The sequence below is a fragment of the Acinetobacter piscicola genome, from assembly GCF_002233755.1.
Lineage (GTDB): Bacteria > Pseudomonadota > Gammaproteobacteria > Pseudomonadales > Moraxellaceae > Acinetobacter > Acinetobacter piscicola.
The window spans coordinates 1-57,671 of sequence record NZ_KZ268704.1 but is presented as its reverse complement, the minus strand read 5'-3'; the positions used below and the strand labels follow the sequence as shown (position 1 = coordinate 57,671).

50 protein-coding genes (1 of these 50 running past the window's edge) are annotated in these 57,671 nt (G+C 36.6%); 31 read left to right on the top strand and 19 right to left on the bottom strand.

Going from position 1 to position 57,671, the window contains the following annotated elements; genetic code table 11:
* Positions 1–993 carry the 5' portion of a glycosyl transferase family protein gene (locus CDA10_RS00255; protein WP_089603530.1) on the bottom strand. The gene continues 3 nt to the left of window position 1, outside the view, so the window shows 993 of its 996 coding nt (coding positions 1–993); it begins with the start codon at positions 991–993; its stop codon lies beyond the left edge, outside the window.
* 445 nt (positions 994–1,438) lie between these two features.
* Here CDA10_RS00255 and CDA10_RS00250 point away from each other — a divergent pair, with 445 nt between their 5' ends.
* Entirely contained in the window at positions 1,439–2,797 is a 1,359-nt protein-coding gene (locus tag CDA10_RS00250) for a dicarboxylate/amino acid:cation symporter (RefSeq protein ID WP_089603529.1), read from the top strand.
* Positions 2,798–3,043: 246 nt separating this feature from the next.
* On the opposite strand, the gene prfH is transcribed toward CDA10_RS00250, so the two are convergent.
* Positions 3,044–3,634 carry a peptide chain release factor H gene (prfH, locus tag CDA10_RS00245; RefSeq protein WP_089603528.1) on the bottom strand — a complete coding sequence of 197 codons (591 nt, stop codon included), beginning with the start codon at positions 3,632–3,634 and terminating at the stop codon, positions 3,044–3,046.
* Between the two features lie 296 nt (positions 3,635–3,930).
* Between prfH and cgtA the strand changes: the two genes are divergently transcribed.
* From cgtA to CDA10_RS00230, 3 genes are all read left to right on the top strand, one after another.
* Positions 3,931–5,145: an Obg family GTPase CgtA gene (gene cgtA / locus CDA10_RS00240; RefSeq protein ID WP_089603527.1), complete on the top strand. Its 1,215-nt coding sequence runs from the start codon at positions 3,931–3,933 to the stop codon at positions 5,143–5,145.
* 40 nt (positions 5,146–5,185) lie between these two features.
* On the top strand, positions 5,186–6,319 hold the full coding sequence (gene proB, locus CDA10_RS00235) for a glutamate 5-kinase (RefSeq protein ID WP_010112862.1): 1,134 nt from the start codon (positions 5,186–5,188) through the stop codon (positions 6,317–6,319).
* Between the two features lie 606 nt (positions 6,320–6,925).
* A complete protein-coding gene (locus tag CDA10_RS00230; RefSeq protein WP_089603526.1) occupies positions 6,926–7,462 on the top strand; it encodes a hypothetical protein in 537 nt (178 codons plus the stop codon).
* A 187-nt stretch (positions 7,463–7,649) separates the two neighbouring features.
* On the opposite strand, the gene CDA10_RS00225 is transcribed toward CDA10_RS00230, so the two are convergent.
* The 3 genes from CDA10_RS00225 to pdxR form a co-directional block, all read right to left on the bottom strand.
* Positions 7,650–8,297 carry an HAD-IB family hydrolase gene (locus CDA10_RS00225; protein WP_089603525.1) on the bottom strand — a complete coding sequence of 216 codons (648 nt, stop codon included), beginning with the start codon at positions 8,295–8,297 and terminating at the stop codon, positions 7,650–7,652.
* Positions 8,264–9,472 carry a DUF1615 family protein gene (locus tag CDA10_RS00220; RefSeq protein WP_213062842.1) on the bottom strand — a complete coding sequence of 403 codons (1,209 nt, stop codon included), beginning with the start codon at positions 9,470–9,472 and terminating at the stop codon, positions 8,264–8,266. Before CDA10_RS00220 ends, CDA10_RS00225 begins: the two co-directional genes overlap by 34 nt.
* Positions 9,473–9,853: 381 nt before the next feature.
* The gene (pdxR, locus tag CDA10_RS00215) at positions 9,854–11,347 is read right to left on the bottom strand and encodes a MocR-like pyridoxine biosynthesis transcription factor PdxR (RefSeq protein WP_089603524.1); all 1,494 of its coding nucleotides are present in this window, start codon (positions 11,345–11,347) and stop codon (positions 9,854–9,856) included.
* 154 nt (positions 11,348–11,501) lie between these two features.
* Here pdxR and gabT point away from each other — a divergent pair, with 154 nt between their 5' ends.
* From gabT to CDA10_RS00175, 8 genes are all read left to right on the top strand, one after another.
* A complete protein-coding gene (gabT, locus tag CDA10_RS00210; RefSeq protein WP_089603523.1) occupies positions 11,502–12,794 on the top strand; it encodes a 4-aminobutyrate--2-oxoglutarate transaminase in 1,293 nt (430 codons plus the stop codon).
* Entirely contained in the window at positions 12,791–14,242 is a 1,452-nt protein-coding gene (locus CDA10_RS00205) for an NAD-dependent succinate-semialdehyde dehydrogenase (RefSeq protein WP_089603522.1), read from the top strand. The genes gabT and CDA10_RS00205 overlap by 4 nt, the downstream gene beginning before the upstream one ends.
* Positions 14,243–14,785: 543 nt before the next feature.
* Positions 14,786–15,655 carry a carbon-nitrogen hydrolase family protein gene (locus CDA10_RS00200; protein ID WP_089603521.1) on the top strand — a complete coding sequence of 290 codons (870 nt, stop codon included), beginning with the start codon at positions 14,786–14,788 and terminating at the stop codon, positions 15,653–15,655.
* Between the two features lie 50 nt (positions 15,656–15,705).
* The gene (locus CDA10_RS00195; RefSeq protein WP_089603520.1) at positions 15,706–18,510 is read left to right on the top strand and encodes an aminotransferase class I/II-fold pyridoxal phosphate-dependent enzyme; all 2,805 of its coding nucleotides are present in this window, start codon (positions 15,706–15,708) and stop codon (positions 18,508–18,510) included.
* Positions 18,511–18,537: 27 nt separating this feature from the next.
* A complete protein-coding gene (locus tag CDA10_RS00190; protein ID WP_089603519.1) occupies positions 18,538–20,100 on the top strand; it encodes a biotin carboxylase in 1,563 nt (520 codons plus the stop codon).
* Positions 20,101–20,109: 9 nt separating this feature from the next.
* The gene (locus CDA10_RS00185) at positions 20,110–21,099 is read left to right on the top strand and encodes a C45 family autoproteolytic acyltransferase/hydrolase (RefSeq protein ID WP_089603518.1); all 990 of its coding nucleotides are present in this window, start codon (positions 20,110–20,112) and stop codon (positions 21,097–21,099) included.
* Between the two features lie 741 nt (positions 21,100–21,840).
* A complete protein-coding gene (gene dusB / locus CDA10_RS00180; RefSeq protein WP_267284010.1) occupies positions 21,841–22,860 on the top strand; it encodes a tRNA dihydrouridine synthase DusB in 1,020 nt (339 codons plus the stop codon).
* Positions 22,861–23,060: 200 nt separating this feature from the next.
* The gene (locus CDA10_RS00175) at positions 23,061–23,567 is read left to right on the top strand and encodes a DinB family protein (protein WP_089603516.1); all 507 of its coding nucleotides are present in this window, start codon (positions 23,061–23,063) and stop codon (positions 23,565–23,567) included.
* A gap of 23 nt (positions 23,568–23,590) precedes the next feature.
* Here CDA10_RS00175 and CDA10_RS00170 read toward each other — a convergent pair whose 3' ends face one another.
* The 7 genes from CDA10_RS00170 to CDA10_RS00140 form a co-directional block, all read right to left on the bottom strand.
* Positions 23,591–24,013, bottom strand: coding sequence for a hypothetical protein (locus tag CDA10_RS00170; RefSeq protein WP_089603515.1), 423 nt, complete (start codon positions 24,011–24,013; stop codon positions 23,591–23,593).
* 17 nt (positions 24,014–24,030) lie between these two features.
* Positions 24,031–24,816 carry an FAD:protein FMN transferase gene (locus CDA10_RS00165; RefSeq protein WP_157909331.1) on the bottom strand — a complete coding sequence of 262 codons (786 nt, stop codon included), beginning with the start codon at positions 24,814–24,816 and terminating at the stop codon, positions 24,031–24,033.
* 26 nt (positions 24,817–24,842) lie between these two features.
* Entirely contained in the window at positions 24,843–25,370 is a 528-nt protein-coding gene (locus CDA10_RS00160; RefSeq protein ID WP_089603513.1) for an FMN-binding protein, read from the bottom strand.
* A 23-nt stretch (positions 25,371–25,393) separates the two neighbouring features.
* The gene (locus tag CDA10_RS00155; RefSeq protein WP_089603512.1) at positions 25,394–26,278 is read right to left on the bottom strand and encodes a DUF6662 family protein; all 885 of its coding nucleotides are present in this window, start codon (positions 26,276–26,278) and stop codon (positions 25,394–25,396) included.
* Between the two features lie 323 nt (positions 26,279–26,601).
* Complete coding sequence (locus CDA10_RS00150; protein ID WP_089603511.1) at positions 26,602–27,648, bottom strand: NAD(P)H-dependent flavin oxidoreductase; 1,047 nt, start codon at positions 27,646–27,648, stop codon at positions 26,602–26,604.
* 197 nt (positions 27,649–27,845) lie between these two features.
* On the bottom strand, positions 27,846–28,547 hold the full coding sequence (locus CDA10_RS00145; RefSeq protein WP_089603510.1) for a VIT1/CCC1 transporter family protein: 702 nt from the start codon (positions 28,545–28,547) through the stop codon (positions 27,846–27,848).
* A 315-nt stretch (positions 28,548–28,862) separates the two neighbouring features.
* Entirely contained in the window at positions 28,863–29,207 is a 345-nt protein-coding gene (locus tag CDA10_RS00140; RefSeq protein ID WP_089603509.1) for a hypothetical protein, read from the bottom strand.
* Between the two features lie 591 nt (positions 29,208–29,798).
* Here CDA10_RS00140 and CDA10_RS00135 point away from each other — a divergent pair.
* The 4 genes from CDA10_RS00135 (at position 29,799) to CDA10_RS00120 (ending at position 32,058) form a co-directional block, all read left to right on the top strand.
* A complete protein-coding gene (locus tag CDA10_RS00135) occupies positions 29,799–30,209 on the top strand; it encodes a roadblock/LC7 domain-containing protein (protein WP_089603508.1) in 411 nt (136 codons plus the stop codon).
* Between the two features lie 339 nt (positions 30,210–30,548).
* The gene (locus CDA10_RS00130) at positions 30,549–30,905 is read left to right on the top strand and encodes a roadblock/LC7 domain-containing protein (RefSeq protein WP_089603507.1); all 357 of its coding nucleotides are present in this window, start codon (positions 30,549–30,551) and stop codon (positions 30,903–30,905) included.
* A gap of 99 nt (positions 30,906–31,004) precedes the next feature.
* Positions 31,005–31,220, top strand: a complete 216-nt coding sequence (locus CDA10_RS00125) for a DUF1653 domain-containing protein (RefSeq protein ID WP_089603506.1) — start codon at positions 31,005–31,007, stop codon at positions 31,218–31,220.
* 241 nt (positions 31,221–31,461) lie between these two features.
* Positions 31,462–32,058 (top strand): O-methyltransferase, encoded by a 597-nt coding sequence (locus CDA10_RS00120; protein WP_089603505.1) that lies wholly within the window; start codon positions 31,462–31,464, stop codon positions 32,056–32,058.
* A 92-nt stretch (positions 32,059–32,150) separates the two neighbouring features.
* Here CDA10_RS00120 and CDA10_RS00115 read toward each other — a convergent pair whose 3' ends face one another.
* Both CDA10_RS00115 and CDA10_RS00110 read right to left on the bottom strand, forming a co-directional pair.
* Positions 32,151–32,357 (bottom strand): KTSC domain-containing protein, encoded by a 207-nt coding sequence (locus CDA10_RS00115; RefSeq protein WP_089603504.1) that lies wholly within the window; start codon positions 32,355–32,357, stop codon positions 32,151–32,153.
* A 106-nt stretch (positions 32,358–32,463) separates the two neighbouring features.
* Complete coding sequence (locus tag CDA10_RS00110; protein WP_089603764.1) at positions 32,464–33,048, bottom strand: TetR family transcriptional regulator; 585 nt, start codon at positions 33,046–33,048, stop codon at positions 32,464–32,466.
* Positions 33,049–33,139: 91 nt separating this feature from the next.
* Here CDA10_RS00110 and CDA10_RS00105 point away from each other — a divergent pair, with 91 nt between their 5' ends.
* Positions 33,140–34,618, top strand: coding sequence for an MFS transporter (locus CDA10_RS00105; RefSeq protein WP_089603503.1), 1,479 nt, complete (start codon positions 33,140–33,142; stop codon positions 34,616–34,618).
* Between the two features lie 78 nt (positions 34,619–34,696).
* Here the strand turns inward: CDA10_RS00105 and ahpC are convergent, their stop codons facing one another.
* Positions 34,697–35,260 carry an alkyl hydroperoxide reductase subunit C gene (gene ahpC, locus CDA10_RS00100; RefSeq protein WP_010117510.1) on the bottom strand — a complete coding sequence of 188 codons (564 nt, stop codon included), beginning with the start codon at positions 35,258–35,260 and terminating at the stop codon, positions 34,697–34,699.
* Between the two features lie 530 nt (positions 35,261–35,790).
* On the opposite strand from ahpC, the gene CDA10_RS16940 reads away from it, so the two are divergent.
* The 4 genes from CDA10_RS16940 to CDA10_RS00075 are packed head-to-tail and all read left to right on the top strand — an operon-like array spanning position 35,791 to position 42,322.
* On the top strand, positions 35,791–39,915 hold the full coding sequence (locus CDA10_RS16940; RefSeq protein WP_228704571.1) for a DUF3418 domain-containing protein: 4,125 nt from the start codon (positions 35,791–35,793) through the stop codon (positions 39,913–39,915).
* Between the two features lie 44 nt (positions 39,916–39,959).
* Complete coding sequence (locus CDA10_RS00085; RefSeq protein ID WP_089603502.1) at positions 39,960–41,075, top strand: beta-ketoacyl-ACP synthase III; 1,116 nt, start codon at positions 39,960–39,962, stop codon at positions 41,073–41,075.
* A gap of 29 nt (positions 41,076–41,104) precedes the next feature.
* Positions 41,105–41,893: a lysophospholipid acyltransferase family protein gene (locus tag CDA10_RS00080; RefSeq protein ID WP_089603501.1), complete on the top strand. Its 789-nt coding sequence runs from the start codon at positions 41,105–41,107 to the stop codon at positions 41,891–41,893.
* Positions 41,894–41,923: 30 nt separating this feature from the next.
* The gene (locus CDA10_RS00075) at positions 41,924–42,322 is read left to right on the top strand and encodes a GFA family protein (RefSeq protein ID WP_089603500.1); all 399 of its coding nucleotides are present in this window, start codon (positions 41,924–41,926) and stop codon (positions 42,320–42,322) included.
* Between the two features lie 78 nt (positions 42,323–42,400).
* Here CDA10_RS00075 and CDA10_RS00070 read toward each other — a convergent pair whose 3' ends face one another.
* A complete protein-coding gene (locus CDA10_RS00070; RefSeq protein WP_089603763.1) occupies positions 42,401–43,033 on the bottom strand; it encodes a TetR/AcrR family transcriptional regulator in 633 nt (210 codons plus the stop codon).
* Between the two features lie 107 nt (positions 43,034–43,140).
* On the opposite strand from CDA10_RS00070, the gene CDA10_RS00065 reads away from it, so the two are divergent.
* Positions 43,141–44,655 (top strand): flavin-containing monooxygenase, encoded by a 1,515-nt coding sequence (locus CDA10_RS00065; RefSeq protein ID WP_089603499.1) that lies wholly within the window; start codon positions 43,141–43,143, stop codon positions 44,653–44,655.
* Positions 44,656–44,728: 73 nt separating this feature from the next.
* On the top strand, positions 44,729–45,565 hold the full coding sequence (locus CDA10_RS00060; protein WP_089603498.1) for an SDR family oxidoreductase: 837 nt from the start codon (positions 44,729–44,731) through the stop codon (positions 45,563–45,565).
* 185 nt (positions 45,566–45,750) lie between these two features.
* Here the strand turns inward: CDA10_RS00060 and CDA10_RS00055 are convergent, their stop codons facing one another.
* Positions 45,751–46,374, bottom strand: coding sequence for a LysE family translocator (locus tag CDA10_RS00055; RefSeq protein WP_089603497.1), 624 nt, complete (start codon positions 46,372–46,374; stop codon positions 45,751–45,753).
* A gap of 328 nt (positions 46,375–46,702) precedes the next feature.
* Here CDA10_RS00055 and CDA10_RS00050 point away from each other — a divergent pair, with 328 nt between their 5' ends.
* Positions 46,703–47,530, top strand: a complete 828-nt coding sequence (locus CDA10_RS00050; protein WP_089603496.1) for an SDR family oxidoreductase — start codon at positions 46,703–46,705, stop codon at positions 47,528–47,530.
* 149 nt (positions 47,531–47,679) lie between these two features.
* Complete coding sequence (locus CDA10_RS00045; RefSeq protein ID WP_089603495.1) at positions 47,680–48,618, top strand: LysR family transcriptional regulator; 939 nt, start codon at positions 47,680–47,682, stop codon at positions 48,616–48,618.
* Between the two features lie 472 nt (positions 48,619–49,090).
* On the opposite strand, the gene CDA10_RS00040 is transcribed toward CDA10_RS00045, so the two are convergent.
* Together CDA10_RS00040 and cysS are read right to left on the bottom strand one after the other, a co-directional pair.
* Positions 49,091–49,708, bottom strand: coding sequence for a TetR/AcrR family transcriptional regulator (locus tag CDA10_RS00040; RefSeq protein ID WP_089603494.1), 618 nt, complete (start codon positions 49,706–49,708; stop codon positions 49,091–49,093).
* Positions 49,709–50,053: 345 nt separating this feature from the next.
* Positions 50,054–51,475, bottom strand: coding sequence for a cysteine--tRNA ligase (gene cysS, locus CDA10_RS00035; protein ID WP_089603493.1), 1,422 nt, complete (start codon positions 51,473–51,475; stop codon positions 50,054–50,056).
* Positions 51,476–51,685: 210 nt separating this feature from the next.
* On the opposite strand from cysS, the gene CDA10_RS00030 reads away from it, so the two are divergent.
* The 6 genes from CDA10_RS00030 to CDA10_RS00005 all read left to right on the top strand — a co-directional run.
* A complete protein-coding gene (locus CDA10_RS00030) occupies positions 51,686–52,663 on the top strand; it encodes a KpsF/GutQ family sugar-phosphate isomerase (protein WP_089603492.1) in 978 nt (325 codons plus the stop codon).
* 3 nt (positions 52,664–52,666) lie between these two features.
* Entirely contained in the window at positions 52,667–53,206 is a 540-nt protein-coding gene (locus CDA10_RS00025; protein ID WP_089603491.1) for a KdsC family phosphatase, read from the top strand.
* 39 nt (positions 53,207–53,245) lie between these two features.
* On the top strand, positions 53,246–53,791 hold the full coding sequence (gene lptC, locus CDA10_RS00020) for an LPS export ABC transporter periplasmic protein LptC (protein ID WP_089603490.1): 546 nt from the start codon (positions 53,246–53,248) through the stop codon (positions 53,789–53,791).
* Complete coding sequence (gene lptA / locus CDA10_RS00015; RefSeq protein WP_089603489.1) at positions 53,778–54,344, top strand: lipopolysaccharide transport periplasmic protein LptA; 567 nt, start codon at positions 53,778–53,780, stop codon at positions 54,342–54,344. The genes lptC and lptA overlap by 14 nt, the downstream gene beginning before the upstream one ends.
* Positions 54,344–55,087 (top strand): LPS export ABC transporter ATP-binding protein, encoded by a 744-nt coding sequence (gene lptB / locus CDA10_RS00010; protein WP_089603488.1) that lies wholly within the window; start codon positions 54,344–54,346, stop codon positions 55,085–55,087. Before lptA ends, lptB begins: the two co-directional genes overlap by 1 nt.
* A gap of 652 nt (positions 55,088–55,739) precedes the next feature.
* Positions 55,740–57,671: SwmB domain-containing protein (locus CDA10_RS00005; RefSeq protein ID WP_089603487.1), on the top strand; the 1,932-nt coding region annotated here is incomplete at its 3' end.

The window sequence follows — 57,671 nt, the reverse complement described above, 5'->3', positions numbered from 1 at the left end:
AAAACGTGTCGCCCAAAGCTCTTTTGCTTTGGCCATCGCATCATCAAAACTATTCACGACACCCATGGTATAAAGTGCAATTCCGATGGTTTCAGTGACTGCAACTTCACCATATTCATGATTTTGTGAACCTTCCCAAACGGCTTTAAAAACAGCTAAATTAAGTTCTTCCTCAACTGGACTACGATTATCCGTCAGTTTAGGCAATTCATATTCATACAGTTCGCCTTGTTTAATACCACAAATTAACGTTTTTGCATCTGGATTACGTTCAAATTCACCACCTTCACCTTTAATCACCGCACTGTTTTGATAACCTAATTTAAAAGCAGCTTGTTGATGTGAACTACGATAAGCAGGGTGGAAAATTGCTTGTAATGTTGCTTTTGCATTAAATGGATTGATTAAACGTGCAAGTGTATGAATTGGAGAGCGTAAGCCCATCACATTCCTAAGACTAATTAACTCGCTTAGGATTGGAGAAATGACTTCAAGTGGTATATACGCAAAATGTTGAGTTTTTAGTTGTTCTGCAACTTGCTGTTCATCTTGGCAAATCGGGTAGCCTAAATATTCTAAGACTTGTTCAGTATAAACGCGGTTAATGGTATGCCCAGAAGCACCATGCATAACAATATTGTAACCATGTTTGGCAAGTGTCAACGCAGCCAATAAAAACCACGGATAATGTTTGCGTTTGCCCGCATATGATGACCAGTCTAAATCCACACTTAAAGGTTGAAACTTTAATTGGTCTTTGGTTGCTTGGACAAATCCAGTCAGTTCATCGACAGATTCTTCTTTAACTCTGAGTAACATTAAAAAAGCACCAAGCTGAACATCTAAAACTTCGTCTTTTAAAATCATTGAAAAAGCATCATAAGCTTCATCATAAGTTAATGATCGTGCGCCGTTTTTACCTTTTCCAACGATACGAACATATTGTGCAAATGGATGCTCAAAGTCTTTATAAAGATTACGTTTTGTGTTCATGATGAAATGACAAATTTGATCAATGCAGTGTGTTAGACACTATGACATAAATTAGATTAGAAAATATAGTGCTATGTTTTATTCGACTAAGGTCTAATAATAAATCGTTGGATAAATAAACACTCTCGCAATCCACGGAAGTTTGATTAAAGAAAATTGATTAAACTTAGCTCGTTTCATATTTTTGATATTTATTATCTCCCGATCTACATTTATTTGGAATTATTTTAATTTTCTTATAAATAGTTTCAAATAACACTACACATAACTAGCTTGCCGCTAGTATGCATGATTTTCAGAAAACGGATGTTTTCTGGAGGGACTTTTTATTTTCAAAATCTTCTCCCACCCTTATCGTTTTAAAGGGACTTAAGGGCGTGTGCTATTCACGCACGTGGAAAGACGGATATTTCTGCATATAGAAATAAAGACAGAAGTTAATATTATGGCTAAAAAACCACTGTATAAATCACTCTATTTTCAGGTGATTGTTGCTATTATTTTGGGTGTGTTAGTCGGGCATTATTTCCCGAGTGGCACTCAACTCATCAATGGTGTTGAAAAACATGTTCCAGGTTTAGGTGAGCAACTAAAACCGTTGGGTGATGCGTTTATTAAACTCATTAAAATGATTATTGCACCAGTAATTTTCTGTACGGTTGTAAGTGGTATTGCAGGTATGGAAAGCATGAAATCTGTCGGTAAGACAGGTGGTATTGCACTGCTTTACTTTGAAGTTGTTTCTACCATTGCCCTAATCATCGGTTTGGTGGTGATCAATATCGCTAAACCCGGTGTGGGCATGAACGTTGACCCAGCAACTTTAGATACCAGTGGTATTAGTAAGTATGTAGAGTCTGGTGCATCACAATCTACGGTTGAATTTTTCCTACACATTATTCCAAATACGGTTGTCGGTGCATTTGCAGAAGGTGAAATTCTGCAAGTTCTTTTATTTGCTTTATTGTTCGGTTTTGCATTACATAAATTAGGTGATGCGGGTAAACCTGTATTGAAGTTGATTGATCAAATTTCTCATGTATTCTTTAACATTGTGAATATGATTATGAAACTTGCGCCGATTGGTGCATTTGGTGCGATGGCGTTTACGATTGGTAAATACGGAATCGGCAGTTTAGCGCAATTATTCCAATTAATTTTGTGCTTCTATGTGACCTGTTTATTATTTATTTTCATTATTTTAGGCTCAATCAGTCGTTTCTGCGGATTTAGTATTTTAAAAATGATTCGTATGATTCGTGAAGAATTATTGATTGTTTTAGGTACATCTTCTTCAGAATCTGTTCTGCCTCGCATGTTAAAAAAACTTGAAATTGCAGGTTGTGAAAAATCAGTTGTCGGTCTAGTTATTCCAACAGGTTACTCGTTTAACCTTGATGGTACGTCTATTTACTTGACGATGGCAGCGATTTTTATTGCTCAAGCGACCAATACACATTTGGATATTTGGCATGAAATTACGTTACTTGCAGTTTTATTGATTTCATCGAAAGGTGCTGCGGGTGTAACAGGTTCTGGCTTTATTGTGATGGCAGCAACGTTGGCAGCGGTAGGGAATATTCCTGTAGCTGGTTTGGCACTGATTCTTGGTATTGACCGTTTTATGTCTGAAGCACGTGCGTTGACTAACTTGATTGGTAACTCTTTAGCGACGATTGTTGTGGCTAAATGGGTCGGGAAACTAGATATGGAAAAGTTTAATGATGCATTGAACAATCCTGCTGAAGTTGATCGTAAAATGCTTGAGGAATCAAAGGATGAACCTGTAAAAGCATTAGGTTAATCTTGATTAGTAGAATTTAAAAATTTTAAAAGGAAGCTTCGGCTTCCTTTTTTGATGCTTGGATTTTCAGATGTGCGTTTAATGCAAAGTTTTGAGAATAGGCTTCTTGCGAAAGTCAAAAAATGATTGGAAATGAGTCGTAAAATTAATATAGAAAATCCTTTTTTTCTTTAGAAAGGAGAGGGCGTTTCCATTGTGAATTGAAGCGTTTCATCACTCGACTTAATGGTAAGAAGTCTAGATATTTCACTTCTTAAACGATTTCACAGCATTACCCCGTTCAATCAACGCATGTTGTAAATGCTGTGTTTGCTTATGATTTGCATGGCTATTTTCAAGTTGTTGCTGTAATTTCAAAGCAATTAATTCTTTTGCCAAACGCTTATTGGCATGTTGACTACGTTCAGACATCACTTTGACACTGATTCCAGATGCGACATGCGTTGCATGAACGGCTGAATCCGTTGTATTTACGTGTTGCCCACCCGCACCTGAGGCACGACAGGCTTGAAAAACAATAGTGTCATCACTTGGGAGTTGTGGAGGTGTTTCAAACTGGGTAATACCGACAAACCAATTTTTACGTTTATGATTTGGGCGAATTTGACTTTGAAATGTCCATTGAATTGTCCCCAGCCAAGTGTTTAACCATGCTTGGGCATCGTGGGCGATATTTAATAAAAGTGATGAATAACCATATGGCGTTTCTTGACTTTCAATGATGTCGAGTTGAATTTTTTGAGTTTTAGCTTGTTTTTGCATTTCTTGCAAAGTGTATTTAACAGCAAGTTCACATTCTGCGGGTCCAAGCGCAGCGCTGATTTGGACTATAGGCAATATAGAAATCCTTTAATTGATTTTAAGATGAGAAAGTCACAACATTAAAAAAATGAATTACAGAAAAATTTTAGACTTGTTCAGAATAAAGTTGATCACTGTTGTTATTTTTTAAAGATCATCATTATATAAAAAATTGAATAAAAAACAACCGCAAAGCAATCGTATAGTTGCTTTTCATACTTTATTCGCGCTAAAGCTAAGGAAAATTCATCATAAGCTGAATAATACTATTCGAGAAATTTTTCAAAATATGGCAGAATATGCGGTTTTAAAGATTTCAGAGGATTGGCAGCATGCGCTTTGTTGATGAAGCAGTCATTACCGTAGAGGCTGGCGACGGTGGCAATGGCGTAGCTAGTTTTCGCCGTGAAAAATTCGTTCCATTTGGTGGTCCAGATGGTGGTGATGGTGGTCGTGGTGGGATGGTCTATATCCAAGCCGATGACGATACCAGCACCTTAGTAGATTATCGTTATACCCGTAGATTTCGTGCTGAACGTGGTAAAAACGGTGCTGGCGCAAACTGTGCTGGTCGTGGTGGTGAGTCTGTAACGCTTAAAGTTCCAGTCGGAACAACCATTGTAGATACTGAATCAGGCGATATTATTGGCGATTTGGTTGAAGACGGTCAAAAGGTTTTAGTTGCACTTGGTGGCGATGGTGGTTTAGGAAATACTCATTTTAAATCATCAACAAACCGTTCACCACGTAAGTGTACACATGGTATTAAAGGTGAATACCGTGAGATTCGTTTAGAGCTTAAAGTTCTTGCGGATGTAGGTTTGCTCGGTATGCCGAATGCAGGTAAATCGACGTTCATTCGTGCGGTTTCTGCTGCAAAACCAAAAGTTGCAGATTATCCATTTACAACCATGGTACCTAACTTAGGTGTGGTTGATGCAGATCGTCATCGTTCATTTGTCATGGCTGATATTCCAGGTTTAATTGAAGGTGCGTCAGAAGGTGCAGGTTTAGGAATTCGTTTCCTTAAGCATTTGGCACGTACTCGTATTCTTTTACATATTGTTGATGTACAGCCGATTGATGGTTCAGATCCTGCACATAATGCAAAAGCGATTATGGAAGAATTGAAAAAATTCTCTCCAACATTAGCGCAATTACCAATTGTTCTTGTTTTAAACAAACTAGACCAGTTGGGTGATGATACTCAAGAAGAATGGTGTAATCATATTCTTGAAGAATTACAATGGGATGGTCCAGTATTCAAGACTTCGGGTTTACTTGAAGAAGGAACAAAACCTGTTGTGTATTATCTGATGGATCAAATCGAACAACAACGTGAGTTGGAAGAAGAAGATCCAGAATATGCAGCGAAAATGAAAGCATTCCGTGACCAGTTAGAAGCTGAAACACGTGAACAAACCATTGCAGCAAAAGAAGCTTATCGTGAAATGCGTCGTCAACAACGTCTGGCAGGTATGTTGGCAGATGATGATGAAGACGATGACGGTGATGATGGCGAAATGGAAGTGCATTACGTACGTTAATTTCTAAGTACATCGGCTTAGAAAAGGAACTGAGGACAAGATGATAGAAGTGGTAGATGGGCAGCGTCAGCTCAAGGCTTTAAAACGTATCGTTGTTAAAATCGGATCATCTTTACTCACAGCAAATGGGCAAGGTTTAGATTTGGAAGCAATTTCGCATTGGGCGAAACAAATTGCAGATCTACACAATGCAGGACATGAGATTATTCTTGTGTCTTCAGGCGCTGTGGCTGAAGGGATGGTTCGCATGAAGCTAGATAGCCGACCCACCGATCTACCCAGTCTGCAAGCTTGTGCCGCTATTGGTCAAATGGGTTTAATCCAAACATGGTCAAGTGTTTTGGAAAACCATACCATTCAAACTGCACAAGTTTTATTAACCCATGATGACCTTGCTGATCGTCGCCGTTATTTAAACTCTTGCGATGCTTTGCAAAATTTAATTGATTGGCGTGTGATTCCAGTGATCAATGAAAATGACACGGTTTCTACCGATGAAATTCGTTTTGGTGATAATGATACTTTGGCGGCCATGGTTGCAGGTCAAGTACATGCAGACTTACTGATCATTTTGACGGATCAACAAGGTATGTTTGATTCGGATCCTCGTTCAAATCCAAATGCAAAACTGTTCCATACGGTTCGTGCGATGGATGAAACATTGTTTGATATGGCAGGCGGTGGCGGTAAGTTCGGGCGTGGTGGTATGCTAACCAAGGTTCGTGCTGCACGTTTGGCTGCAAAGTCAGGTTGCCCAACCTTGATTGCCAGTGGTGAAAGCGACAATGTTTTGGCTCGTTTGATGTCGGGTGAGTTATTGGGCACGCTATTTATTACTGATGATGACCGTGTCACAGCGCATCAACAATGGTTAGCCGCACATTTGCAAACAGCAGGTCGTTTGGTCTTGGATGATGGTGCAGTGAAAGCCATTAAAGAGAATCATCGTAGTTTATTGCCAGTTGGTGTAAAAGCCGTTGAAGGGCATTTTGAACGTGGTGATGTAGTCGAATGTGTAGACCAATATGGGCATCGTGTTGCTGTTGGACGTGTTAATTTTAGCTCTCGTTCAGCGGACATTGTCAAAGGTTTAGCGTCAGACAAAGTTCATCAAGTTTTAGGTGAAGCTCGTTCTTTGGAAATGATTCATCGTAATCACATGGCGATTTATTGATTACATAACTTTTTGAATTTTATTTGTTTAACATAGGTTTATTTTAGCTATACTTTAAATAGCCTGCTTGTATAACAGGCTATTTATTTAAAATAAAATATAAAACTTCTCAATAAATTGACGTGTCTTTAGAGAAAAATTCATAAAGACATTTTCAGAATCAAAGAACTTTGCCTTATCGTTCAGTAAATCTGTGATTTTTCTCTACGTGTAAGTTGTCTGATAAATTCAAGTCGCTGTTATTCTCAGTCACTAGTCATTTATAGATTGATAATCAGGCATAATAGCTAAGAGTTTTCCAATAGTTTGTTCATAATTCTTTTTAATTTCCTCGTAACTTGAAACTAAAATAACTTTTTGCCTTCTTTGTTGGAGAATAATCTCAATGTTTCATCATTAGTAGCGTATTTCAAATTTCGGAAACAAATAATATTGCCAAAAGGCTTTTGCCATAGAGCGCACGGATTAGTACGTGAAAAGACTTGGATTATACTCATTATTTTATCTATCTTTTAATAAATACTATCTTATTAAACACTTATATGTGATTCTATATTTTATTACCTATTTTTAAAAATTAAAAAAGTTTGTTTTTTGGGGGGGATTATGGATGGATATAATATTTACAACATTGTTTTAATTGCAATATTTTCAATAGTTATTCTAGGAATTTTTTTGGGTGCTGGGAAAAACAGAAAAATTGTAGTCTTTAGAGATTACGATGACCTTGGGCTAACTTTTCTAATTCCAACATCATTATTTGGTATCATTTTCCTGTTCCATTTGTTTGGTGGAAATCCGCTATATGGTACTGTTTTAGCAAGTACTGTTTCTTTCATTTTATTTATTATCTTAGTTAAAAATAGCTATATTGATAATAATCGTGTGATCTGGAAACTATTTCTTGTTTTGATCACAAAGTTACCACTTGCTTTTCTATGGGTAGTTAATTTGTTTTCCCTAATTAAACCAAGTGGTCAAACAGCCAGACAACGTCGAGAAAGTCGAGCAACAGCAATTTTAATTTTAACGATTATTACGCCAATTATTGGAATTTTAGTTGTTGATAAATCTGGTGAACTGTTTAATCCTCGGCAATGGATCAAAGGAAAAAGAGTTGGTAGTATCCGAAATCATATGTAGATAATTTCACTTGTTTTTCAATATATTCAGCTTTTTGAATGTTGTAATTGGAGCTACTTTTTATGTAGCTTCTTTTCTTTCTAAAGATCATTTACATTTTGGTTTGTGTTTAACCCCTCTTAGCAAATGAGGGGTTTATTGTTAAAACCTTTAAAATAGAAAACACCATCAAATTCAAAAGAATCAATTAGGCAAATTTCATTTCTTGCTCTAAATAAGGCAAAGCCTGATCCTTGCCAACCATAAATTTAAAATCTGCCAAACTCAGCATATCTAAATCTTCTTCACTATTTCCATAGGCATAGATTTTATTGTATTGGGTTAAATTATATTTCTCTAAAATACGAATTCGTTTTTGTTCACAACTACAATCAGGTGTTGAGTACTGTCCTGTGAATTGATCATTCACAATTTCAGTACCAGTACAAATCAGGTCAATGTTTAGAATTTGACAAATTGTTTTTAAATAAAGGTCAACCGAAGCTGAAACCAAAACAACATCATCACCATGATGCTGATGATTTAATAATTGTTGATAAAGTTTTGAATCTAATTGCTCAGTTAAACTATGTGCATATTCTTCAGCAATGGCTAAAATTTCATTGGCTTTCGCATCTTTAAACATTGCTTTAAAAAGACGAGGGCGCATGGAGTCAGCAGGGTAAATATTTAAATAATACGCCTGAATCCACGGTAAAATTTTAAAACCTTGTTTAACGATATGCCTTTTTGATAAAGCATAGAAAATAAACCCTGTGAAACTGTCTTTTTTACACAAGGTTCCATCGAAGTCAAATAGGGCTAAATTCTTATGCGTTTTGCTCGTTGCATGCATGTTTCATATCGTCCGTTTACGCGGCTTGCATACCAGTTGGTATTGTAATCACGACTCAGTTTAGGTCCTGAAATGACCACTTCTGGCATAATTGCATAGATTGGATCTTTACCTGTCTTGTCTTTATATAATTTTGAAACAGCGATATAAGTTTGCGTTTTTTCAAAACCTTTCTCTTTTTCTTTTTTTAAATCATCACGTAACTGACGAGGTGTAATCAGTACATTGTTCTTTGAAAATAAAGTGATTAGCGCTTTTTCCGTTGTGGTAATTGCAGGGCGAGGGTCACCATTCTTATCATAAGAAAGTAAATCGCCATCTAAATCCAAATCAATGTCAGATGATTTTTCAATCATTTTTTGAAATGCTGCATTTCGACTTGAATACATACCTGAATTATAATCAGCAAAGCGATAAATTGGTTTTTCATAATCTGCTGGATACATCATCAAACGATGTATGCCGTAGTACAAGCCACCATATTCTGTATATAAATCATCACGTAATTCATTGGTGCTCATACTGCTACGCTTATTTTCTTTGGCATAGTTAATATGAACTTGCATAGAGCCTAAAGTGGTAATTGGATTTAACTTTTCAGCAAAATCTTGACCTACAAACTTAGCAGCACCTGTTAAAGCACTAATATGATAATGCTTTGTCATATAGTCAAAAATTTCACGATAAAGTACATCAAGCTCTTTTTCGTTTTTGACTCGACTCATTTGTTTTAAATAATTGTCTTCAGGCGAAGGCTGATTTTTTAATACGTCTTGGAAATAATTAGCAATTGGCCCACCAATGGTCGTACCTAACTTATCCTCAAACTTTTCTTGTAGGCGTGTGCTGACTTCTTTAACCGCTTTATCACCTAAACCGGGCACATTTGGATTGGCAATAAAGTTGGATTCTTGATCTACAACGGCAATAATCGTACAGATATTTTCTTTGTTACGAGGAATTTTTAACTCTTCTGATATGTCAAAAATATCTTGAGCCCATGATTTACGATCATTGACACGATTTGGAATAAGCTTACGTATTTGCTCACTTTCTAGTTCCGGTTCATCATCATTTGTCCACCATGAACCATCACCACACGCAGTGAGTCCAAGAGCAAGTGTTGTTAAACAAGCGGAACGAATCAAGATATTCTGTAAACCAATTTTTTTCATACGACTGAAAACACGTTTAGAAATGGATAAGCTCAAAGAGCTGTCGAAGTATACTATGTCTATCTTAGAATGTATGAATATATATGTATATTGCTGTGTAGCAACTGTCAAATTATTTAATTGTTGTTTTTGTGATAGATAAGTGGAATTACTCACTTTAAACATTTAAGTCTTTTGACATAAATTGCTATAAAAGATGAATCAATTGACCTTATTTTTGTTAGATCAGTTCAAATCTGAGCGAATTATTCACTATTTTTTATGTCTTTTAGTTTTGAGATAATTTAGCAATATTGAAAATACCAAAAGCATTTGGAGTTCGCTTTATTTTCCGTTATTTAAAAGTGAATTAAACTTGAAAATAATAGAAAAATTATACAATTAAGAGAGTGTTGATATTCCTGCTTCTCTTAAACATTGGAGTAAAACGCCAAAAGCCATGAGCATATCTTTCTCATTAACACATGCAAAACCAAGAAGTAATCCTCTTTGTAGAGATGCATGCATATAGTATTGAGAAAGAGGGCGGACTTTTATTCCTCGTTCTAAAGCTGTACTTGCAATGCTAACGTCATTACAAAATTCTGGAAGTTTTAATATTAAATGTAAGCCTGCTGCTTGATCATATTCATGGATAAATGCAGTTCCAAGATAGCGTGTAATGAGACCAATTAGAAAGTCTCTTCGTTTACCATAAAGCAGACGCATACGTCTAATATGAGCCTCATAATGTCCTTCACTAATAAATTCTGCTAAGGCTTTTTGTTCAAGTAAATGACCACCACGATATAATTCAGCTGAAACAACGCGTAGAAGTGGAAATAGTGGTTTAGGCACAACTAAATAGCCTATACGTAAAGATGGGTAGATTGTTTTACTAAATGTCCCCATATAGAGTACGGGTGCATCGGCTTCTAAGCCTTGTAAAGATGGATAGGGCAAGCCTGAAAAACGAAACTCACTATCGTAGTCATCTTCTACAATCCAACTATTATGTTTTTGCGCAATATGTAGTAATTGTTTTCTTCTTTCCAAGCTTAAATGTGAGCCTAATGGATATTGATGTGATGGCGTCACAAAAATAAGTTTCGGGGGAGAAGAGGGATTTGCATCAGGAATAATTCCATTTGCATCGACAGGCATTGGATGAATATCTAAACCATTCATTCGCAAAGTATTTCGCATTCCCCAGTACGCTGGATCTTCGATCCATACGCGATCTCCAATATCACTTAACGCTCGGGAAACCAAATCTATAGCTTGATGTATACCTTCGGTAATAATAATTTGATCTGCATCACATTGTACTGAACGTGCAACACGTAAATATTCGGCAAGTGCATTGCGTAATTCAATGCTACCGCCAGCATTGCTATAAATAAGACAATCGATATCTGGTTCACGGCTTAATTTTGTTTGGATTCGACTAAAAATATGATGAGGGAATTCAGTCACATCAGGTGCACCAGGGACAAATGCTCCCCATTGATGTGGTGATGCCGCCGCATATTCTATTAAATTAGCGCCACGTTTGGACAGCGTATAAGAACTTTGGCTTTTATGTGGTGTAGTTGTTTCTAAATGAATTTGTGTATTTAAAAAAGTTTCTGGCAGTTGTTCAGATACCCATGTTCCATGTCCTGTACGTGCTTCTAAGTAGCCTTCAGCCTGCAATTGTTCATAGGTCGTCAAGACGGTATTACGTGAAACATGTATTTCTTGAGCTAAATCTCGTGAGGCGGGTAATCGAACTTTGGGCTGAATAACACCTTCAATAATGGCACTACGCAAACAATGAAAAAGACGTTGATGTAATTTTCCTTCGGTTTCCTGCTGCAGACGTTGTAATACATAATCCCCAAGTAAACTACGCAATTGGCTCTCTCCTGCAGGTTAAAAATGGCTCTCGTCAGTTGCGATAAGACAAGCGAAATTATGAGCATACTCAGTCATTGTAGCTGATCCAGTAAAATTATATGTGGATGTGGTCTTTCACTGTAATTGATGATTATAAATATGAGAGAATCAAATGAATGCTAAACATTCTGCACTGAATACGCGCAAACAGCAAGCAACCCCACGTGGTGTCGGTGTGATGTGTCAGTGGTATGCGGAGAAAGCAGAAAATGCAACGATTTGGGATATGCAAGGTAATCAATATATTGATTTTGCTGGAGGAATTGCCGTATTAAATACTGGGCATCGCCATCCGAAAGTGATTGCTGCTGTGACTGAACAATTAAATAAATTTACACATACGGCATATCAAATTACACCTTATGAAAGCTATGTGGCATTAGCTGAACGAATTAATGACAGAGCTCCAATTGTAAAACCTGCAAAGTCTGCTTTCTTTTCAACAGGCGCTGAAGCTGTTGAAAATGCTGTGAAAATTGCTCGTTCATATACAGGTCGCCAAGGTGTTATTACTTTTGGAAATGGCTTTCATGGTCGTTCATTTATGACGATGGCAATGACAGGTAAAGTTGCACCGTATAAACGTGATTTTGGTGTCATGCCAGCTGGAGTATTTCATGCGCGTTACCCAGTACCTACGCAAGGTATTAGCGTGGATGCTGCTATTGAAAGTGTTGAAAATATTTTCCATGAAGATATCGCACCTCATGATGTAGCCGCTATTGTACTTGAGCCTGTTCAGGGTGAAGGTGGCTTTCATATTGTCCCTGCTGAATTTTTAAAGCGTTTAAGAGCGTTATGTGATCAGCATGGTATTTTATTAATAGCCGATGAGGTTCAGTCTGGTTTTGCCCGTACAGGTGAATTTTTTGCTATGAATCACTTTGAAACAAATGTTGATTTAATGACAATGGCAAAAAGTATGGGTGGTGGATTCCCAATTTCTGGTGTGGTTGGTCGTGCAGAAGTCATGGATGCACCTAACCCTGGTGGTTTAGGGGGAACATATGCAGGAAGTCCTATTTCTATTGCAGCAGCACATGCCGTGATAGATGTTATTGATGAAGAAAATCTGTGTGATCGTGCAAATGAGCTCGGGACAAAACTTGTGACTACACTGAATTCTATTCAACAGAATAGTAGTAAAGTTATCACAGAGATACGTGCGCTTGGGTCTATGGTTGCAGTTGAATTGCAAACAGCAGAGCAAGCTAAAATAATACAAAACTATGCGATGGATAAAGGCCTGTTGCTTTTAACCTGTGGTAAAAATGGTAACGTGATACGTTTCTTATATCCATTAACAATTCCTATGGAACAGTTTGATCAAGGGCTGAATATTTTAAAAGATAGTTTTGCTGCACTTGGTGTTTCTAAAGCAACTGTGATGGAGAAATCAGCATGATACTGGACGATTTACAGTATTTATTGCAACATCCTGACATTAGTTTTGAAGCACCTTCTTCACCGAAAGATTATATTCAGGTCAATGATGCTTCTACGGATGAAGTCTTAGCATGGGTTAAAAAGCATGATGCGATTGCAATCAATGCAGCAATTGACCGTTCTGAAAAAGCGCAACAGCTTTGGAAAAAGCAAACAGCTTTAGTTCGTGCTGATGTGTTATTGGTTTGGTATAAGTTGATCCTTGAACAGCAAGATGGCTTGGCGCACATTTTAACTGCAGAGCAAGGTAAGTCTCTGGTCGAAGCGCGTGGAGAAATTGCTTACGCAGCCTCATTTATTCGTTGGTTTGCGGAACAAGCACGTCGTGTTGATGGCGATATTTTGACTCAAACGCAAGCTCAGCAACGTTTATTGGTGCTTAAACAGCCCATAGGTGTTACAGCTGCAATTACACCATGGAACTTTCCTGCGGCTATGATTACACGGAAAGCGGCTCCTGCGATTGCAGTGGGTTGCTCAATGTTAGTCAAACCCGCTGCACAAACACCTTTAACTGCTTATGCATTGGAAGTATTGGCTTTAAGAGCAGGTTTACCGAAAGATGTTTTGATTACGATGAGTGGTCAAGCCGCAGAAATTGGTGAAATCTTCTGTAACAGCGATATTGTACGTAAATTAAGCTTTACAGGTTCGACTGAAATTGGTCGTGTTTTGGTGCGTCAATCCGCATCGAACATTAAAAAATTATCACTGGAGTTAGGTGGAAATGCGCCAGTATTGATTTTTGATGACGCTAATCTTGATCAAGCTGTGCAAGGCATTATGGCAAGCAAATACCGTAATAGTGGTCAGACCTGTGTATGTGCGAATCGCATTTATGTTCAAGATGGTATTTATGATGCGCTGACTGAACGTTTGGTCAATGCTGTTGCGAAATTAAAAGTAGGTGATGGTCGTCAAGCTGATACGACTCAAGGACCTTTGATTGATCAAAATGCTGTGGACAAAGTACAGTCGCATATCGATGATGCTGTGTCGAAAGGGGCAACTATACGTATAGGTGGACAACGTTCAGCTTTAGGTGGAACATTCTTTCAGCCTACTGTACTGAGTGATGTGACGCAGGAAATGAAGGTTGCTAAAGAAGAAACATTTGGCCCACTTGCTGCTTTATTTCGCTTTAAAACTGAAGAAGAAGCAGTCGCAATGGCCAATGATACCGAGTTTGGTTTAGCTGCTTATCTGTTTACTCGTAGTACTGCTCGCCAGTGGCGTGTTGGAGAGCAACTCGAGTATGGCATGGTTGGTATTAATACAGGGGCTATTTCCAATGAAGTTGCGCCGTTTGGTGGCATAAAACAATCAGGCTTAGGGCGTGAAGGTTCAAAATTTGGTATAGAAGAATATCTTGAAATAAAATACCTTTGCGTCGATTTGTCTGAATAATTTAAATCGTATTGTTACGAGCTGATCATGTTTTTCATGATCAGCTTTTTTGTTTTTAAGTTTGTAAATTGTTGGTAGAAAATTTAAGTTATTTTTCTTTAAAAATAAAAATTAAATGAAGATTTTTACATCGCGATAGGTTAAAACATAAAGTGTGATACATCTCACTTTACTGAGAATTATCTGAGAAATATGCGGTTTTTAAAGGTGAACCATTTATTAATCTAAATCACATGAATTGGCTCTCTAATATTTCAATAAATTGGTTCTTGTTTGCATTTGTATGAAAGCACACATTAAGACTAAGAACTTTATAAAAGTAAGATTAAGGATTTATAAAATAGTATTAAAAATCAATGATATGGTTTGTTTAAACTGCAAATTATTGTGAAGATATTTTTTATAATCCTAAATATTTCTTTAAGTACTTAAAATAAAACTATTTATTTTACATGGAAAGAATAGATCTTATTTTTATAAAAAATTTTAATTAATCTAAATAATTGAATAGATTGGTTTTCTAAAACATGTCAAGAGGATTCCATGTTAAGCAATTTTGGTATCGCTGGTGTTCAGATGCAGATTTCTGCGTTTTCAAGCAATGTTGAGCAAATGGGTAATTACATGCGCTATATCCGTATGCGTTATCCATGGGTCAAAATGGTGATGTTTTCTGAATTGGCTCCTTTAGGTCCAAAACACAGTACCGCCGAAGCTTTACCTAGTCAAACCGAAGCTCAACTTGCTGATCTTGCAAATGAAACAGGCCTTTGGCTTATTACAGGCTCTATGTTCGAACGTGTGGATGACGAGGAAAAAGGCTCGATCGTTTATAACACACTGTCGGTCATTGACCCGAATGGAGAGATCGTAACGCGTTATCGTAAGCTGTTTCCATTTCGTCCTTATGAAAAAAACGTAGAAGGTGGAACTGAATTTTGTGTTTTCGATGTACCTGAGGTTGGGCGTTTTGGTGTGTCTATTTGCTATGACATGTGGTTCCCAGAGACAACACGGACATTAGCGGCGATGGGCGCTGAAGTTATTTTACACCCGACCATGACAGACAGTATTGATCGTGATGTTGAGTTAGCCATTGCACGAGCATCTGCGGTACAAAATCAGGTGTATTTTATTGATATTAATGGTGTTGGAGATGGTGGTGTAGGTCAATCTATAGTCGTTGATCCATCAGGATATGTCTTGCATCAGTCTGGTTCTGGTCCAGAAATTATCCCAATTGAAGTGGATTTAGAGCGTGTAAGGAGAGAACGTAGACGCGGTTTAAGGACATTAGGACAGCCATTAAAAAGTTTTAGAGATCGAGACTGTGATTTTACGGTTTATGAAAAAGGTAATCCTGCTTTTACCTATCTAGATACATTAGGAACATTGGCAAAACCTGAAAGTTAAATTTCAGATAGAAAGCAGGGCAATGGAAGTAAAATATAGGATGCCAATATATGAATCATCAAGAACAAAAACATAATACTTCTTTAGGCCATCACCGCAGTGTATGGGAAATTCGTTCAGATGGCTGGATTAATCTGGTTGATGATACTCGGTATTTGAGTAATTTAGCGCTGAATGCACCTGAACGGGCATCAATTTTAAAACGTGTTCAACAAACAATCCATTTTTTAACGCCAATAGAAAGTTATTGGGCTTTTCCTGGTAAACGTGTATTTGCTGATTTATGTCAATATATTGAGCGTGAAGAGTTTGCTTCAGCCTATCAAATCGCCCGCCGTATCCATCGAGCATTAACTGCCAGTACGTACCGACATGATAGTAATGTGTTGGATAGTGATCGAGAGCTTCCTTCTCAAATTGAGACGGATAGTGAGCAGCAAGCACGATTATCAAGACCTTATTTCGAAGTCCTTATTGTCGATGAAATGTCAGTAGGCGAAGAAGATGCTTTACGCCGCCGAGTGCAGAGTAAACGCAGTGTCGATGATAATTTTATCTTTGACATTGTCGTCGTACCGAGCTTTGAAGATGCGTTAATTGCAACATTGGTCAATTTTAATTTACAGGCAGTCGTAATTCGACATGGTTTCCCATTTCGTTCAGTCAATCATATCGAATTATTAGAGCGTTTCTTAACGGGAATAGATACCAATATTGAAGCGATGCCTGAACTGGAACGAGGGCCATTACTGGGTCGACAAATTTCAAAAATTCGGCCTGAGCTTGATTTGTATCTTGTGACTGATGTAGGTGTCGAAGACATCGCTGCTTGTGTAGGTGGTGAAATCTTTAAGCGGATTTTCTTCGGTGAAGAAGACCACATTGAATTGTATAGTGCCATTATGAAAGGTGTGGGTGAGCGTCATCGCACACCGTTCTTTTATGCTTTACGAGATTATGCAAAACAACCGACTGGCACTTTTCATGCATTACCATTAGCCAGAGGGAAAGCCATTCTGAATAGTAATTGGATTGGTGATCTAGCCCAATTTTATGGGATGAATTTGTTCATGGCTGAAACTTCAGCCACATCAGGAGGATTAGATTCTTTACTTGATCCTGTTGGTCCATTGAAAGTGGCTTTGGAATATGCAGCACGTGCATTTGGCGCACGTAGAACGTATTTTGCAACAAACGGCACATCTACCTGTAACAAAATTGTTGTTCAGTCTTTAGTACATGAAGGCGATATTGTACTGGTCGATCGTAATTGTCATAAATCGCATCACTATGGTTTGGTATTAACGGGCGCACAGGTTGCTTATTTAGATTCTTATCCACTGAATGAATATTCAATGTATGGTGCTGTATCCATTGCGCATATCAAAGAAACATTATTAAACTTTAAACGCGCAGGAACACTCCATCGAGTCAAGTTGGTATTGCTTACGAACTGTACTTTTGATGGCGTAGTTTATGATGTAGAACGCGTCATGATGGAATGTTTAGCCATCAAACCAGACCTTGTATTCTTATGGGATGAAGCATGGTTTGCTTTTGCAGGCTGCCATCCAATTTATCGCCAACGGACAGCAATGGCAAACGCGGCAAGGCTGACAGAGCGTTTTAAAGATCCTGCTTATGCGCAAAGCTATGCGGAATGGAATGAAACGATCGACTGGGATAATACCCAACAGCTATTGGAAACGCGATTAATGCCAAATCCAGCATTGGCACGGGTTCGCGTTTATGCAACACATTCAACTCACAAAACTTTAACGGCACTTCGCCAAGGTTCAATGATTCATATTTGGGATCAGGATTTTAAAGAGAAAAGTGAGGAAGCTTTTCTAGAAGCTTATATGACACATACCTCTACTTCTGCAAACTATCAGATTTTAGCGACCTTAGATGTTGGGCGTAGACAGTTTGAACTTGAAGGCTATGAATTGGTTCAACGCCAACTTGAATTGGCAATGAGCTTACGTGAACAAGTGAGGAATCATCCATTACTCAAAAAACATTTTTATTTTTTGAGAGTTGGTGATCTCATTCCAGCAGAGTATCGTGAATCAGGTATTAACAGTTATTTTGACGAAGGAAATGGCTGGACAAATTTAGAAAGAGCATGGAATACCGATGAATTTGTGATGGATCCAACACGTGCCACCTTAATGATCGGTCAGATAGGTATGGATGGTGATACCTTTAAAAACAAAGAGTTGATGGATAAATATGGTATCCAAATCAATAAAACATCACGTAATACAGTTTTATTTATTACCAATATTGGAACAACACGTTCAGCTATTGCATATCTTATAGAAGTACTTATCAAAATTGCACGTAGTGTGGAAATGCATATTGCAGATATGAGTTCAATAGAGCGAAAGATTCATGAAAAAAAGGTTCGTTCATTAACGGAAGAACAGCCACCATTACCCGATTTTTCTGCATTCCATAAAGCCTTTAGAGGACAAAGTCAAAATACTGATGGTGAAACATTTACACGTGATGGAAATGTACGCCGTGCATTCTTTTTATCGTATGAAGATGAAAGTTGTGAATATATAGACATGAGTGAAGCTGCCAAAGCAATTACAACTGGACGAGAGTTAGTGTCGGCTTTATTTGTAATCCCTTATCCGCCAGGTTTCCCAATTTTGGTGCCAGGTCAGATTATCAGCATGGAAATATTAAAATTTATGGAGGCTTTAGATGTTAAGGAAATCCATGGTTTCCGTCCTGAACTGGGGTTCCGTATTTTTAAACAGTCAGTTTTGGATGAAGCTGAACAGGGATTAGTCCTAGGTACAAATGGACGACTACTCACCAATAGTTTACGAGCAGGATAAGGTTGTGTTGTAGAGGAATCCGATCGCATGAATAACCGATATTCATTTTTAGTGATGGCATTGTTGCGACAGTTTTTACACCGTATTTATCCTCAAAAAGGACATGAAATTATTAAGGAAAAAAGTATGAATAATAGTAATAAAGTCACCAGTATTTCAGATATGTTACTGATGTTTCATCGTAATGAACGACCTATTTATTTTATCAGTGCAACAAATTTTAATTTGTTAGGTATGGATCGTTGGGTAAACCGTTTTCGATATATTAATTATATTGACTGCTTTGATGGACGTCATCCCAATGTATTTGTTCCGCAGGAGTCGCCACATGAAGAGTTTGAATCGATAGAAGATATTAATAACTATTTATTACAACATAAAGATGTTATCGATTTGATTGAACGTAGAGGCGGAAACCCTGTTGCAACTTTCTTAATGTTTGATGAGAAAACCGAAGAACTCGCTAAGGAAATTGGTTTAGATATATGGTTTCCACCAGCAGCTTTAAGACAACGTTGTGACAATAAAATGGAAACCGTGCGTATTGGTAATAAAGCAGGAGTCTATTCAGTTCCAAATGCATTGGTTAAAGTAGATAGTTATGAACATTTACAACAACTTGCTGCTGAACATGGCTTAGGTCATGATTTAGTTGTGCAGACTGCATTTGGTGATTCAGGGCATACGACATTTTTTATTTCCAATGAAGAGGAATTTAATAAGCATAAAGACGATATTATTAAAGACCCAGAAGTCAAAGTCATGAAGCGCATCAATTGCCGTGGTGCGACATTGGAAGCTTGTGCTACGCAATCTGGAACACTCGTTGGACCATTACTGACTGAAGTTGTAGGTGCAACGGAGTTGACACCTTATAAAGGCGGCTGGTGCGGGAATGAAATTTTTCCGGGAGCATTTTCTGAAAGTGTTCGGGCTAAAGCGCGGGAGATGGCAGAAAAGTTTGGTAATCAATTACTCAATGAAGGCTATCGTGGCTATTTTGACCTAGATTTTCTCATTGATATTGATACAGATGAAGTTTATTTGGGTGAATTAAATCCTCGTATTTGTGGTGCAAGCCCGATGACCAATCATGCTGCATTTGCTTATGCAGATGCACCTTTGTTTTTGTTCCACTTACTTGAATTTTCAGGTGTACCATTTGATTTAAATGTGAAAGAAATAAATGAGCGTTGGGCTCAACCACATTTTATTGATTCATGGTCTCAGGTCGTCATTAAATTTACTGAAAATAAAGTAGATCAAGTTACGCACGCACCGCCTACAGGTATATATCGAATGGCGCAGGACGGTAGTGTGTCTTATCAGCGTTTTGATTATAACCGTAAGGCCATTGATACAGAGCAAGAAGCATTTTTCTTACGTATTACAGGGCCGGGTGATTTCCGTTATGAAGGTGCTGATTTAGGAATCTTGATTACACGTGGTCGTTCAATGGATGATAATTTTAAATTGAACCTCAGAGCACGTGATTGGATCAGAGGAATTAAAAGCTACTATGCGGGTAAACCAATCGTTACGACACATCATGAGTCTATACCTGAGCCTGGTGCTTTTAAAATATTATAGGAAAGGATCATGTCAATTGAACTTCAGTTTCAGGCATGGATAGAAGATAAGCCTGATGAACAATGGCAAACAATGTTCAAACGTTTTTGGCCAGGCTATCGTGCATGGTTTTTACGTAGCGGTATTGTGGGAAGACCTACATATTTAGAGTGTAGAAAGGCTTTACGGACACATATGCCTGAGTTGGTTCCAGTTTGGGAAAAATTGGTTGAACTGGCTGGAGATGGTGATGTTGAATCTCGATTTTTATCTTTATGGTGTCCGCCACCCTATATTGCAGGATGTTCACAAGGTATTTGGCTTGATCCGCAGGGCTATGAAGAACCTATCTTGTTGCGTAATTATGATTTTGCACCCGTGTTGCTTGAAGGAAACTGGATGAATACACGCTGGCTCGACCAGCGTGTATTGGCTATGAGTGATTGTTTGTGGGGTGCATTGGATGGATTAAATGAGGCAGGATTGTCTGTCTCTTTATCTTTTGGTGGACGAACAGTGTCAGGCACTGGTTTTGGAGTCCCTTTGGTTATTCGCTATATCTTGGAGATTGCTGAAAATACTGCTGAAGCGATAAATATTCTCAAACGTATACCTGTACATATGACTTATAGTATTACATTGCTTGATCGGACAGGAGATTGGGCAACTGTTTTTGTGAGTCCAGATCGGGCGCCTGAAGTGGTTCGTCAACGTGCTGTAACTAATTTTCAACACACAGTTGAATGGTCACAACATGCGAAAGCGACACATGCAATTGAACGTCTAGCGATGCTACAACAAAAAATGGATTATGCAGCCAGTTCACAAGAAGCGATACAGGCGATGCTTTGTAAGCCACTTTATCAAGAAGCATGGTTACGTGGTTATGGTACGTTATATTCTGCGGTGTACCGACCATTTTCAAAAAGTGTTGAACTTCTGTGGCCTCAACAAGCATGGCAGCAAACAATGCAAACTTTTGAAGAAGGTAAGAGAACAATTATTTTACAACCGTATTGAGCATAATCGAAAATAGGATTAAATTGCAGTCCAGTCCAGTTAATCAATGCTGAGATACGCTTTGCTTAGGTTGTACATCTAAAAGCTGTGTAAAAATTAAATTACGGTCTTTGTTCAAATTGAAAAGATACATTTCTTAATTTTTTCAAATTAAACAGTCATCGTTTATAAATCGTATTTCACTCAAAATTTGTATTCTCATTCAACACATCAAACAATCTTATCAGTTTGACCTTATCGGACAGTAAGGTTTTTATTGCCCTTGGCAAGAAAGGTATTTGAATTAAAAGTCTTTTATAGATTTTTAAGTTAAAAACCTTAATAAAAATTGGTTGTACAAACAGATGTTGAATACTCACTCAAACTTATAATTTCCAATGAATACATGACCATCTAAATTTATCGTTAAGTTTTTGACACAATCTGAGCTTCAGGATTTAGAATAGCGCTATGAATGAGTATTTCGGTTTCAGGTTTTTTAATCCTTTTTGTAAAAGTTCTCGTTTGAATATATGTAAATAAGTTTTTAGAATTTATTTGCATGCTGTACCGAGCTTTATAATTTACCGTAGCTTATTCTGTAATCGTTTCTTGCATTTTACACCACAAATTAAGTTTGCAGCATAGATAACGTTATGGTGCAAATGATGTGTAAAAATAATGAAGAAAGATTGCGATTGATGAACAATGTTTGAAAATATGGGAATGTAAAAATTGAGTAAAAACAGCGTCATTGAAGAATTGTTTGATAAATCAAAGCATTCTCCTGTTTTTGTTGCACCGATGGCTGGGGTTACTGATCGTCCGTTTAGAACACTTTGCAAGTACTTTGGTGCAGGGCATGCAGTAAGTGAGATGATGACCTCGGATCAGACTTTACGGATGACCAAAAAAAGTCTGTATCGTGCTAATTTTGATGGGGAATTAGCGCCGATTTCTGCACAAATTGCAGGTTCAGAACCTGAACAATTGGCAGAGGCTGCACGTTACCAAGTTGCCAATGGTGCGCAAATTGTCGATATTAATATGGGATGTCCTGCAAAAAAAGTTTGTAGCAAACTTGCAGGCTCAGCCTTGCTTAAAGATGAAGATTTGGTTGCAAGAATTCTTGATAAAGTAGTTGCCGCTGTTGATGTTCCAGTGACTTTAAAAACCCGTTTAGGTTTTTTGAATGGTCATGAAAATATTATGCGTGTAGCGAAACGTGCAGAAGAGTCTGGGATTGCAGCGCTTGCGCTGCATGGACGTACTCGAGAAGATATGTATTTAAACACAGCACGTTATAGTCTAATTAAAGATGTTAAACAGATGTTATCGATTCCTGTGATTGCCAATGGGGATATTGATAGTCCTGAAAAAGCCAAATATGTATTGGACTATACAGGTGCCGATGCGGTGATGATTGGTCGTGCTGCACAAGGCCGTCCGTGGATTTTTCGTGAAATAGCACATTATTTAAAAACAGGTGAACATCTTGCTGCACCGCAAATTGAAGAAGTAAAAGAAGTATTACTTGGTCATTTGTCTGAGTTGTATCAGTTTTATGGTGAATATTCAGGTTGTCGAATTGCCCGAAAACATATTGCTTGGTACACCAAAGGCTTACATTCAAGTAATGAGTTTCGTCAAAATATGTATGGTGTTGAAAGTACCATTGAGCAAGCCAAAGTAGTGGAAGAATATTTCAATCATTTGTTAGATCAAGGTAATATTATGAGTGATGTGCAGATTGAAACAGTGAACTTGCTAGATACAAAGTAATAGATTCAATTTCTTGTTGTGCAGTTGATTGACCATCGGTGAGTGAATAGGGATTATTTGAATTTTTATTCATCATTTTTAACAAGTAAGGTATAGAAAAGAACATCCTATACTTCAAATCATAGTTTGTATTATGAGTATAGAGCAGTAGGTCTTGATGGTTTAATGTTATAACTATTTGAAATAGAGCAAGATAACTCATGAATAAAAACAATCTTTTGACTTTAGCGGAATATAATATTTGGGCAACAAATCGGTTAATACAAAGCCTTGAAACCATGCATCATGATGATTTTTATAAAGATGTAGGTTTGTATTTTAAAAGTATTGCAGGAACATTGAATCATTTGCTACTCGGTGAGCATTATCTTTGGTATTCACGATTTAATGACGGTATTTCACCGACAATCGCATTAGACACCATTATTCATACAGAACAAACTGCACTTTTTAATGAATTACAACAAAAGTCGATGAATTGGATTTCATTTATAGATCAAATAGATGAAACAATCATCAATGGAAATTTGACCTATAAAAGAGTCTCTGGTCAAGAATTAACTTTACCGTATGCCGCTACATTGATGCACGTTTTTAATCATGGGACTCACCATCGTGGTCAAATTACCGCAGCATTAACGGCTTTGGGTTATTCTTGCCCGGAATTAGATTTGGTATATATGTTGGTGGAACAAACCGAGATGTAAATAATGATCAATATTCACGCTTTTTAATTTAATTTTCTTTTATAGATACCAACCATAATATGTAAAGGCAACCATAAAATACAGATGAGTCCAATCCAGATATGTACCCATTTTACATTTTCATGCCATTCTTCAGGGCTGTAATATAAGCCTGTTCCAGAAATAGCAAGAATACTCATGAAACTCAACATGAATAAACCAGTAACGAAATTTCGTTTAATACGCAAAGCTAGTCGAACGTGTACAGTTATTAAAGAACCAAAAATCATTAAAAAAATTGCCGCAGCAATACCATGGGTTTTTAAGACATTTACAGTTAAATCACTTGGATCTTGCATTTGCCAATCTTGCGAATAAGCAAAATAAACACCTGTTACTGCTAGAGTTAGCCAAACAAAATAGAGAAAGTATCGTTGTAAATGCGGAATTTTAATTGAAAATGACATGATGAATCCTGAAGTAACTACAAAATCATGGCTTGAGCTGCAAATAATTTTAAACAAGGGTGTTGTGGATTTTGACTGACAACTATAACTTTGGTCAGGGCATCTGCAACGCATGCTGTAGGTGCAATGACACTAAAGCTATGCTTAGAGTCCAAAGCTGTCCGATTGAAAGGGTTGACCAATGCACTCCCATTTTCTGTTTTGGAAAAATAGCTTGCTGATGTCGCGATTGCACCGTTTGCTAAAGCACCTAATGCATGAAAATCCTGTGGATTCTGAGGGTTACGAATGACAATTTCTTCTGCAATATGTCCTAAAACTCTCAAATCCCCGCCAGCATTTACAAGGGCATTTTTAATACCTAATTTTTTTAAAGAATGAATGGCTAAATCCACTGCAAACCCTTTTGCAATTCCGCCTAAATCTAAAAGTATCGGCTGGGTAAATCGGATGGAATGATCACTCAATAACTGCAAACCTGCCTGAGAATGAATGGTCTTATCCGTATGACCTTGCTGTAGATGATCGGGTAATATTTCCCAATTCACTAAAGTATTGGCAATGCTACAATCAAACAATCCATGAGATGCATAAAAAATTTGTTGTGCACGTTTGAGTACAGCATAAGTGAAAGGGTGTACTTGAACGATATGATTAAAAGCATTTTGATTTAAGCGTGACAATTCGCTTTTCGGATCATGAAAGCTCATGAGTTGTTGAACTTTTTCAATAGCGGAAAAAGCTTGATTTATGATTACATGAGCGTGTTGTGGAGATAAAGCATCATGTAGCTTTATCTCCACAAAAGTACCCAGTAATGGTTTTGCTCTTAAGATGCTAATGATTTCAATACCAGATCATGAAATTGCAAAATACGCTTTACACCATCAGTCACATGTCGTGAAGATAATGTCGCACCACTGATATTTTTAATATCTTTATTTAACGCAAGCGGGGCAGAAGAAGTTTTACCTACAAATTGCTGACGCCAAGATTCATCACGGATCTGTCCGCCATAAGATTCGTTATATTCCAAAATTTCAACTTGTTTAACAACTCCTTTTGCTGTTAAAGCAACAGCATAGGTAATCATTTCATGTTTACCCAATACTTGGTCAATAACCAACCATCCACCATCACTACTTTTATAAACCTGATTTGCTTTAAAAGCATAAAAAATACCTGAGGATTTTTTTAAACTTTTCACTTGCTCATCTGTGAGGCGAACTGCAACTTTTTTCATGCTAGCACTTGGAAACATGAGTTTTTGAGCTTGTTCCGCAGTCAGATACACCGCAGAATGACCAATGATAGGTGTCACACTCAGCAAAGCAGTTGCATAAGGCATCCATTTCATATTTAAAATCCTAATACGATGAATTAAAAGTTATAACCAAATTTTAAACGGAACTCATTTTTAGTTTTTTCAATCAGATGCAGGTTTTTATCATCTTGCTCTTCAAATGTCTCACGACCACCACGTAGTTGTGGGAACCATGTTGCTGTAACCCAATAATCTTTAGAACCATAATGTACAGAAGGCCCTAAGAACCATGACCAGCGTTCTTGACCAACTTCAGTTTCAAACTCTGTTTCATATTGAGTTTCCAAACTACCGTACCAATTCGGCGCAAAACGGTAGCTTAAACCTGTACCAATTTGTACTTCTAGTTCCATTTCCGGTTTAGTAGACCATTCAAAACCTTCTGGTAAATTATTTATGTGACCACGTTTGGCATATGTACCTTCAAACATTAAATTACCGACCCAGATTAAACTGGCGTCCATAAAATATTTTTGAGCAATCAACATATTTTCAAAACTAAGCGTATCTTTGTCCTGTCCTGAATGCGGATCAATTGTGGAATAGCTCAGTTCAAATTGGTTAGATAGGCCAATTGGCTCACTTGCAGGACTTAAAAAGTTATATTTTCCACCAACTTCTAAGCCTGAAACCTTAAAACCAAATTTACGATCTGCTGGCATATAACCATCAATGATAATGTCTGAGGTATCCAAAGACATCGACTTTAAGGCAACAGAAGCATTAAATTTGTCAGTAATACCACGTTCATATTCAGTTTTATAATCAAAAGCAGAGTAGTGTCCTGCACCTTTATCACTACGATTGGTTACCCATTGATAAAGTTCTTGACCGCCTTTAGGCAGTGTTTCTGCGCCTTTGACATAACCGAACAGATTTTCATCAGCCCATGCTGTTTGGAATAGCCCAAGTATTACAATCCCCAACCCAATTCGTTTCATATTCAGTTCCTGATTTTACGCTTCATTATTTTTGATAGACGTAAAACTGTTAATAATCATTATCATTTATAATGCGAACGCATTCTATTTTTGTACTTACATTTGGTCAATGAGTGTGTATACAAAAATTGATGAAACAAAGAGAATAAAACGGTTTAATTATTGTAAGTATTTGATATTAATGCTTTATAGTTAATATTGGAAATTATTGTTGTTAAGTTAATGTTAAGATAAAAATTTTATGGTTAAATTTAAGTTAATTTTAAGAAATTAAGGATTGACGGGGAATCAACCCTTAATTCATTCAGGAATTATAATGATGATTAGGTCATTTGATTCATTTCTACAATCAACTGATTAATCAGATCACGTGCTTCTAACTCACGAATTTGTGACACATTACTTCCTGCCCAAAAAGCACCAAAGCCAACGTCACCATTTTTTACTGCTAAGGTATTTAACTGTTTTGCAAGATCATAAGCATACGGGTAGGGAGCAACATTAGGACGGCTTGCCTGATCAATCCGAGCTTGCCAATGGTTAATAATCCCACGAGCTGGACGACCAGAAATGCTTGAGGTAATTTGTGTTAATGGGTGATTAAATAAAGCTTCACGATACGCAGCATTGGCATTTGAAGATTTGCATTGTACGAATGCTGTCCCTAATTGAACTGCATCTGCACCCAGTTTCAGCATGATATTCGCTTGTTCGCCATTCATGATGCCACCTGCTGCAATCACAGGGCATGTACAATACTTTTTAATCAATTGGACTAAGTCTGTTGTTTTAATTGCGCCGTCAATTTGAGCATTGAAAATACCACGATGTCCACCAGCTTCAACACCTTGAGCAATAATAATATCGATACCTGCATGCTCAATTTCTAAAGCTTCGGTTAAATTGGTTGCTGAAACCATAGTGACAATACCAGCTTGTTTAAGCTGTGCAATTTGATGCTGATGGGGAATACCAAAGTGGAAGCTTACCGCTTGAGGCTGAGTTTCTAAAACCAAATTTAAAAAGCCATCATGATCTTTAAAACTAGGATAAATACATGTCAAATCAGAAGGAGGCGTTGCACCAAATCTTTCAAATTCAATTTTTAAATGATCGATCCAAACATGATTAGCTTCACTTTCTAAGGGTGTTGATTCATGGCAAAAGAAATTAACCTGAAAAGCTTGTTCGGTAAGTGATTGAGTTTCCAATATTTGTTGACGAGCAGTTTCAACAGTATTTGCACCTAAGCCCAATGCACCTAATCCTCCTTGATTAGATACTTCAGCAGCAAGTTCAGGTGTAGAAACACCTGCCATAGGTGCAACTAAAATCGGATGCTTGATTCTTAAACGTTCTAATAATGACATGACGGAGCCCCTTTAGATTTATTTTACTGTGCCGATGTTGAGAGTGATTAGCAAATAATATTCAATATTTTATTTAAAAATATCTATGAAATATATCTTTAAGCGAGATGAAATTAATTCAAAAAGTACAAAACTGAACGTACTCATTAATCAAAAGATAGAAGTATCAAAAGAAAAAAGTGCAGACAGTTAAGAATTTAAATCGGCGTGACATGAAACAATGACCCAACCCAGCTTGAGAAAGCCATCGCGAGAATGCCCCAAATTGCTACTCGAAAACTACCTTTAAGTATTGAAGTTCCAGCAAAATAACTTGATATAGCACCTAAAATGCTCAAAGATAAAATACCTACGACTAAAACGATTTTTTCTAAATAAGCTTCAGGGCTAATTAAGATGGCAAGTGTTGGAAATAACGCACCAATTGAAAATGATAGAGCTGAAGAAGCTGCGGCTTGTAATGGCTTTGCAGTGGTCATTTCATTAATTCCAATTTCATCACGTGCATGTGCTTCTAATGCATCTTTTTCAGTGAGTTGAATGGCAACTTGGTGAGCCAAATCGGGATCTAGGCCACGATGAATATAAATTTGAGTCAGCTCTTTTAATTCTAAATGTGGATTTTTTTCTAACTCTCTGGCTTCTATTTTTAAATCAGCTTCTTCAATATCTGACTGTGATTTGACGGAAATATATTCACCTGCCGCCATAGAGGTTGCACCTGAAATTAAACCCGCAATACATGTGATTAGCAAGGTATGGCTCGAAGCACCACTGGCTGCCATGCCCATGACTAAACTGGTGACTGAAATGATGCCATCATTTGCACCTAAAACAGCGGCACGTAACCAACCTGCACGTTGAATAAAATGTTTTTCCAAATGATGGGAATGGGGCATAAGTCAGGCTCTAGGTTGTTATGCGTAAACTGTTTATGTATGAATGACTTATACATGTAATAAAGTATGTCTGTTTATAATAGCAATAAAAAAGCCCCTGCATGAGGGTAATGCTGATCAGTTAAACGTAATTTTATTATTACTGATTGATAAATCTCCCCTAACCCCTCTTTATAAAAGAGGGGAACATTCGTGAATTCAATGAAGTATTGAATCCAAGATACTCCCTCATTTTTCAAAGGAGGGTTGGGGAGGATTAAAAATGCTTAACTGACTAGCATTACCTACAAGAGGAGCTTTTTTTTAATTCAAAGCTTATTGTTGCGCTTTTTCTTTAACATGAGCAGCGCCATCTTCAACTGCACCAGCAGTTGCAGCAGTCGCATCTTTTGCAACAGCAACTGTCGCATCAGCCGCTTTTTCTGTTGCATTTGCAGCATTGTCTACAGCATGAGCTGTCGCATTTGCAGCATCATCCGCAGCTTTAGCAGTCGCATCAGCAGCATTTTGAGTTGCAGTGGCAACATCATGGCCGGCTTGTTGAGCTGCATTTTCTAAATGTTCACCTGTTGTTGCACCAGTTTCAGGCGCTTTTTCTTTGCTACAGCCAGCAAGAGCGATAGTTGCAACTAGACCTAAAGAAAGAAGAATCTTATTCATTATGTTTTACCTTTTATTCACTAATTTTTGGCATCCAATAATTGGATAAAATAATATAAACACAAAAAACGACCAAATCAAAAAATAAAATGTAAAGTTTTTATAAGTTTAAGAAAAATTAGTGCAATAGTTCGGTTTTTTCTAAAAGGATAAGTTCGATCGAAAACAGATGAAACTGCATCATGAGGATTTATCACTTCACTGTGTTTTATTATATTGTATTATAATTTTTTGTTTAATTAGGCGATCTGTGTATAAATAGGCTTACATTTTATAAGGTATTAATGTAAATTTTATTATAATAAAAATTTGTTTAATATTGTTAAATAAGTATATTAGATTTATTTAACATTTGTTCAAAACTAGAATTCTTGAGCATAAATTACGCATATAAAGTCATAAACTGACAAATTATTGAAGAAGTGATTTAAATTAAAAAAATATATTTACAAGCATGTGTAAATTGATAGAATTTGCTTATTAAGTGTGAATTAAGTCAATTAATTTTAAATAATGATGAAATTGATAAATTCAACATCTAATTTTTTGTGAAAATCGTGAATATATTTGTTTCTTTTAGGTGCATTTTGTATGTTGGATATAAGTCTTTCTCGGAAAGTCCCTGAAAAATTTGTCGCATTTAGTGAGAAGAAGATTCAGCAATTATTGAATTCAGTCTCTGGCGTTGAATTTGTGATGTTGTGTACATCTGATGGCTTTGAAATTGCATTGGCAAATAAAAAAAACATAATGAATTCAAGTAAAATTGCGGCTGTAAGTAGTTCAATTTTGGCAATGGTGACAGCTTTTGTTTCTGAAATTAATTTGGTTGGTTGTCAGACCATTACCTTAGATGCAGAAAATGGCAAAGCGTTGTTGACCTCGATTCCACATCCGAAACATCCTTTGGTCTTGGTGGCAATGACCAATAAAGATATTTTATTAGGTCAATTACTTTATGAGATTAAAGCAACATCAGAAGTGTTGATGGAAAATGTATAAACTTTAAATAAAAATAATAGATATTGAATTTATTATTTTTATTTAAAGATGGTTTAAGCTATTTTGAAGTTTTTAAATAATCAAGAATATAGTGAATTATTTTTAATTTACTATTGAATAATGAATATTTTCTATGCTATTAAAATAGGCATAGAATATAATTAATTAAAATTGATTATTGAGTAAAATTAAAATATGTATTCAATTAAAAGAATACTCATTTTATTAGTTTTAGTTAAGGATTCTATTTTTAACTAAATGGAACATCATTTTAGTAAAGAAGAATTTATTGGACTTACTAAAATCAACAACAATGTTAAACACTAAGCGGGGAATCCCATGGCTCGTATCACACTAGATCAATTAACAGATATCGACGGTTTTGTTTGTGCAGCTTTAGTAGACAGCGAAAGCGGTTTATCTTTAGCGACAGCTGGAACTGGTATGGATTTGGAATTAGCAGCTGCAGGTAACACTGAAGTTGTTCGTGCTAAACGTAAAGTAGCAAAAGCTTTGAAACTAGATGACGTAATTGAAGATATTTTAATTACTCTAGGTAAGCAATATCATTTAATCCGTCCATTGGATTCAAATGAAAACCTATTCCTTTACCTTGTGTTAGACCGTTCTAAGTCAAACTTAGCAATGGCTCGTCATGAGTTGAAAGGATTTGAAAAAGAATTAGATTTTTCTTAATTTTAAATAAGAAAACTCATAAAAACTCGTCTTCGGACGAGTTTTTTTATGGTAGATCATGTATAACTGAATAAGTGTATTTTTTACGGTATTTGGAAAATGTTGCAAGCAGGAATTTATAAACATTATAAAGGTAATTTATATCAAGTTCTAAATGTTGCTACACACAGTGAAACATCTGAAAAGCTAGTCGTTTATCAGTGTTTATATGATGACTATTCAATATGGGTGCGACCATATGAAATGTTTACAGAAACAGTTCAATTAGAAGACGGTCAAGTGAAGCCTAGATTTGAATTTTTGCATGCTGTTTAATTCTAAATATAAAATTTTATTCTAGTGTATTTATAGGTATCACAGCTTTTTCAGTTTATTGACCAAACAATTTTTGAAAACGGGATGGCATTCGATTTTGTTGGTTTTACTGAAAAAGCACTTGGTAGGAGAACAATAAAAATTGTTATAAATTATACCTAAAGATAAATCTATTTATTGTCATGGCAATGACCTAAAGTATTGAAATAATAATGATGAAAGAGATGAGGGTGATCCAAATATGAGCTTAAGTAACCCATTTTTACTAAGATTAAATGAATTATATCAGTCCTTTATCAAATTTGATGCAACACAGTGTGATCGAGTTAATAGATATCGTAATATTGAACCTGAGTCTGCATTATTTCTTGCTATGCAAGTTAGGATTCAACAATCCAAGAAAATTTTAGAAATTGGTACATCGACGGGTTATTCAACTTTGTGGTTGGCTGATGCTGCACAAGTGACAGGTGCGAAAGTCACTACTTTAGAGATAGATGAAAAACGAACTTTGCAAGCAAAGCATTATGCCCAAGAATTGCAAGTGGCTGATGTTATTGATTTTTGGGTGGGGGATGCGCAAAATTTTTTAGAGAAAAGTCAGGAACAATACGATTTTATTTTGCTTGATGCTGAAAGAGATGCATATTTGAATTATTGGACGTATTTACAGCATATGATTCAGCCAAAAGGCGGAGTACTTATCGTTGATAATGTCATTTCTCATGCTGCTGAAGTTAAAAGTTTGATCAATGAAATTAAACAAGATCCACGGTTCATGACGACTACATTAGCAATAGGTGCGGGTCTATTTATCGTTACATTTAAAAATGACTGATTTAAAAATATAAAGGGAGTGTGTAACTCCCTGTTTAGAAAGAATTTTACGCTATTATGATGTACTTTTTTTAAAGACCAAATCGAAAATCTTTATTGAATTGAAATTCGCTTAAAGTGTAAATCGTATTCTAAATATTTATGCACAAATGCGGTTTTATCACTACATCGAAGTAAATTGTTATAGATAAATTCAGGCACAGGGTGATACAGCTCACCATAACCATTATTATAAAAAATCTTCAAATATCGAGAAGACGCATTGTACTTCCAAGAAGTCACGGTAATCATTGATCCCATAAGCAACCCCTTAATTTTTTAATTAATTTCATAGAGATATATGTCCTCTATATTCTGAAATTAATCCAATATTGCTGCTGTATGTATAGCAAATTTGTAAATAAATTTATTGTTCAATTTCATGTTGAATAAGCACTTTAAGGTGTCTATAAAAGAAATCTGTATCAATGCCAGTAATGTCTAAGTTATAGAGTGTTTCGAGTCCAAAAGAAATAGCAATAAGTCGCCAAGCAATATCTTGAATTTTAGTTAAATCAAACTGATATATACCATCAGCAAGTCCGAGCTGTAATACTTCTATAATGGCTTGATGCCACAATTGAATGGCTTCTTGATAAGCCTTTTTTAAGGTTAAATCTGTATCAATTGAATTTTCTGCGTCATTCCAAAGTTTGAGGTACGACTGTTCTTCTGCACTTTCTTCAAAGCCAAGCACGTATATTAAAAGTTCAGAACAACTTAATTCTTGTTTTGCTTGACTCAAATCAAGGTTAAATCGCACCAATTCTAGAAAAACTTCAGCTTTTAATTCTGAAATTGACCCAAAATGATGATGAATTTGCCCCGTAGAGATCGAGGCTGCATTGGCTAGATGTCTGACAGTTAATGTATTTAAACCTTCATTTAAAACAATGTCTTTTGCAAATTTCATAATTTGAGATTTGCGTTCAGCTTTATTTAAGTAACTCATTTTTACAAAACCAAATATTAAATTGAACACGTGTTCAATTTTTGGTGCTATAATTTGAACACATGTCCAAATATCAAGGCAATTCATTCCTATGTTACGTCAGTGGTATATTTTAGCAATCATCGTGCTAATTTATTTGCCAGTTTCAATCGATGCTACCGTGTTACATGTAGCTATTCCCACTTTAAATCAGGAATTACAGCTCAGCAATAATCAGATGCTATGGATCATTGATATTTATTCATTGATGATGGTTGGTTTAATACTGCCTATGGGAGCATTGGGCGAGCGAATTGGTTATAAACGACTTATGTTATTGGGCGGTTTTATTTTTGGTTTCAGTTCGTTAGTCGCTGCATTTTCTACATCAGCGAATATGTTGATCTTTGCACGAATCATATTGGCTTTTGGTGCTGCAATGATTATTCCGGCAACTTTAGCAGGGTTAAGGAATACATTTCTTGATGAAAAAAAGAGAAACTTTGCACTCGGATTATGGGTGGTTGCAGGTGGTGGTGGGGCTGCATTTGGCCCTTTAGTCGGTGGTGCTTTGTTAGAGCATTTTCATTGGGGAAGTATTTTTTTAATTAATATTCCCATCATTATTGGTGTGTTAATAGCAGGGTATTACATACTGCCTAATCAGCCGATCAATCAAAATAAAAAGATCAATATTGTCGATACTTTATTGCTCATCAGCTCAATTTTATTGATTGTGTATGCGTTAAAAACAGGTATGAAACAGTTTGATTATTCAGTTGTTGTATTCGCTACGTTAGGATTATTGATTGGATTCTACTTTGTCCGTAAACAGCGTAAGCAATTACAACCTTTGATTGATTTGAGTTTATTCCAATATAAAGCGGTTAAAGTTGGTTTTGTTATCTCGATATTTACCATGATTGCATTGGTTGGATTTGAGTTGCTAATTGCACAAGAGCTGCAATATGTACATGGTTATACACCATTGCAGGCTGGTCTATTTATTTTACCGTTCATGATTGCAGTGAGTTTGAGCGGTTTTTTTGCAAGCTTTTTAATGAATAGACTCGGTGTGCGATGGGTCAGTATTATTGGTTTAACATTATGCGCGGTTTCTTTGATCGGACTGGCTCAAACGAACTTTACTCATCAACAATATCAAGCTTGGTTTTGGATGATTATGCTTGGTTTTTGGGTTGAAGCTACTTTTCTCGCGTCAACATCTGCGATCATTTCAACTAGTCCTGTTGAAAAAGCAACTGCTGCGGGTTCAATTGAAGGAATGGCTTATGAGTTAGGAACTGGCTTTGGTGTAGCAATATTTGGGTTATTGGTTTCGTATTTTTATAGTATGAATGTTCAATTTCGCTCACTCATGAGTAATGAAAATTTTGATTTGGCGAAGAGTTCGATTGGTGAAACAGTTCAGTTATTGTCAACAGTCGATATAGATAATGGATTGATCATTCACGCTATGGCGAATGAAGCATTTTTAACTGCGCATCAATATGTGTTGTATTTATCCAGTATGACTTTGATTATTTTAACACTGTTTATTTATGTGTATTGGTCAAAAGAGAAAGTATAAATAAAAACTTTAAGTAAAAGCAGAAATAAAAAACCACGTTATAAAACGTGGTTTTTTGAATCAAACTCATCTAAACGATTAGATTTTACCAACTAAGTCGATAGAAGGAGCTAAAGTTGCATCGCCTTCTTTCCATTTAGCAGGGCAAACTTCGCCTGGGTGAGCGTGTACATATTGAGCAGCTTTAACTTTACGAAGAAGTTCAGAAGCATCACGACCAATACCACCAGCATTGATTTCGATGATTTGGATTTTACCTTCTGGATCGATAACGAATGTACCACGATCTGCAAGACCAGCAGCTTCAATTAAAACTTCGAAGTTTTTAGAAAGTGTCCAAGTTGGGTCACCAACCATTACATATTCAATTTTTTTGATTTCTTCAGAAGAATCATGCCAAGCTTTGTGAGTGAAGTGTGTATCTGTAGATACTGAGTAGATTTCAACGCCTAATTTTTTGAATTCAGCATAGTTATCAGCAAGGTCACCAAGTTCAGTTGGGCAAACGAAAGTGAAGTCAGCTGGGTAGAAGAAAACTACAGACCATTTACCTTTAAGGTCAGCTTCTGTAACTTCAATGAATTGACCGTTTTGGAAAGCTTGTGCTTTGAATGGTTTAACTTCAGTATTAATTAAGCTCATCATTATCTCCATGATTGAGGTGCGTTTCTAATATGTAAAGTAGCATAATGAAATTTTTGTTATTGGTGAAATAGTATTTTTTCATAGCTAAAATCGGAAAATTGAATTTAACCAGATCCAAACGCTTTCCACCAATGACGGCTCTTCAGTATTGTCTTCACATGAATGACTTATTTATGCCGTATCGATGTGATGATTCAATGACAGAAGCCATGCTTTCTGAATCTGCTACAAACATGATGCTTCTTAGCTGTGATTTCAAGTCTCTTTTCGAAAAAAGATATAAAAATTATTTCAATGTATAGAATATGTGCATATAAGAAGCATTGTGTATTTTTGTATATTTCTTATTCACGTTAGGAAAATAATCATTTCATCGCTATTTAGTATTCAAAATGGAGCGTTAATTTTTGTTTTTACATTAAATACTATTTTTATAACGTGAATGAATTCATACGGAATAGACTATCTCTCATTGGGTTTACAGCGTAAAATAGCCAGTTCAATTTAAGTATTAGGATAGTGCCTCTGTGTTAAGTGATTTAAATGTCGATCAATTGGTCATGGTTCGAGATCGCCATCGTTTAAGTCGACTTAAAAAGGGGAAAGATGCAAATCCTGAACAATTCCAAGAATTATTTGAAAAATCAAATCAGAAAGTACGTGAACGTGCATCACGGTTACCGAATATAAAACTGAATCAGGATTTGCCTGTAACACAATACACAAAGCAATTGATTGCTGCGATCCAAAAGCATCAAATTATCATTGTTGCAGGTGAAACCGGATCTGGTAAAACTACTCAGCTTCCTCAGATAGCAATGCTTGCAGGACGCGGGCTGACAGGAATGATCGGTCATACGCAACCACGTCGTCTTGCTGCGCGAAGTGTTTCACAGCGTATTGCAGAAGAAGTGGGCGAAAAACTCGGTGAGTCGATTGGTTTTAAAATTCGTTTTAATGAACAAGGTTCTAATGATTCTATTGTTCGGTTAATGACGGATGGTATTCTACTCGCAGAACTTTCCAATGACCGTTATTTAAATAAATATGACACCATCATTATCGATGAAGCGCATGAGCGTTCATTGAATATTGATTTCATCATGGGTTATTTAAAGCAGTTAATCAAAAAGCGCCCTGATTTAAAGATTATCATTACTTCGGCGACTTTAGATGTAAATCGATTCAGCCAATACTTTAACAATGCGCCTATTTTTGAAGTTGAAGGACGTAGTTTCCCAGTAGAGCTTCGCTATAACCCAATTTCAGAAATGAAGATTGGTGGTAGTGATGATGATGACTTTGATGATTTTGAAGAGAATTTACCTCGTGCAGTTGTACAGGCTGTAGAAGAATGTTTTCGTGATGCAGAGCGTAAAGGGCATCCTGAACATGCAGATATTTTAATTTTCTCAAGTACAGAACAAGAGATTCGGGAATTACAGGAAACATTACAGAAATTTGGTCCTAAACATACCCAAATTCTACCGTTGTATGCGCGTTTAGCTTTAGCAGAACAACAAAAAATCTTTAATCCATCGGGTGGTGGACGACGGATTATTATTGCGACAAACGTGGCAGAAACTGCACTTACAGTTCCTAATATTCGCTATGTGATCGATAGTGGTTTTGCACGTATTTCACGTTATAACTATCGTTCTCGGGTACAACGTTTACCAATTGAAGCAATTTCTCAGGCAGCGGCCAATCAGCGTAAAGGTCGTTGCGGTCGTATAGCACCAGGTGTATGTATTCGTTTGTATAGCGAAGAGGATTTTCAAAGTCGTCCTGAGTTTACCGAACCTGAAATTAAACGAACCAATTTGGCATCGGTTATTTTACAGATGCAAAGCTTAGGTTTGGGTTCAGTTGAATCATTTGATTTTATTGAGCCGCCTGATCATCGTCTAGTAAATGATGGTCGTAAGTTATTGATTGAATTAGGGGCGATTGACGATGTGCAGAATTTAAATCCTCCTCAAGCTCCCTTTACTAAAGAGGGAGGTACAGCATCGCAAGATCAGAGTTCCTCTCTGTTCCAAAGAGAGACTAGGGAAGATTCGGGTAATGCTAAAGAGCAAAATCCCCCTCAGTCCCCCTTTGCTAAAGGGGGAGGTACGGCTTTGCAAGAACAAAGTTCCCCTCTTTCTCAAAGAGGGGTTAGGGGAGATTCAGATAGTGCTAAAGAGCAAAATCCCCCTCAATCCTCAACTAACAAAGCAGGGCAGCACAGCAATGGCTTAACCAAAATTGGTCTACAAATGGCAAAAATGCCTATAGATCCACGTCTTGCTCGAATGATTATCGGGGGAGCACATTTTGGAGTACTGAACGAGGTTTTAATTATTGTCGCAGCTTTGGCAGTACAAGATCCGCGTGAACGTCCTGCTGATAAACAAATGCAAGCTGACCAAAAGCATGCTTTATTTAAAGAAGCCGATTCAGACTTTTTGTTCTATATCAAACTATGGAACACGCTGACTGAAAACCGTGAAAATTTAAGTGAGAGCAAACGTCGTAATTTTGCTAAGCAACATTTTTTAAGTTGGTTACGTTTACGCGAGTGGAAAAAGACGCATGAGCAATTACTTGATTTAGCACAAAGTTTAAAGCTTTCATTTAATAGCAAAACAGCAAGTTATGAAAATCTGCATCGTGCATTGCTTACAGGATTATTGTCATTCATTGCCAATAAAACGGATGAACGAAACATTTTCATGGCAGTGCGACAGCAAAAGGCACGTATTTTCCCTGCATCGACATTGCATAAAACCAATACCCCATGGGTAATGGCATTTGAAATGGTGGAAACGTCTCAGGTTTATTTACGAACTTTGGCGAAAATTGAACCTGAATGGATTTTACTTGCGGCGCCTAATCTATTAAAACATCATTATTTCGAACCGCATTGGGCTAAAAAACCAGGCGTGGTGAATGCTTATGATCAGATTTCTTTATTTGGTTTGATCATTGAGCCGAAGCGCGCTACAAATTTTGAAAAAGTCGATCAAGCTGCTGCACATGAGATTTTTCTACGTGATGCTTTAACCACAGGAAATTTGGGTACAACGCCACCATTCTTAAAACACAATTTGTTGAAACTAGAAGAAGTGGAACGTGTTGAAGATAAATTACGCCGACGTGATTTAGTGGTTGATGAAGAAACGATTTATCAATTTTATGCTGCTAAAGTGCCGAATGAAATTGCGAGTCGTCGTAGTTTTGAAGATTGGCGAGCAACGGTTGAACCTAAAGATCCTCGTTATCTTTTTGTAGATGATGATGCGTTATGGATGAATGATCGTCCAACCACACAGCAATTTCCAGACTATTTACACAATCATCAATTGCGTTTAGCTGCAAGTTATCGTTTTGATCCAAGCCATGATGAAGATGGTGCAACGGTTAAAATTCCTGTGCAAGCATTGCCACAAGTGGATGAAAATATTTGGTCATGGGGTATTCCGGGCTGGCGATTAGATTTAATCGAAGCATTGTTGAAATCTTTACCCAAAGATAAGCGCCGTAATTTAGTTCCTATTCCTGATACCGCTAAAAAATTGATGAAACTTGTTGATGCACAACATTTGCAAGCCCATATTTTTGAGTTTTTGGCTTTCCAATTACGCGGTGAGCAAATCACGGCTAAAGATTTTTCTTTTGAACGTCTAGATCAATATCTTATTCCTTTTATCAAGGTCATCGATGAAAAGGGGCGTGTTATTGAAAAGGGACGTCATTTAGATGAATTGAAAGCACGTTGTCGTACAGAAACGCATAGTCCTGTGAAGCAGTTGAAAGGTGAATTTAACGTATTTCCAGATCAGTTTGTATTTGAAGCCTCACAAAAAGTCACTGGTGTTGTGGTTAAGCAATATCAAGCACTTGTATCGACTAAAGCTTTTGCAAAGCTTGATGCTAAAGATGAATCTGGGATCGTGATTCAAACATTTAATGATCAAAATGAAGCGATGAAACAACATCGAGAAGGGGTTATTCGTCTCATTCATATGCAATTAGGCGATTTAATTCGTCAGTTGAAGAAGCAGATTTCGAAACCTTTGGCTTTGGCATATTCTCCGTTGGGTGATAAAGCGCAACTTGAACAAATGTTGATTTATGCAACTTTACAAATGGCAATCAAAGATTTACCTATCAATGCAGAAGAATTTTCAATATTAAGCAATGAGGTTAAAAAGTCATTCTTGAGCCATGGTCAAGAAGCGTTGAAATTGATTAGTGAAATTTATATTCACTGGCAAGAGATTCGTCAGCGCTTACTCATGTTGGATCAAGATGTATTTGGCAAAAATATGGATGATATTGAAGACCAGCTCGATTTGATGAATTTATCCAATTTTGTTTACTCAAAATCCGCAGATATTTGGCAGGAATATCCACGATATTTGAAAGCTTTGATCTTGCGTTTGGATCGTTTGCCGAATAATCTTAATCGAGATGATGCTGCGATCAAAGATGTTGATCCGTGGATGGAAAAGCTATTTCAGTTTAAACATGATACCCGTTTAAAAGATGTATATTTCATGGTGGAAGAATTAAGAATTTCCTTATTCTCTCAACCGATGAAAACCAAGATGCCTATTTCCCCAACCCGAATACAAAAGGTATGGGAAAAGCTCGGAATCAGTTAAAATAGTGGTAATTTGAGTTTTAGAGATTAAAAAAGGAGTTTTGCATGGGCATCCGTATTACAGGTACAGGTCTATACCATCCTGAAGAAGTGATTACCAATGAAGAATTGGTAGAAAGTTTAAATGCTTATGCGGAACAGTTTAACAGCGAAAATGCTGAACAAATTGCAGCGGGTGAAGTCGTTGCACGTCGTGGCTCTAGTGCAGAATTTATTGAAAAAGCATCTGGTGTAAAGCGCCGTTATGTTGTTGAAAAATCAGGTGCATTAGACATCAATCGTTTACGTCCTCGTTTAGCAGAGCGTTCTGATGAAGAGCTTTCAATCCAAGCAGAGTGGGGTGTGATTGCCGCTAAGCAAGCGATGGAAAATGCTGGTGTGACTGCTGAAGACATTGATGTTGTTATTCTTGCATGTTCAAATTTACAGCGTGCATATCCTGCTGTAGCCATTGAAATCCAAACGGCATTGGGCATTCAAGGTTATGCATATGATATGAATGTGGCATGCTCAGCAGCAACATTTGGTCTAAAGCAAGCTTATGATGCTGTGAAAACTGGTGCACGTCGTGTGCTGTTGGTCAATGTCGAAATTACATCGGGTCATACCGACTATCGTTCACGTGATTGTCACTTTATCTTTGGTGACGTAGCAACAGCTTCGATCATTGAAGAAACGGATTCTAAAACTGGTTTTGAAATTTTAGATACCAGTCTGTTTACGCAATTCTCAAATAATATTCGTAATAATTTCGGCTTTTTAAATGGTTCTGAATTAACTTCACGTGATGACAAACAGTTCCGCCAAGATGGACGTAAAGTCTTCAAAGAAGTTTGTCCGTTGGTGGCTAAAATTATTTCGACTCAATTGGAAAAGAACAGCATTCAACCTGAAAATGTAAAACGTTTCTGGTTACACCAAGCCAATGCCAATATGAACGAATTGATTTTAAGATTAATCGTCGGTAAAGAAGCTGCTGAGGCTGATCCGGATTTGGTTCCGATTATTTTAGATGAGTTTGCCAATACTTCTTCTGCAGGTGTAATCATCGCTTTACATCGTACAGCTGATCAAGTGAATGATGGTGAATATGGTGTGCTTTGTTCTTTTGGGGCAGGTTATTCGGTTGGTTCAATCCTTGTCCAAAAACATGTTGCTTAAGTCTTTAATTGAGTTTGTAGAGATACAGCATGACTGAAAAAGCGTTGCAAATACGACACAATTCGAAATTGATTCGATTGATCAGTAGTTTGCAACGCTTTTATTTTCGCCCAACCTTCTTAGGGGCAGAAAATATTGTTGCAAATAAACCTGCAATGTATGTAGGAAATCACACCATTTATGGTGTTTTAGATTCACCTATTTTGATTGATTACTTATTTACTCAGCATAAGATCGCCGTGGTCAGTTTGGCTGATCATATGCATTTTCATATCCCAGTTTGGAAAGAAGTGGTAAAACGCGTAGGCGGGGTCGATGGCGTTCAAGAGTATGCCAAAGAAGCCATGCGACAAGGCTACTCGATTTTAGTTTTTCCGGGTGGTGGTCGTGAAGTGATTAAACGCAAAGGTGAGGCATACCAACTGATTTGGAAGCAACGTTTCGGATTTTTGAAATTGGCGCAAGAGTTTGGTTATGAAATTGCACCTTTTGTGGCTTTAGGTGGAGATGAGGTTTTTGATTTAGGTTTCGATGCAAATGTTTTATTGAGACAGAAATGGTTTAATAAAATATTGTCCAATCCTAAAATAGGTTCTTTTTTAAGGCAGGGTGACGTTATTCCTTCTATTCCTAGCCATATTATTCCCAAACGTATTCCTTTCTATTTTAAATTTATGCCACGTTTATCTATCGATCAAATTAAAACGATGGAAGATATGGTTGCGTTTCGAGATGAATTACAACAATTGATTTACAGTGAAATTGAAGTACTCAAGTTATATCGTGAGCATGATTTAAAGCAGAAGAATAATCAGTAGCTCAGATTTCATAAAAATAAAGGAGTAAAAATGTACACAGCCTCATGTCTTTGCGGTGCAATTCAACTGAAAATAAATACAGAAATTTCAAAGATATTCGTGTGCCATTGCCAACAATGTCAAAAAGCACAAGGTTCGGCTTTTGTTGCCATTGCACCCATTTGCACACAGGATTTAGACGTGCTCACTGGACAAGAGCAATTTGGAGAATATTATGCAACTGAAAATAAGAAACGAGTATTTTGTAAAATATGTGCCTCGCCTTTGTTTAGTGCACGACTAGATTTGCCTGATATCATTCGATTGCGTGTTGGTATAATTAATGAGCCATTAAATGCTGAAATTGCTTCTCACGCATTTACCAATAATAAAACAGCATGGTTTGAAATCTTAGATGATCATCCTAAATTTACTGAAGCAGTTTGTTGAAATACCTACTCAATCTATTGAGAATACATTCTAGAAATGTGATTTGTCACTATTTTCCATGTACTTTTGTATCAATACCTAAGCTTTCCGCATCCCTACAACAATCAAATCAATAATGGAATTGGCATATTTTTCTAAACCTGTAAGATCACTTGGATTGGCTAAAAATCGTAAAGCTCCGTTGATGATCATACCAATAATATTATGCCCTGTATTTTCACAATCTAAATCAGCTCTAAAAATCTTTAATTCAACACCGTGTTTTAAATAATTTGCAGTGATAACGCCAGCCATTTGCATTAAATTCTGAACAAATTTAGTCATTTCAGTGTCGATAGAGGTTGCTTCTAAGAGCAGTAGTTTCAAGGTGAGTGGGTTTTCTTGGGCAAAGTTTCTTAACCGTTCGGAAATACGCTGACATTGTTCACGGTATTCTTCAATATTATTAAAGGCTTGTGGTGCATTTTCACCAGTCAATAACGCCATGATTTTTTGAAGTGTTTCAGAGATAACATGCTGAAGAATATCGCGTTTATTTTCGAAATGACGATAAAAGGTACCATGCCCAATACCGAGGCGTTGAGCAATATCTGAAATCGCAGTTTGATGATAACCACGATTTGAAAACTCTAAAAAGGCAGCCTCAACGATATCTGTTTGTAGTTGCAAACGTTGTCGTTCTGCACGACTTAAATTTGTATTTTCACTCATAAACAAAATTGACCAAAAATAATTAAAATTACCAAATAATGGAAATTGACAAGCCATTCCGTTTTTGACATTGTATTCCTATCGTTCACATTCTATGCGATTTTAAAATGAAACAACACAAAAATAACAGCAAAGCACAAGATTTTTATAAAGTCATCATCGTTGGTGGTGGTTTTGCAGGACTTGGTGCTGCCATCAAACTTAAAGAAGCGGGGATTGAAGATTTTATTCTTTTAGAAAAAGCTTCAGAAATGGGCGGGGTGTGGCGTGAAAATACCTATCCTGGTTGCGCATGTGATGTTCCATCTGCTTTATATTCTTATTCTTTTGAACAAAATCCTGCATGGTCACGCGTATTTGCGCAACAAAAAGAAATTAAACAATATTTATTTGATGTCGTAGATAAATACAAAATCATGCCGCATGTACGTTTAAATCATGAAGCTGTGGATGCAAAGTGGTCAGATGTGGAGCAATGTTGGATTATTCAAACAACACAAGGTGAATTGAGATCACAATTTACAATTCTTGCATGTGGGCCAATGCATGAACCTGTATTGCCTAATGTAAAAGGTATTGAAAGTTTTAAAGGTGAAATTTTTCATTCTTCGCAGTGGCGACATGATATTGATTTAACTGGAAAACGTGTTGCTGTGATTGGTACTGGAGCTTCGGCAATCCAATTTGTTCCGCAAATTCAACCGCAAGTTAAACAACTCAGCATTTTTCAACGTACTGCTCAATGGATTTTACCCAAGTCAGATATACCTTTATTTGCACCTGTGCGTACGTTGTTTAAATTTCTACCACTGACTCAGCACATCATGCGTGGTTCAGTTTACGGTATTTTTGAGACCATTAATGGTGGAATTCAGAGTCCAGCAGCGATGAAACAATTCCAAAAAATAGCACAATGGCATTTAAATACGCATATTAAAGATCCTATTTTACGCAGTAAATTAACCCCTGATTTTATTATTGGATGTAAGCGTATTCTTCAATCCAATAATTGGTATCCAGCCTTAGCACAAACCAATGTAGATGTGATCGCCAGTGGCTTAGCGGAAATTCAAGACAATACTTTAATTGCGAGCAATGGTGAGTGTTGTGAAGTCGATATTATTATCCTTGGGACAGGTTTTGAAATCGCTGAACCACCGATTGCCAATCGAGTTTATAACCGTTTTGGTCAAAAAATGTCTGATGTTTGGCAAGGTAGCCCAGAAGGTTATATGGGGACAATGGTTGAGAATTGTCCGAATGGCTTTTTGATGTTTGGCCCTAATGTCGCAGTAAGTTCTTCCGCTTTTATTATTATTGAAGCACAGCTTGATTACATTATGGATGCACTAAAACAGGCTGAACAGTTGGGGATTAAAACCATTGAGCCTAATCCAGAGATTACGCGAAAATTTAATGAAAAGGTTCAATCTGCTTTACAGTCAACTGTATGGAATAAAGGAGGATGCCAGAGTTACTTTATCGACAGAAATGGTCGTAATAGCACAGCATGGCCTTGGACAACATTTAAATTAAAAGAAAAAATGAAGAGATTTAATTTAGATGAATATTTGATTGACCATAAACCGAAAATTAAAACAGCTGAAAAAGTTGAAGTATAAATATTCAGTACTGTTGATCGTTTGAAAGATTCGTAACGCTTTTATTCGAAAATGAGATAAAAAAGGAAAGGAAATGTTTAAAAAACAAAAACTAAAAGGCAAGGTTGTTGCAATTACAGGTGCTGCACGTGGGATAGGACTGGCGACTGCGGAAGCTTTAATTGCGCAAGGTGCAAAAGTCAGTATTGGTGATATTGACTTAGTGCTTGCTGAAAAAGAAGCGGAGCGAATTGGTGCAAAAGCCTTTAAGGTCGATGTTCGTGATCGTGAGTCATTTGCTGTATTTATTCAAAATACAGTTCAGCATTTTGGTAGTTTATATGCTTTGGTCAATAATGCAGGTATTATGCCGATGGGAGCATTTTTAGATGAAGATCCCGCATTGGCAGATGCGCAAATTGACATTAATTTCCGTGGTGTGGTGATCGGAATGCAATTGGCATTACCTGAATTGTTAAAAAATAATACAGGTCATATTGTCAATATAGCATCATTGGCAGGGCGGTTTGCTTTACCAGGTTCAGCGATTTATTCAGGAACAAAATTTGCAGTAGTTGGATTAACTGAAGCTGTTGCAGGTGAATTTCGAGATAGTGGTATTGAGTTCACAGCCATTATGCCAAGTAAAGTATTAACTGAATTAACAGCAGGAACTGAGAACGCAGCGAAAGTGATTCCGAGTGTGACACCTCAACAAGTGGCGAATGCAGTGGTTAGCACTTTAATTAAACCGAGGTTATTTATCGCAGTGCCTGATTATTTACAATCTGTGTATAGTGTTTATGGCATGATGCCACAATGGATGCGTAAAGGTGCGCGTCAAGTGTTGGGTGATGATGGCATATTAACCAAATTAGATCACTCGATGCATTCAGGTTATGCAAATCGGATTAATAAGTTGGCAAAGTAATTGCATAGTTAAAGTCGATGTTGCGATGTCATATTGATACTTAAGTGATTGCTTTGGATTTTAGACATCGTCCAAAGGTCACGGATTATCATGCAACCAAATGAATAATCGTTATACCCAGTTTATGTGACCCAAAATAAATACTCCATTTTGGGTCATTTTTTATAATAAAATTTCTGCTCGGCTCATTTTCGAGCACTCAATAATATTTGAGTGGCTAAGCCGAAGAATATAGTTCCCATAAACCATTTTTGTAGTTTTAACCATAAAGCGTGACGATTTAAGTACTGTGTAAATGAGCTGGCAGTAATAATAAAGAATGAATTCACCAGCAAACTAATGATGATTTGTACAATACCTAAAGTGAGGGTTTGTAATAAAACTGCATTTGAATCTGGTTTTATAAATTGAGGAAGTAATGCCAAATACATCATGGCAATTTTAGGGTTGAGTAAATTGGTTAAAAACCCCATAAGAAATAATTTTGTATTTGAATACGATTGAACATTGGCAAGTTCAAATGGCGAGTGCGGTGAGCGAATTGCTTTCCATGCCAAATAGATTAGGTAGATTGCACCTGCAATTTTTAATGCTTCATAAGCCAATGGAATGGTCATTAACAGTGCTGTGATCCCAAAAGCAGCACACAACATATAAAACAAGAAACCCAGCGCTGTTCCACCCAAGGATACGAACCCTGCTTTTTTACCTTGGCAAAGTGATCTTGAAATGAGGTAAATCATATTGGGCCCAGGGGTGAGCGCCATACCTAATGAGATCAAAGCGAAAGCCAATAAATGAGAACTCATATCAGGTCATCTTAAGCAGTTCATTGCTGAATATTTTAATCCTAAGGCTGAGAACATTCTAGTAGGTAGAAGTGGTTTGGATTTAGAAAAAACCTTGTGAATATGTTGGAATGTTACAGGTGAAATATCTTAAAGTTATGGGTTAAATTATATTATTTGTACGGGATTGTATTTTAAATAGCCTTTAAAAAATGATTGATCAATCAGTGATTTAATTTTTGTACTTATGAGTATATAAATTAATAGTTCTTGCACTATCTTAAGTAATTTAACTTGCTGTAAATTAGTGCGTTGTGAATAAACTAAATAAAAAGCATTGAGGGAACATATGTCATTAGCAGGTAAAACACTGTTTATCACAGGTGCAAGCCGTGGGATTGGTCGAGAAATTGCACTGAAAGCAGCGCAGGATGGTGCAAACATTGTCATTGCAGCCAAATCTACTGAAGAGCATCCAAAATTGGGTGGTTCGATTTTTACTGTTGCTCAAGAGGTTGAAGCGGCCGGTGGTAAAGCCTTGGCAATTCAATTGGATGTTCGAGACCAACATGCAGTCGCTCAAGCAATGCAACAAGCTGCTGAACATTTTGGTGGAATTGATATTTTAATCAATAATGCTGGTGCAATTAAGCTTTCAGGTGTTGAAATGCTTGATCCGAATCGTTTTGATTTGATGTATCAAATTAATACTCGTGCAGTCATGGTCTGTAGCCAAGCCGTATTGCCGTATTTAAAGAAAAGTGAAAATCCTCATATTTTAAACTTATCTCCACCGTTGAATTTGGATGAGAAATGGTTTGCTAGCTATGCACCGTATACCATTACCAAGTATGGCATGAGTATGCTGACGATTGGTATGAGTCAGGAATTTGCAAACTATGGGGTGAGTGTCAATTCTTTATGGCCAAGAACGATTATTGCGACTGCTGCGATTGAGTTTTCATTGGGTGGAAAGCAATTGTTTAGCCGAGCACGTAAACCAAATATCATGGCAGATGCGGCTTATCAAATTCTCATTAGTCAAAAGCGTTCAATTACAGGTCGCTTAATGATTGATGAAGATATTCTCAAAGAGGCGGGTGTAACCGATTTTTCAGAATACCGTTATGCCGATACTGATGATGAATTGATGGTCGATTTATTTGTAAACGGATAGTGAATTTATCTGCAAAATACAGCCTTAATGTGCCAATTTTAAACAATGTTGATTTGATTGTTTAAAATCGGTACATTAAAACATTGGAAAAAAAAATAAAAAAGGTCAAGATATAATATCAATTAGACAAATGAGTGAGATATTATTTCGTGTTTGAGTTAGATTGTAAGTTGCTCAGTATTTTTTACTATATTTATAAGTTTAAAAGTGTTTCTGCTGCTGCGGATCATTTGGCTATGAGTCAACCTACGGTTAGTAATATTCTCACAAAAATACGTATGCATTATAACAATCCATTGTTTTTACGGATTGGTAATGAAATGGTGCCGACCGAATTGTCTAAACAACTCTATCCATTGGTCAGTGAGGCGTTAAGTAAAGTCGAAATTATCAATAATTTTAGTGTAGATTTTGATGAGTCTGCATCGCAGCAACAATTTACTGTAGCAATGACCGATGTTTCGCATTTGGTACTTTTACCTAAAATTTCTCAATATTTAAAACAACATGCACCACATGTGAAATTGAACGTAAGAGCGATCACTTCTGAAACCAGTTATCAAATGGCCAATGGTGAAATTGATTTAGCGATTGGTTTTTTACCGCATTTGGAAAATGGTTTTTATCAACAAAAATTGTTTGAACAGTTTTATGTGGTGATTGCATCCAAAGACCATCCAAGACTCAGTAATGACAGTATCACTGTTGAGCAATATTTAAGTGAATCACATATTGATATTGATGCAGGTATAGGGCATTACCACATTGCCAATGAATTATTAAATTTGGATTTAAAACGTAATATTCTTATGCGTATTCCAAGTTATTTAGGTGTGGGTCTGGTGGTACAAGACACTGACTCTATTGCCACGGTGCCTTATTATTTGAGTGAAGTTTTATTATCGAGAGGGAATTTGAAAATTTTACCTGCGCCAATTTCATTCTCAACCTACTCAATTAAGCAGTATTGGCATATGTCTTGTCATCATAAAACCAGTCATCAGTGGTTAAGGCATATGTGTTATGAAATCTTTAGTCAGGTCAATTCAATGCCGTTGCCGAGCCAATTATTGCGCCCTAATCAATAAAAAACGATGCTTAGGATCTTCATATCAAGGTGTATTTATAACGTCAGTTCGGGATAAACTTTGATGTAAGTTATTGAAAAGATAGATCAGGCACAGCGGAGTCTTACCGTTTAAAGCCAAATGCAAGGATTAACCCACTTCGTCTTGCACTTCGCTTGAAATATATTTCAATCTTGTTCAGGTTCGACCTGAGAGGTACTACCTCGCAAGGCTTTCGGGATGAGTGGCACTGCCACGCAAGGGCAAAACCATTTGTCAGTCGCCAACTCGACAGATACTATCAAGTACCTAATATATCGCAAAAACAGTATATTACAGATGTAGTCCTGCCTCGAACAATGCGACTGACGTTTCCGCGTATCATATAGTTGGGAATAGCCTTATCCCGAACTCAGGTTATTTATAGCAATAATTGGCAAAGCGTAAATAGATTTGGTGGGTATTGTTTTTCACAATATTTCGCCTAATTTACTTAATCCAATTGTTCGTTATCAGTGAGTTTATCAGGCGTCATTAATGCCTGATTTACATAGAGTTTAATCAGACGTTCACGTGAACCAATTGATTTTTGGTAATAGGTTGAATTGAGTAAGAGTGATGCGCCGTAAGTGACTGTCCAAATATAAGATAAATAATCACGAATCGACATGATACTATTCAGTGATTTTAAATGTGCACCAAACAAATCTTTAAGTTCCAAAATACGTTCTTCACGAATTTGGTAAAGTTCTTCGAACAAATCATTCAATTTTCTTTCGTTATTGGTCAGACGTTCTTCAATCACATGCAATAAAATGGTTCGATTTGAATTGAGCATGTTGTAAAGCATATATTGCGATACATAAGTTTGAATATCTTTTTGATAAGATTTTGAAATATCTAGTAATCTTTTCTCATTTTGAATAATGAGTTCTAAATAAAGCTGATTTTTGCTTTTAAAATGTTTGTAAATTGTGCCTTTGGCAATATCCAGTTCTTCAGCAAGTTCACTGAGGGTAATATCTTGAGTATTATCGAGTAGAAGTGTTTCTGCCATGGCTAAAATTTTCTCTTTACGGAGTAGAAAATTTTGTTGGCGTACTGTGCTCATGTAATCCGTTCCCAAAACATCAATAAAGAACCAGCGTTGAGTATATCAGTTATTCAAGCATTCAAAAATAGCTTGGTAAAATAAGATGATATAAAGCCAACAGAAGCCATTGTTATGCTGTTTTTTTGCTAAATTTAAATCTCAGAGTGATCTTTTTGATCACTTAAAAGTTAGAAATGTGTATTTAATTTACAATATGGATTATTTGAGTGTAGCTCACTTTAATTTTTAAATTAAAAAAGTGCAGTTTTAAATCCACCCAAATATTGATGAAGTATATTGAGTATTCAGAAAATAGGCGAGATAGAGTGTATTAGAATTTAATACACTCTATTCAAGTAAAGATTAATCAGCACGACGCCAAACAGTTCCTTGACGAGTATCTTCTAGAACAACACCTTGATCGAGTAAAGATTGGCGAATTGCATCTGCATTGGCAAAATCTTTATTTTTCTTGGCATCTACACGTTGTTGAATTAAATCTTCAATTTCAGTTTCAGATAAACCAAGCTGCTCTTGACCAATATCTGACTTTAAAAATTCATCTACATCATACTGAACTAAAGCTAAAATATCGGTTAAATGGCGTAATGTAGAATAGAAAATCGTCGCTTGAGCTTCGTTTTCTTCTTTTACAGCACGATTCAATTCTTTAATGATTTCAAACAAGATCGCAATTGCTTCTGCTGTATTGAAATCATCACTCATTGCTGCATTGAAACGTTCAACAAAGTTTGTGTCTAAAGTTGCGACAGTTTTATTGCCGTAGATTTGTTGATAAGCTTTGAATGCATGATAAAAACGTGAAAGTGTAGCTTTTGCTTCTTTGAGGGCAAAATCTGAAAAATTCACAGGACTACGATAGTGTGAAGATACAATAAAATAGCGAATCACTTCAGGGTGGAATTTTTCCATCACATCACGAATAGTGAAGAAGTTGCCTAATGATTTAGACATTTTTTCACCATCGACATTAATGAAACCAACATGCATCCAGTAGTTTACATATTGTTCATCTGTAGAAGCTTCAGACTGTGCAATTTCATTTTCATGATGGGGGAACATTAAATCTGAGCCACCGCCATGAATATCGAAATGATTGCCTAGGCAGCAAGTTGACATTGCAGAGCATTCAATGTGCCAACCCGGACGACCATTGCCCCAAGGTGAAGCCCATGAAGGCTCATTTTCTTTGGCATGTTTCCAAAGTACAAAGTCAAATGGATGTTTTTTCTCAACTTCGACATCAACACGTTCCGATGCACCTGCTTGCATGTCTTCAAGTTTGCGACCTGAAAGACGACCGTATTTTGCAAATTTTTCAACTTCAAAATACACATCACCATTTTGAGATGGATAAGCCGTACCTTTATTGACAAGATTACCAATCATATTTTGCATTTGATCGATGTAATTTGTTGCACGAGGTGCTTCATCAGGTTCTAAGCAACCCAAACGAGCAGCATCATCATTCATGGCAATAATAAAACGTTCTGTTAAAGCTGAGATGCTTTCGCCATTTTCATTGGCACGTGCAATAATCTTATCGTCAATATCTGTGATATTTCGAACGTATTTAACATTCCAACCTTGGCTACGTAGAAAACGAGTAATGTAGTCAAATGCAACCATAACCCGAGCATGCCCGATGTGACAGTAGTCATACACTGTCATACCGCACACATACATGTCGATATGTCCTTCTTTACGGGGAACAAATTCAACTTTTTTACGTTGCTCAGAGTTGTAAAGAACAAATGGTTGCATAGGTCGTCTAAATGCTTAAATAAAAAGATAGTTAATCTTAACCTAAGCTCCATATTTCATAAAGATTTATGCATTATTTTTCTAACAAAGTGAAAATTATATATTTAGGAAAGCAGCCTATTGTATTGCTATGCTAAAATATGAAAAATATTCCAGTCGATATTCGAACTCTTTTAGAGTTAAGGTCAGTTCATTTTGAATCTTGAAAATATGCAGAAACGAGTTGATTTTCAAAAGGTAGCACTTGAAACCTTACGCATTGAAGAACAAGCCTTAGAGATCTTGGCGACACAAATTGATGATCGCTTTTCACGTGCTTGCGAAATTATTTTGCAATGTAAAGGTCGTTTAGTGATCACTGGTATGGGGAAATCAGGGCATATCGGTCGTAAAATGGCTGCCACATTTGCCTCCACAGGCACACCTTCATTCTTTATGCATCCCGGTGAAGCAGGGCATGGAGATTTGGGCATGTTGGTCGAAGGCGATGTATTGATCGCAATTTCAAACTCTGGAAAGAGTGATGAAATAATGATGCTAATGCCACTCATCAAACATTTGGCTGTACCTTTAATTACCATTAGTGGTGATGATAAAGGCCCAATGCCACAAAATGCTGATGTTGCATTAACCTTAGGAAATATTAAAGAAGCATGTCCTTTAGGTTTAGCACCGACTTCGAGCACGACTGCGACTTTGGTTTTGGGTGATGCACTTGCTGTTGCATTACTGGATGCTCGTGGTTTTACTGCTGATGATTTTGCGATGTCGCATCCTGCAGGCGCTTTAGGTAAACGTTTGTTATTGCATGTAAAACATTTGATGCATACGGGCAATGATTTACCGAAAGTTTTACCCAACACGCCAATGAATAAAGTATTGTATGAAATTTCAAATAAGCGTTTAGGTTTAACGACAGTTGTTGATGAAAATGACACTTTATTGGGTATTTTCACGGATGGTGATTTACGTCGTTTAATTGATAAGCAACAAGGTTTTGATGTCAATTTACCTGTTTCAGAGGTGATGATTCAAAATCCATCGACAGTTTCTAAAGAAATTCGTGCCGTAGAAGCTTTAGAGAAAATGAATGAAAAGAAAATTAATCAATTTATTGTCGTCGATGAGCGCAATAAAGTGATAGGTGTAATAAGTATGCATGACCTGATTCAAGCTGGAGTAAATTAATCGATGGCTTCTTATGTTTTGTTAGAACAAGCGCGTCATGTCGAAGCATTAGTTTTAGATGTAGATGGTATTCTCAGCGATGGTTTTGTCACACTTACAAACTCAGGTGATGAAATTAAATCTTTTGATATTCGTGATGGACTCGGTATGAAACTGGTTCAACAAGCGGGTATTAAAGTGATCATTATCACTGGGCGAAAAAGTAATATCGTTGAAAAACGCATGTCTGATTTAGGTGTAGATCTTGTGTTCCAAGGTCGTGAAGACAAAGGTGTTGCACTGAAAGAAGCCTGTGCTCAATTCAATTTACAGCCTGAAGATTGCTTATATATGGGTGATGATTGGCCAGATCTTTCTGCATTTGCGATCGCAGGTATGAAAGTGACTGTGCCAAATGGTCATGTCGAGGTTCGCCGCCGTGCTGATTTAGTAACGCAAGCGATGGGTGGTCGTGGTGCAGTACGTGAGGTTTGCGATATGTTACTGATGTCCAAAGGCGTTTACCAAGAACTACTTGAAAAATATACAGCTATACCGCATTAATAGCATAAATTCAGATTAATCGAATGTTGAATATCATTTATGGATACTAAGGTTTTATATGTTACTGCAGTTGTCATCGCGGCAATCAGTGGTGGCTATTATTATTACAGCGGAAAAGGTAAGAAGCTGGATGCAAATTCTGCACAAAGCATGACCTATTCTGCTGAAGGTATCCAATTGGTTCAAACCGATGAGAAGGGTAATTTGTACGTTCGTGCTCAAGTAGATCATTTAGAACAAGATTTACGGCAGAAGACATCAATACTTAAAAATTTAAATGCCTCTATGTTTCACCAAAATCAAGTTGATTCAACTTTTTTTGCGAAAGAAGCACGAGGGTTTAATGATAATGAAAAAGTTGTTTTGACAGGGCAAGTTGAGGCAACAAAAATTAGTGAACAAGGAAAAATGGTGTTTCTAACGAATGAATTGACGGGTTATCCGAAAGTACGTAAGTTTGAAACAACTCACCAAGTGACTGTTAATACACCTGATGCTGAATTTATAAGCCAAGGTTTAAAAGCTGATTTAAATGAAGGTCAATATGAATTCGCTCATATTCGAGGAAAGTATGTACCAAATTAAACCATTTTTACTAACTCAATCTTTCCTGAAGCAAGCGATTGGTACAGTGAGCTTAATGTGTTTGACTGCATCTGTTTTTGCTTTGCCAAGTGATCGTAGTCAAGCGATTTCATTGGTTGCAGATAAAGCGACATATAGTGAGCGTAGTGGAGTTACAACTTACTCAGGAAATGTGATTATTGAACAAGGCACAATGAAACTCCAAGCAGCTTCGTTGGTGGCACAACTTAATAAAAATAAACAAATTAGTACCATTACTGCTTCGGGTTCTCCTGCAAAATTCCAGCAACAGTTGGAGAGTAACCGCGGTATTGCTCGAGGTGAGGCGCAGAAAATCATTTATAACGCTGAAACGGGTATTATTAATTTAGTTGGAAATGCATATCTCTATCAAGATGGTGCAAGCATACGCAGTAGTACACTTAAGTACAGTATGAATAAAGGTGATATCGAAGCTTCAGGCGCGTCTGATTCAACAGGTAGCTCAAAAGGTCGTGTACAAATTATCATTCCGCCTAGTACGACAAAAACATTTCCTGGAGCGCGTGATTAATGCAAGTACAGGATCAGACTCAAACATTAACCATCAAACACCTCGCTAAAGTGTATAACAAGCGTTGGGTTGTAAAAGACGTTTCTTTTCAAATGCAAAGTGGTCAAATTGTGGGTTTACTTGGGCCAAATGGTGCGGGTAAAACGACAAGTTTCTATATGGTTGTTGGTTTGGTTCGAATGGATAAGGGTGTCATTCATTTAGATAATGAAGATATTTCTGATCTTGCGATGCATCAACGAGCAAGAAAGGGTATTGGTTATTTACCTCAAGAAGCATCTATTTTTAGAAAACTAAGCATTGCCGATAATATTATGGCGATCCTTGAAACGCGTAAAGATTTAAATAAACAGCAGCGTCAACAGCGTTTAAAAGAGTTATTAGAAGATTTTAAAATCACACATATCAAAGATTCTTTGGGCATGAGTGTTTCGGGGGGCGAACGTCGTCGCGCAGAAATTGCACGTGCTTTAGCTGCCGATCCTAAATTTATGTTATTGGATGAGCCTTTTGCAGGAGTCGATCCAATTTCGGTGGGTGATATTAAAGATATTATTCGCCAGTTAAAAGATCGCGGTATTGGTGTTTTAATCACAGATCATAATGTAAGAGAGACGTTGGCAATTTGTGAGCATGCCTATATTGTGAGTGAAGGTGCTGTTATTGCAGAAGGTACGCCTGAAGAGGTACTTGCAGATGAAACAGTTCGCGAAGTATATTTAGGTGATGATTTTACAGTTTAAGTAAGAAGCTTAATTAATAAAATTACTTATTGATTATGATCAAAGGTGAAGCTAATGGCTTCACCTTTTTGCTATCTATTTTGGTACTTTAAGTCTTTCATTTAGAAAATATTTAAATATTTATAAGCTATTTTTTAAGCAGTCATTATTTATTATTAGTAATAGACTTTTACCTTTAGAATAATTAATTTATTTACAAATATTTACATATCTATTTAAAACAAGAATGCTGTTACATCATTAAGCTTTAATAATACCCATAAAAAAACAATGGAAATAAAAATACACTTGTATATAATTTATTTTAAAATATTGAGACTTAAGTAAAAAATATAGTTAAGTTAATGTTTAAAAATAAAAATTAGCAATAACTAGAATGTTCTGATAGATAAAAAATAGATTTAGTAATCCAAACTAAATAAAGATCATTTAAATAATAAATATAAATGGATTTTAATTAAAATAAAAATAAAGATTAGATAACTGCATCACTGAAAAATGAAAAATAAGATTATTTTAATTTAAGTATGAATTCTTAAGTATTCCTTGTTTCTTATTATTTTATTTTTGTTAGTAATATTATGTACTTGTATGGCTTACTGGATTTACTTATCTTTTTTAATGGGTAGATATAATAAATTTAGGTAATAATATGACAACTAAGCCAGTTTATGAAAAGGGAATTGTTCAATCCATTACTTTAGATAAGGAAAATATAAGTCATCGTATTTATAAGGCTAATTTAGATAAAGCTGATATTGCCAAAATAAATAAAATTGGTAATAGCTTAGAAATTGAATTGAATACGGGAGAAAAAGTTATTATTGATGATTTCTTTTTAGGTGAAACACCTAAGGAGTTGGTACTAGAAACAGAAAATGGGCAATATTTCTCTGTAAAATTGCAGGAATTTGATGACACAGGCCTTGTGACTAAGGTGGATTATTTAGGTATTGATAATTTTCAAGATTATTTATCAGATGGTCAATCTACTGTAGCACCTACATGGGCATGGGTTGCTACTGCTCTGAGTATTATTGGGATTGCAGCAAGTTCAGGTAGTAGCAGTGGGCATCATCCAAAGAATGAAAATAACAATGAAAATAACGTAGATAAAACTGGGCCAATAATAACGCATGAGATTTTAGATAATAGTCACATTAAAATCGGCTCTGATGAAGCGAGTCAAATTATTATTACGGATACTAGTGGTAAAATCATTGGCACAGGACAAATAAATCAAGCAGGTAATGTTGATATTACCTTAACAAGACCTTTGCAAGATAATGAAACTATTACAATCACTGCAACGGATCATTCAGGAAATAAAACAACGGAGTCTATTAACGTTGGAGATGTGACTGATCCACAAGTAGAAGTCAATATTGTCGATAATAATACTATTCAGGTCAGTTCCGATGAGATTGGCAGTAAAGTAGAAATTAAAGATGAATCAGGTAAGACCATTGGTGAGGGTATTGTTGATTCAAATGGTCAAGTGACTATTGAGATTGATGAAGTATTGAGTGACGGTGATACTATTATTGTCTCTGTTACTGATAGTGCTGGAAATAATACAACGGAAGAAATTGTTGTTGGAGATGTCACCGCACCCATTATTTCAGCAGATATTAAAGATGCTGATACTGTAGAAATTACCTCGAATGAAGTTGGAACTGTAGAAATTACAGATGCAAATGGCAATATTATCGGTCATGGAATTGCTACAGGTAATAATACTGTTGACAGTATTCAACTTGATCGCTCACTGGCTGACGGTGAAACAATTATTGTCACCGTTAAGGATGGTTCAGAAAATCCTAATCAAATAGAAGTCACAGCAGGTGATGTGACTGCACCAAACTTTGTAAGTGCAATAGTAGATGAGACTGGTACAACGTTAACTCTAAACTACAATGAAAGCCTAGACAGTACGCATTTACCGACAATCGAGAATTTTACAGTAACGGTTGGAGACGTTGTCGTTAGTATTGTGGATATTAGTATTCGTGGGCAAGACGTCATTCTGACACTCAGTGAAGCAGTTACAGCTGGGCAAAATGTTCAAGTTTCTTATACAGACCCGAGTGCAAGCAATGCACGAAATGATAGCTTTACGATTCAAAATATCTCGAATAGTAATGATCTTAATGCCATTCAAGACATCGCAGGAAACGATGCTACAGACTTAAGTTCAATCATTGTTAATAATAATTCTACAGTTCCAACGACATCAACTGCTGACAATACTGCACCACAGCTACAAAGTGTAGAAGTGAACCCCGTCGGACAATTGGTATTCCACTACAACGAAGCTTTGGATGGTGTGAATCTACCAAGTGCAACTAGTTTTAGTATCAATATCAATGGGCAGCTTGTTAGCCCAAATACAATTACGATCTCAGGCAACGATGTCTTCCTCAGCTTTGTCCCAGCAATTGGAATAGGACAAAGTGTCAGTTATAGCTACACCGATCCAAGTCCAAATAACGATACATCAGTAATTCAAGATACAGCAGGCAATGATGCAAATAGTATCCCATTAACCACTTTAGCGGGAGGTGATAACCACTCGAACGTTGAT

Bases quoted from the DNA above. Each gene is read 5' to 3' on its own strand.
- CDA10_RS00250 (WP_089603529.1), top strand. From the start codon at position 1,439: ATGGCTAAAAAACCACTGTATAAATCACTCTATTTTCAGGTGATTGTT.
- cgtA (WP_089603527.1), top strand. From the start codon at position 3,931: ATGCGCTTTGTTGATGAAGCAGTCATTACCGTAGAGGCTGGCGACGGT.
- proB (WP_010112862.1), top strand. From the start codon at position 5,186: ATGATAGAAGTGGTAGATGGGCAGCGTCAGCTCAAGGCTTTAAAACGT.
- CDA10_RS00230 (WP_089603526.1), top strand. From the start codon at position 6,926: ATGGATGGATATAATATTTACAACATTGTTTTAATTGCAATATTTTCA.
- CDA10_RS00225 (WP_089603525.1), bottom strand. From the start codon at position 8,297: ATGCATGCAACGAGCAAAACGCATAAGAATTTAGCCCTATTTGACTTC.
- CDA10_RS00220 (WP_213062842.1), bottom strand. From the start codon at position 9,472: ATGAAAAAAATTGGTTTACAGAATATCTTGATTCGTTCCGCTTGTTTA.
- gabT (WP_089603523.1), top strand. From the start codon at position 11,502: ATGAATGCTAAACATTCTGCACTGAATACGCGCAAACAGCAAGCAACC.
- CDA10_RS00205 (WP_089603522.1), top strand. From the start codon at position 12,791: ATGATACTGGACGATTTACAGTATTTATTGCAACATCCTGACATTAGT.
- CDA10_RS00200 (WP_089603521.1), top strand. From the start codon at position 14,786: ATGTTAAGCAATTTTGGTATCGCTGGTGTTCAGATGCAGATTTCTGCG.
- CDA10_RS00195 (WP_089603520.1), top strand. From the start codon at position 15,706: ATGAATCATCAAGAACAAAAACATAATACTTCTTTAGGCCATCACCGC.
- CDA10_RS00190 (WP_089603519.1), top strand. From the start codon at position 18,538: ATGAATAACCGATATTCATTTTTAGTGATGGCATTGTTGCGACAGTTT.
- CDA10_RS00185 (WP_089603518.1), top strand. From the start codon at position 20,110: ATGTCAATTGAACTTCAGTTTCAGGCATGGATAGAAGATAAGCCTGAT.
- CDA10_RS00175 (WP_089603516.1), top strand. From the start codon at position 23,061: ATGAATAAAAACAATCTTTTGACTTTAGCGGAATATAATATTTGGGCA.
- CDA10_RS00170 (WP_089603515.1), bottom strand. From the start codon at position 24,013: ATGTCATTTTCAATTAAAATTCCGCATTTACAACGATACTTTCTCTAT.
- CDA10_RS00160 (WP_089603513.1), bottom strand. From the start codon at position 25,370: ATGAAATGGATGCCTTATGCAACTGCTTTGCTGAGTGTGACACCTATC.
- CDA10_RS00155 (WP_089603512.1), bottom strand. From the start codon at position 26,278: ATGAAACGAATTGGGTTGGGGATTGTAATACTTGGGCTATTCCAAACA.
- CDA10_RS00150 (WP_089603511.1), bottom strand. From the start codon at position 27,648: ATGTCATTATTAGAACGTTTAAGAATCAAGCATCCGATTTTAGTTGCA.
- CDA10_RS00145 (WP_089603510.1), bottom strand. From the start codon at position 28,547: ATGCCCCATTCCCATCATTTGGAAAAACATTTTATTCAACGTGCAGGT.
- CDA10_RS00140 (WP_089603509.1), bottom strand. From the start codon at position 29,207: ATGAATAAGATTCTTCTTTCTTTAGGTCTAGTTGCAACTATCGCTCTT.
- CDA10_RS00135 (WP_089603508.1), top strand. From the start codon at position 29,799: ATGTTGGATATAAGTCTTTCTCGGAAAGTCCCTGAAAAATTTGTCGCA.
- CDA10_RS00130 (WP_089603507.1), top strand. From the start codon at position 30,549: ATGGCTCGTATCACACTAGATCAATTAACAGATATCGACGGTTTTGTT.
- CDA10_RS00125 (WP_089603506.1), top strand. From the start codon at position 31,005: ATGTTGCAAGCAGGAATTTATAAACATTATAAAGGTAATTTATATCAA.
- CDA10_RS00120 (WP_089603505.1), top strand. From the start codon at position 31,462: ATGAGCTTAAGTAACCCATTTTTACTAAGATTAAATGAATTATATCAG.
- CDA10_RS00115 (WP_089603504.1), bottom strand. From the start codon at position 32,357: ATGGGATCAATGATTACCGTGACTTCTTGGAAGTACAATGCGTCTTCT.
- CDA10_RS00110 (WP_089603764.1), bottom strand. From the start codon at position 33,048: ATGAGTTACTTAAATAAAGCTGAACGCAAATCTCAAATTATGAAATTT.
- CDA10_RS00105 (WP_089603503.1), top strand. From the start codon at position 33,140: ATGTTACGTCAGTGGTATATTTTAGCAATCATCGTGCTAATTTATTTG.
- ahpC (WP_010117510.1), bottom strand. From the start codon at position 35,260: ATGAGCTTAATTAATACTGAAGTTAAACCATTCAAAGCACAAGCTTTC.
- CDA10_RS00085 (WP_089603502.1), top strand. From the start codon at position 39,960: ATGGGCATCCGTATTACAGGTACAGGTCTATACCATCCTGAAGAAGTG.
- CDA10_RS00080 (WP_089603501.1), top strand. From the start codon at position 41,105: ATGACTGAAAAAGCGTTGCAAATACGACACAATTCGAAATTGATTCGA.
- CDA10_RS00075 (WP_089603500.1), top strand. From the start codon at position 41,924: ATGTACACAGCCTCATGTCTTTGCGGTGCAATTCAACTGAAAATAAAT.
- CDA10_RS00070 (WP_089603763.1), bottom strand. From the start codon at position 43,033: ATGAGTGAAAATACAAATTTAAGTCGTGCAGAACGACAACGTTTGCAA.
- CDA10_RS00065 (WP_089603499.1), top strand. From the start codon at position 43,141: ATGAAACAACACAAAAATAACAGCAAAGCACAAGATTTTTATAAAGTC.
- CDA10_RS00060 (WP_089603498.1), top strand. From the start codon at position 44,729: ATGTTTAAAAAACAAAAACTAAAAGGCAAGGTTGTTGCAATTACAGGT.
- CDA10_RS00055 (WP_089603497.1), bottom strand. From the start codon at position 46,374: ATGAGTTCTCATTTATTGGCTTTCGCTTTGATCTCATTAGGTATGGCG.
- CDA10_RS00050 (WP_089603496.1), top strand. From the start codon at position 46,703: ATGTCATTAGCAGGTAAAACACTGTTTATCACAGGTGCAAGCCGTGGG.
- CDA10_RS00040 (WP_089603494.1), bottom strand. From the start codon at position 49,708: ATGAGCACAGTACGCCAACAAAATTTTCTACTCCGTAAAGAGAAAATT.
- cysS (WP_089603493.1), bottom strand. From the start codon at position 51,475: ATGCAACCATTTGTTCTTTACAACTCTGAGCAACGTAAAAAAGTTGAA.
- CDA10_RS00030 (WP_089603492.1), top strand. From the start codon at position 51,686: ATGCAGAAACGAGTTGATTTTCAAAAGGTAGCACTTGAAACCTTACGC.
- CDA10_RS00025 (WP_089603491.1), top strand. From the start codon at position 52,667: ATGGCTTCTTATGTTTTGTTAGAACAAGCGCGTCATGTCGAAGCATTA.
- lptC (WP_089603490.1), top strand. From the start codon at position 53,246: ATGGATACTAAGGTTTTATATGTTACTGCAGTTGTCATCGCGGCAATC.
- lptA (WP_089603489.1), top strand. From the start codon at position 53,778: ATGTACCAAATTAAACCATTTTTACTAACTCAATCTTTCCTGAAGCAA.
- lptB (WP_089603488.1), top strand. From the start codon at position 54,344: ATGCAAGTACAGGATCAGACTCAAACATTAACCATCAAACACCTCGCT.